The sequence below is a fragment of the Blautia sp. MSK.18.38 genome (genome assembly GCF_024460535.1).
GTDB classification, from domain to species: Bacteria; Bacillota; Clostridia; order Lachnospirales; family Lachnospiraceae; genus Blautia_A; species Blautia_A fusiformis.
This window is the reverse complement of sequence record NZ_JANFYP010000026.1, coordinates 1-46,160: the sequence shown is the minus strand read 5'-3', so window position 1 is coordinate 46,160 and position 46,160 is coordinate 1. Positions and strand designations below refer to the sequence as shown.

The window sequence follows — 46,160 nt, the reverse complement described above, 5'->3', positions numbered from 1 at the left end:
TTTATCATAGAAGAACCTTCTAAACATTATTTTACAGAAAAAGTTTCATACTCTCAAAAAAATAGGCTAAGAGAACCCATCATGATTCTCCTAGCCTTTATATTTTGTTATAATCTCTTTGCTTATGGGGGATACTGTTCTTATATCCTGTCTGTAAGCCACCATTGTCTCTGTCTGCCGCCTGTGTCTATTCTTATAAGCTATATAGGGCTGTCTGATTTCTCCATGTTGTCTAATATATATTTCAGAACATCACGGGCTTGTTATATTCTGGAACTCAACGGATCATAATATGGATTGTAGATTGTATACATGCTTATTTTCTAGTAGCGTCATGCTGTCCTAGTGTCTAGCTCTGATAGCATGGGATTTATGGGACAGTATGCCCCGGGTGGTTTACATTTTAAAGAAAAGGGCTTGTGTTCGTATGCGGTGGATGTGTTCCATTTTCATGATACGGGCAATTTTTAAATTTGGCGAACAGTCTTCTACATAATTAAAAAGCGCATACAAGCTGATCCCCCATATGTATTAAATATCATCAAACTACATGTATCAATTATATCTGTATTCAATGTATCCCAATAAAATTCACTCATATCAATACTTTTATCATCTTCCTCTTTATCGTATGTTCTTCCCATAAAATCAGAAACAACATCTATAGATGTATATGGACTATAATTCATAGCTACCATATCAAAATCAAAATTAATTCCATAACAATAACCATTTTCTTTTTTAAATAATATATTATACGTTACATTATATCCATTAAATTTTCCTTTTTTAGAATAAGAAATACAATAATCTGATGTATCCTTTTCCATAGAATCAAAGTCGAACTTACCATACTGTTTCATAAATTCTTCGTCTTCACCAACATACGAAAGAATTTTAGCAATGTATTTTGCTTCTTCTGATTTTTCATTTTTTTCTGAAAAAATTTTCAATGCTTTTTTATATTTTTCCCTTACTCCATCTAATTTTTTTTCTAAATGGGCTTTATCTATCTGCTCATTGGAATCCTTATAATCTGATATATCTTGCCATATTTCAATTGCTTCATCATATTTCTTATTCTCAAATAAATTCATTGCCTTTTCATATGTAGCTTCTTTTACTTGAGTTTCTGAATCTTCATATGAAAGTATTCTATTCCATTCCTCAATAGCTTTATCATAATTTCCAGATTTCAGAAGATCTTGTGCATTATGATAAATTTCATTGTTCACTTTTTTCTGATGATAAAATGATACTATCATTATAACGCAAATGGCAATTACCGTTATGATTCCAATATAAATCCACGTCCTTTTTTGTTTCTTCCTTCGTCTTTCTAACTCCTGTCTTTCCTTTTCTCTTTCTGCATCTAGTTTCGCCCATTCCTTTTGCTTACGTTCATATTCTCGTTGCTGTTCTTCTTTTTTTAGACGTTCTGCTTCTGCCTTTTGTCGTGCCTTCTCTTCATCTTCTGCCTGTTTTTCTTGTTCTTTTTTAGCTATTAATGGAATCAATTTATCCTGTACAAGATATTCTTTTTGAGATTGTCTGTCATTCTGGCAGAAAGAACACTTTTTATTTAACATACCGTTAATTTTGCCACAAGTACATTCCCAGAAATTCTGACCTTCTTCATAGAAATAATGAACGTATTCCATATGAGAAAAATGTGGTGATAGTTCTTCTTGCACTTTTTCAATTACATAGGCAGGTATATCAATTTCTTCCTGTGGAATATATTCACACTCCGTTCCCGTAGCAACATCCCATATTTCACCATTTTCAAAAACAACCTTTTCTAACTCCACAGTTAATAATCTGGTATCATCAGGGAGATGTAACGGAATCTTATTACCATATAATTCACCAGAGTCAATTTTCATGTCCTGATATATGTAACGTTCCTTTTCTACTGGAACATTTTCACCTGCTATGTTGAATGCACTCAGATGAACAAAAATTGCTATGATGGATTGTTGTGAACGATTGATGAATTTTATTCGTCCAAGAATGTCCTTATCAACAGAATTTTGTAATAAAGCAACTTCTTCTATACTTATCGGAGAATCAATAATAGCTTTCTTTGGTTTATAACATTGTAATTTCTTAAAGTATTCCATGCACATCACCATTTATAGCCACAATTGTTACATTTGTAGCTATTCCTTATATTACTGCTGAAAATTCCAAACATTGCGCCGCCTACTGCCTTAGCACCTAAGGATATTTTGGTAATATTAGCAGATCCACAAGTAGGACAATGCGGAACATTCTTTGTAGGAGCAGTATATGATGGTGCAGGAGCAGCATATACAACTGTTTTATTTTCTTCTGTTACTGGCACATCTGTAATAACGCCACTCATTTCACCGCAAAAACATTCAACTGGTTCTTGCAGTCTATATATTTTTTGAACTTTATCTAAATTTAGTTCATTCTTCCTGAACTTCATTATCATATTACATTCTGGACATTCAGCAAATATCCAGTTATCCTCTTCCTTAACGTAATTCATATAACCCCTTTTTTATATCATTATCATTTATTTTTTAACAGCATCTCAATTTATGATAATGCTACCAATACTTTTTTCAGTGCCTCTTCTTTCATATTACCATAAAGTCTTTCTGCTTTTACTACATCTTCCAGAATATTAATTACCTCTAAATATTCCACATCCTGTAATTGTATCAAATATCCCCTAATTTCACTTGCATTTTTACATTCTTGTAATCTACTCATTAATACAGTTACATCGGGATTTATTTCCCCGTTATTTTTCGCAAGTGCCTTTTGAACAGCATTCATTTTTCTCCCGCATCTACAACACTGTTCAGACTCTTCTTTATTCGTTGCTCCACAATAACAAACCCATTTATTTTCTATAATAGAAAACTTTGTGACTGCATCTTCTCCGTGCATTTCACGAATTTGTTCTATTTCATCTAAGTCAACATCTGGGACTTGAATTGAATTATTTGTATCAACTTCTGTCAGCTTTCCGTTAATAATCATTTTCTTGACAACAACATTAGCTTTACAAATTAAATCAACTCGATATTCCGCTAACGATATTTTCATGGTTTCTGATGTAATCCAATCTTCTTTTCCATGAAAACCAAAAATCGCATCATTTACAGATCTGATTTCTTTAAAAATATTCTCAAAATATATATCTGCCATAATTGCGGTTACATCACAATCTTCTCTATATTTTTTTATATTAATTGCACCTAAAGTAACCTCCTCGACTGGATTGTATTTTAAATTAATACTATAAACATTTAACGGTAGCATTTCATTTCTTACCATTGAGGGAATCACATATGATATATAATTTGTTTTTTCTTCACTTTCCTTTATTTTTACTGCTGTTCCATTTGCAATGACTCCTATAATATCTGAGCTAAATGTCGTATAATCAATATCAATTCCTATAATTGCATTACCGCCTCTTGAAGCAGTCTGTTTTTTCAATTCTTCTATAGCAGCATTTTTTGCATCCTGAAGCTTACGTTCATATGAATCACTTCTTGTCCCGAAAAAATCTGCAATAGATACATTAGCAGAACTAAACATTCCAGTACCAAGAACAACCGAAGCTGATAATACATCTAAATATTTAACAATATCATACCCTTCAAAATTGTATCCTGTAGTTAAAAGCATATAAATCCCCCTAATATAAAATATATAAAAAAGACACTGCTCCATCATAAAGCAATGCCTTAATCATCCAAATTGCAACTGGCTGTCATACATTTGCTTAGACCCTATAGTTTTGCGCCGCCAAATTTCTCTGGGTTTGCCGTATTCTATTTCACACTTTTTTCACAATTTCTTATATGCTCCATTATATTCGTCATTGCGAAGATATTCAAGAGTAAAAAGATATTTTATGGTTATTCTATCAAGAAAAAAGAAGGATAACTAATGATTGATTACTCTCCCTTCTGGGAAACGCTCAAAAATTCAAATGAAAATTGGTATACACTGACAAATAAACATCACCTGTCACATAGTACCATGCACCGGCTAAAACACAATAAAGACGTCTCTATGCGTACTGTTAATGATTTATGCCGTATCCTTAATTGTCAGATACAGGATATTTGTGTGTATGTCCCATCAGATGACGATCAGCCATTATAATCCTTATACTCTATACGACATAAACTCTCTTTTTTCGCTATGAAAACGTAAAAAAATAGGCATAACAAGGATTATACTCCCTGATATGCCTATAATTATCTCAATACGGCTCTACTCGCACCGTAAGCAGTTTTTCATATATGTATTCTGGTATCTTATCTCTGTATTTTGACACCGTGATCGCAATATCACATTCTTTAAACTTCTTATAATCTGCAAAAGCTTCATCTATTGTGTTCCGATATGGTAAATCAATTATATCTTCTGTGCCAAAATAAGTAATCTGTCCGTAATATTTATTGACTTTACCATTATATCTTACACCAAGAGGAAGTACATTATCTGCTGTTTCTCCATCCTTATAATGCTTTTTGCTGTTAGCAAGCAATGTATTTAATCCTTGTGGCAGAATACAAATTGTCTCTGGAGAATACACCTTACTGCCATTACCAAATAAATCCTTGTCTACAGCCATTGATTCTCCTGGTACTTCATAATATAACTCTAGATATTGCTTGATAAATAGTTGTGGATTATCTTGCCATTCCTGACACATTTCAGCATCATCATAACATTTGTGTGCACTGCTACTGTTATCTTCTCCTTTACATCGACTGAAAATAGCACCGTATGCAGCCATAGCTTGACTTTTAGCATTATTGATATACTCAATGTATTCCTGCTCATATCCTAATTCCTGCCATGTAATCTTACCTGCTTTCAGATTTCTAAAATCCTTATCAGAAACATAGATCAGATTCTTATACCAGTTATCCGCAAAGTCACCGTTCTTATGCCACACTTTGAATCTGCCTCTATATTGTTTCAGAAAGCATTTTGCTACTAACTCTTCTGGACTGGTTTCTCTCTTAGTGGTTTCAACTATGATTTTGCCTGTTAGGTTCCCTCTGATTTTTTCTGGTGTTCGCCACACTTCATAAACAGTATAATGGCATTTTCCTTGCTTATGCTCATAGAATTTGTTCTTATTTGGGTTTCTATGGTTATTTACACCTCTTCCGTAATTAGAAATCCAATAGTTTTCTGTCTGCGGTACTCTTACAAATACTTCAAATGCACTGATTAATTTACATTTAATCGGATGCTCTACAGGTAGCATATCTGTTGGTGGTATCTCTGCCAGATTTTTATTTTCATCAAGAATATACTGCATCTTCATTTCTGTATTTTTTAATTCCATTATTTCTCTAACCCTTTCCCATCTGTAATATTATTTTCAGCAGCAGTAGTTGTCCTGTCAGTCATTGGACACCAGTCAGGAGTTATATCTGGTAAAGTATCTTCACCCAGCTTCCCCATATCATCTGACCTATCCTCATGGTCACAATAATATATTCTCTTATTAACAGCGTAACATTTCATATATTTACATTCTTTACATATCATTCGTTTTCTTCTCCTTCTTCGTATCCATCATCTTGATTATTTGCTTCTTCCTTGAGGTAATCTTCATATGATTTACAAGCACGCTTTAACCTCGCACAAGGTTTAAATTTCGGTAAATATCTATCTGGAATCTCATACACATTTTTTCCTGTTCTTTCTATCCCAGAACGTACTATTCTTTCTTTATAAAGTTTAGGTGCTACAGTGAAAAATCCATTTAATGATAATTTATCCCCATTAGCCAAAATGTCCTCTATTGTACGAAGCATATAGCGGATTGTCCAATAGGTATTCCAGTAATTCCCGCCTAGCTTATCTTTTGATATTTTTTCATATTCGTGCAGTCTATTAGCTTCTCTCAATTTGTCATGTACCATTTTAGTGAACTCTGTTTCATATATTGTTTTGTTCATTGTCATTTCCTCCTTAATTTTTGTTTACGAATTTCTTATCTTGTGCTATTATAGATGCTATATTCTTGAAATGCTTTATTTTGCATTTAAACAAATTTTTATTTAGAATCTGGGAATTTCCAAATAAATTAATTTCTTCGATAAAGGCACTAAAATAAGCCCATGAATATAGATCGTCTACATTCATGAGCTTATGCTAATACTCATATCACAATATGCGGATTTCCTCCTGAATATTTATTCTGTTTTTGAATTTATTACCTTTTTTATTACCTTTTAAATTTACCCTTCGGAAAGCCTTTAAAATCAAGAGGTTTCAGTTCCATTGCGTCCCGTGAGGTCGCAGGTTCAAATCCTGTTGCCCCGATATTTCTAACAAATTCAAGGATTTCCGAGGTCTGATGACTTCGGATTTTTTTATTACCTTACTATTTTTCGAAAGGAAGGTTTTGCATGCAGGATAATCTGTCTCTTTATCATATTTTTTATACGGTAGCACGTACCGGCAGTATCTCCCACAGTTCCCGGGACCTTTATATCAGTCAGCCTGCTATCAGCAAGGCGATCCAGAAGCTGGAGCAGAATCTGGATACCGTTCTTTTTAAACGCAGTTCCCGGGGTGTCACTCTGACCCCGGACGGTGAGCTTCTTTTTGAAAAAGTAAAAGAAGCTCTTTCACTTCTGGATGAAGGAGAAAATTCCATTCGCCATAACCGTTCCCGGGACATTCCAAAGCTGCGTCTGGGTGCCAGTTCTACTCTTACCAGATATGTACTGCTCTCCCACCTGGAAAACTATATTGCACGTTTTCCTCATGTACGTATCACAATTTCCTGCCAGTCTACTTATCAGACGCTGCAGCTTCTGGATGAGGAAAAAATCGATCTGGGACTCATCGGACGGCCGCAGAAGCTTCGGGGATATTATTTTCAGCCTCTTTTGAAAATCCAGGATACCTTTGTCTGTACACAGCAGTATCTGGAAAATCAGAAAAAGCTCTATCCGGATGAACCTCTGATCCAGGCAGCAACTTTCATGATGCTGGATGAGGACAATATTACACGTCAGACCGTGAACACTCAGCTGAAAGAACATCATGTGGAATTAAGCCATATTCTGGAAGTAACAACTATGGATCTTCTGATCCAGTTTGCGGAAATTGGTCTTGGGATTGCATGTGTGATCCGTGATTTTGTAAAAAAAGAGCTGGAAGAAGGAACTCTGGTGGAAGTACCGGTAGGATTTTCTTTTCCGCTGCGTGAAATCGGGTTTGTATGCAGACAGAAAGATGCTGATTCGGCTTTGATCGCACCATTTTTTGATGATGAAACAGAGCATCCGGATAAATAAAGGAATGTAAAAAAATTCCCATCTGATCATTGCGACCAGATGGGAATTTTAAATTTCAAAAAAGTTTCCTGCCACTGTATTACGTGTGTGACTTTTTTGACTCAAACTTCGCTGCGCTTCGTTCGAGTAGCGCAAAATTTATTGCACCTGCAATAAATTTTGCTTAGTTATTAATAAGCTTATCCTCGCCGTTCCAGCTGTAGAGTTTACGGATCTCCTCGCCGACTTTCTCAGACTGATGCTCAGAAGCTAATTTTCTCATAGCCTTGAAGTGTACCTGTGCACCTGCATCGGACATGTCGAGTAAGAACTCTTTTGCGAATGTACCATCCTGGATATCGGAAAGAACTTTCTTCATTGCTTTCTTTGTATCCTCTGTGATGATCTTCGGTCCTGTGATGTAATCGCCATACTCAGCTGTATTGGAAATAGAATATCTCATTCCGGCGAATCCTGACTGATAGATCAGGTCAACGATCAGTTTCATCTCATGGATACACTCGAAGTATGCGTTTCTTGGGTCATAACCAGCTTCAACAAGTGTCTCAAAACCAGCCTGCATAAGTGCGCAAACACCACCGCAAAGTACAGCCTGCTCACCGAAGAGGTCTGTCTCTGTCTCTGTACGGAATGTTGTCTCAAGAACACCAGCTCTTGCTCCGCCGATTCCAAGTGCATATGCAAGTGCGATATCCTGAGCTTTACCTGTAGCATCCTGCTCTACAGCGATCAGACAAGGAACACCTTTACCAGCCTGATACTCGCTTCTTACTGTGTGTCCAGGTCCTTTCGGTGCGATCATTGTAACATCAACATATGCTGGTGGTTTGATGCATCCGAAATGAATGTTGAAGCCATGAGCGAACATAAGCATGTTGCCTTCCTCAAGGTTCGGCTCGATATCATTCTTGTAAAGTGCAGCCTGTTTCTCATCGTTGATCAGGATCATGATGATATCTGCTTTCTTAGCTGCTTCAGCAGATGTATATACCTCGAAGCCCTGCTCCTCAGCTTTTTTCCAAGATTTGCTTCCTTTGTAAAGACCGATGATTACATTACATCCGGACTCTTTAAGGTTCAGTGCATGTGCATGTCCCTGGCTTCCGTATCCAATAATCGCAATTGTCTTACCATCTAATAATCCAAGATTACAGTCTTCCTGGTAAAAAATCTTATTTGCCATTTTACTTTCCTCCTCTGATGTTTACAACATCTTCTTCATAAAAATTATTTATCGTTAAGAGAGTAGCTGCTCTCCTAGCAAACATATGTAAAAAATTTACAGGTAACGGACATCGTCACTGCCTCGTGACAGACCTGTGATTCCTGTTCTTGCAAGCTCAAGGATCTCATAGTCAGCCATCAGCTCCACAAACGCCTGCAGCTTGTTCTGGCTTCCGGTCATCTCCATAATAAGAGAATCCTTACTTACATCCACCACCTTGGCACGGAAGATATCTGCAACAGAAAGAGCTCCCTGTCTCTGTTCCGGCTTCACAGCAACCTTGACGAGCATCAGCTCACGGGCAACGCTGTCGTCCTGTTCAAGGACCTTAACATCCCGTACATCTTCCTGCTTCGCCAGCTGTTTGGTGATCTGCTGGAGCATCTGATCATCTCCCTCACATACCACTGTCATACGGGAATATCTCTGATCTGCAGTCACTCCTGCGGTAATGCTGTCAATATTATATCCACGGCGGCTGAAAAGACCAGCCACACGGCTAAGGACTCCGGAGGTATTATCCACAAGGATGGATAGTATTCTCTTTTCCATAATACACCTGCTTTCAATACTTTTATGTATAAAAAACCGACTTCGTCAGTTAACGCTTTAATCTAATAAACCCTTGCTTTCTTACCATTATAACAACTTCGAAAATTTTGTCAATCAAAATTTCCTGCAAAATTCCTTCAGGATGATAAGAAATGTTTTTATCCTCAGATCAGATATTTTTTCTTAAGCTCTTCGGATGCCTTTGGTGTCAGATAGAGTTTTTTCCGGAGGAATCTTTCAATTCCTCCGTTTTCTTTTTCGATGACATCAAAAACTGTATTGATATAAGACTCCTTCACCTGATAGAAGGCTTTCAGATCTGCAAGTTTCCGGCTGTTTTCCGGCCGGTCTGCCCGGTAAAGCCTGCGCATATATTTCAGTTCATCTTCCAGACATGGATTCGACCGCATATAATCCCTTCGTATCGTTTCCTTAGGTACACCCAAAGCAAAGAGCAAAAGTGCTGTTCCGACTCCTGTCCGGTCTTCTCCTGTGGCACTGTGAAAAACAACAGCTCCATTCTTTACATGAAGCAGGACATCCAGAAAACGTGCATACTGCTTCAGAGAATACTCATCCGTAACGAAATTCCGGTACCAGTCCTGCATATACCGGTCTACATCACCATAGCAGGACATCACATGTTCAAAAAAGCTGTTTCCACTGCTGTCCTCATCCCGGATTGGAATGTGATAATACTCCACTCCTGCCATGATATCATCCGGTTTTTTCTTTACTTCTGCAGCTGACCGGAAATCGATCACTGTTTTTACATTATATTCTTCTGAAAGGATCCGGTTGTCTGCAGCAGAAGCATGATAGATTTCTCCGCTGCGCAAAAGTTTTCTGGGAAGAATATGCGAACCGTCTACTGTCATCAATGCACCCAGATCTCTTGTATTCGGAAGATTCTGAAGCGGAAGCCTGCTTCCTTTTGGAAAACCAACCGCAAGATCCGGATTCAATACTTTAAGAAGCTGAAGGCAATCCTGTACCTCCTGCTCTGTCATATCAAATTTATAACGCTTCTGACGTCTGGTTATGATCACCAGATAATTGATGATCAGCTGCTTTTCACCGGTTTTATCGGTTCCCTCACGGCGCATGTACGCCCAGAGAATATCTTTACACGGAAGACTGTTGAGCATCATATGTCTGGTAAACACAAAAAAGCCATCTTCGATCCGTATTTTTCCGTATCTCATTTTCTTTCCTTTCTCCTTCTCAACCCCTGTGCTGCTTTCTTCGCAACACTTTTTATCATACCAGAAATCTCCAGTCCCGTATACCTCGTTTGACAATTTTCGTAGTTTGGATATAATAAACAGAGAAATTTTACCACAGGGAGGCTTTCTTTTATGGACAATCTTATTTTCTGTCTGAATGTTACCGTGCCCATCTTTCTTACACTGCTCCTGGGATATTTTTTCCGGAGGATCGGACTGTTTGATGAAACATTTGTCAATCGTATGAACAAATTTGTGTTTGTCATCCCCCTGCCTGTGCTTCTGTTTCAGGACATCGCTAAAATCGATATCTATGAGGCCTGGGATCCCAAGATGATTCTTTTCTGTTTTGCGATCACATCGCTCAGTATTATGATCTCCGTGCTCCTGTCCCGTTTTCTCCACCCTTCCGATATCCGGGGCGAGTTTATCCAAGCATCCTACCGCAGCAGCGCAGCGATCCTTGGTATCGCCATTATCCAGAACCTTTACGGAAATGCAGGTATGGCACCACTGATGATCATTGCCAGCGTCCCTCTTTACAATGTAATGGCTGTTGTAGTTCTCTCTGTCTTTAAACCAGGTCAGGGAAAAATAGATGGTACCGTTCTGAAGCGCACTTTAAAGGGAATTGTCACCAATCCCATCATTCTCGGCATTGCAGCCGGTACACTCTGGTCCTTTCTTCGTCTTCCATTTCCGAAGATCCTGGACTCTACGGCAGGCAATCTTGCAAAAACCGCCACTCCTCTTGGCCTCATGGCTATGGGCGGATCTCTGCACTTCGGAAAAGCCTTTTCCCGGCTGAAAGCATCTGTTGCCTGTACATTTATGAAACTTGTCGGTTATGAAGCACTTTTTCTTCCTCTTGCCATCCGTTGCGGTTTTACAAAGGACAAGCTGGTTTCCATCATTATCATGCTGGGGTCTGCCAGCACCGTTACCTGCTTTGTCATGGCAAAAAACATGGGACATGAGGGCTCTTTTTCTTCGGGAGTCGTGCTTCTTACCACATTATTCAGTGCCTTTACCCTGACACTCTGGCTATTTATCTGCAAAGGTCTGGGACTGATCTGATATTGCAGCTTCTGCATATTATCTACCCGGAAAAATCTGTAACATAAAATGCTGTAAGAACTATGATTTCTGGTTCTTACAGCATTTTTTATAAAAGCATATTCACATAAAGCTATCATTTCTGATGTGGATGTTTCTGTTCTTACAATCTCATAGCCAACAAAACAAACGAAGCATTCTCTCAGATCAGCTTCAGATATTTCAAGCCATCCCGAATGCCGTAGTGGAACATATCAGACGTAACATAATCTGCCAGTTCTTTGATCTTCGAAGAAGCATTTCCCATGGCAACCTTTGTTGCAGCGTATTCAAACATGGCAAGATCATTGTTGCTGTCTCCAAAAACAACGGTATTCTCCCACGGAATATCAAACAGGCGGATCACAGCTGCGATCCCAACAGCCTTGTTAAAGCCCTTTGGCACCAGTTCAATGGTATTTCCCACAAACGAACTGCTGCCTTCATGGCGGATGATATCATAGTATTCTGATAAAATGGATAACGCTGCCTCCGCATCACATCCCTCCGTCATTTTTGCACTGATCTTATTGATCCGCATACAATCCTCATTTCCACGGATAGGCCTCCATTTATCGCCCAGGGATTCTGTGATCAGACTGGCATACCAGTTCACTTCATCGGTATACTCCTCTTTGTCATAATACATAAAATCCGCGCCTTCCATTACCGGGATCAGTCCGTATTTTCTGAGAACCTCCACAGAAAGCTTTGCAACCTCCGGCGTCATCTCTTTATTAAAAAGTCTCTTCCCGTCCTTCTCAATGGTGGATCCGCAGGCACTGATCATTCCCGTAAAAGGGATCTGCTCCAGATACCAGGATACAAACGCACGACTTCTTCCTGTGCAGAGCCACGCTTCATGTCCGTTATCTACCAGCGCACGGATGGCTTCTATGGCACTGTCCGGCACTCCTTTTTTCATATCACAGACTGTTCCGTCCGCATCAAAAAATACTGCTTTTCTGCTCATTTTCCTGTCCTCCGATATCACCTGTAAAATACCTTTGCCGCACGGATCAGACTTTCCGTATCTTTCACTCCGGCTGTTTCATAAGCGGAATGCATCGCCAGCTGCGGCAAACCGATATCGACCGTATTTATGGCTGCCTGGGTATTGGAAATATTTCCCAGAGTGGAACCACCGGCAATATCAGAACGGTTCACAAATGTCTGATATGGCACATCTGCTTCTCTGCAGAGTTCCTTAAAGATTGCTGTGGAAATCCCATCGGTACAATATTTCTGATTGGCATTATATTTGATCACAATTCCACCATTCATCACCGGACGGTTTACAGGATCTGCCTTGTCTGTATAATTCGGATGTAATGCATGTGCATTGTCCGCAGAGATCATAAAGCTCTCTGCAAGGGCCATCAGATAACTTTCCTGATCTCCGCCAAGGGCCAGATTGATACGAAACAGTACATCTTTAAGAAATGTGGATGCAGCTCCCTGCCTGGTAGTGCTTCCCACTTCTTCATTATCCAGTACACAATGGACTGCAATGACCTTCTTCTTATCTGCCTGAAGAAAGCCTTCCATTGAAGCGAAAGCACACTGCAGATCATCTAATCTTGGACTGGAAACAAATTCATTCCTGGATCCCCAGATCGTTCCGGGCATCCGGTTATAGAGAAACAGATCATGGCCCAGGATATCCTCCGGACGGATCTCTGCCTCTTCTGCCAGCATCCGCATGAAGTTTCCTTTTTCGCCACTGCCACTGTACAATGGAAGCATATCCTTCTGGACATTATAATGATAGCCTCCGTTAATATCCCGGTTCATATGGATCGCAAGGCTCGGGATCATGACCAGATCTCTGTCAATATCTACAAGCTTTTCCAGAATTTTTCCGTTTTTGTGGACGATCATGCGGCCTGCCACAGAAAGGGGACGGTCAAACCAGGTAGAAAGGATCATTCCTCCGTACCGCTCCACATTCAGCTTCACATAAGCTCCGTTTACAGACATCTCCGGATTTTCTTTTATTTTAAAAGACGGGGAGTCACTGTGACTTGCAATGATATGATATCTCCTGCAGTCATTGACAGGAATGGAAAATCCGATGATCGCGGAATGATTTCTCATGACAAAATATTTTCCGCCCTTTTCCAGCTCCCAGCGCTCCTCTTCCTTCAATTCTGTAAAGCCTTCCTCCAAAAAACGTCTTCTTGTTTCCTCTGCCGCCTGAAAGGCTGTAGGACTTTTACTGATAAATTCCAGCAGTTTTTCTGTTGTTTCTTCGTACATAATCTTCTCCTCTGTCGGCCCGGTAATATCCAGGCTGTTATGCTATTACCCATTATACGGCAAAACTTTTTTCAGGGCAATATCTCAGATTTCTGCACTCTTTCGTACCCACATATGCTGCACAAGCTTATCCCCAAGCTTATTTGCGAGCATAGTATAAATTGAACTAAATACATTGGCTCCAATACGGAGCAGCACTGCTGCCGGCATTCCAAACAGTCCTGATGCAATGGACAGTGCTCCAAATGTATTAAATGCAGTCTGCCACGCATAACCTGCGGAATATCCCACACCGATTCCTCCGATCATTCCAATATAGGGATACATAGATTCCGGAAGTATCAGATAAAGCACTGCAAACAAAATACATCCAACGATATTGAACATCCCCCTTTTTCCGGCTCTTCCCTTGCAGTCCTCGGTAAACGGCAAGCACACGGACATACAAGCAATTCCGGCCCACATTGCTCTTGGAAGTCCCAAAAGAGACATGATCAGCATAGCGCTGGAAACGATCAGCGTCAGTCTTAAATACCACCTGCCTCTTGCAGAATGCAGGTCAAATTCCCGGAACAGGTCCAGAAACGTCCTGCGATACGGGCGGTTTTTCTGATTCTTATAAAAAACTACCATGCAGAGAACCATTCCGGCCAAAAGCCCCTCTACACGAAGCAGATACGCCTTTCCGGTTACGTCATATCCCATCAGAAGCAGATATCCGAGAACAAATGTGGAATGGTTATACATAATTACATTATGGCATCCCAGGATCATCAGTAACAGGATGCTTATCGCATTAACAAAAAATGCCGGTACCGGTGAAACCATATTGGATAATCTCGGTCCTGCGATCAGAATACAGAAAATCCCGGCAATAGACAACAATCCGTGGGACGTCCGGATTCCGAAATCCGCCTGTCTTAAAACCAGCACTGCCAGTAGTACGGTTACTCCTACAACACTGTTGTCATTGCCGGTTATCTTACTGTACAATGTCACAACCGCCACACAAAATGCCATGACAAGATACACTTTAAAATTATAGATCAGAATATGCCTTCTTTTCTCCTTTTTGTCTGTGGTATTTCTGATCAGCTGTTTTGATCCGGTTGAGCTTAACTGCAGTTCCTGATAAAATGTCATTTTCATCACTCCTTTTGTAAAACAGACATTCTCATTTCGCTTTTTTCACATGCTCATAAACGCAATCTCTTTACAATTTACGTTCAAAGATACAAACAGCCATTATACTTGGTTTATTCTGAAACGTCAAACACTTTTTCTGAAATCATGTTCACGCATTACACTCCCAGCCCCGATCAGATCACTCCGAAAATGGCCAGGAACATTTTTATTATTTTTATATTTACTGCAACTCCGCTATCCTGGTCACTGCTACATAAATGTCCTGTATCTTATACCAGGTTGGATAATCCACCACTCCGGATGCGGGAAGTCCGAATATATTCTGGAATTTTTTTACAGATGCAGCAGTAGCCGGACCATAAATACCATCCACGATCACTGACGGGATGGCAGGATAGGCTTTTGCTATGGCATTAAGCTGTTCCTGGATCTGCTGCACCTTTTCACCGGTAACACCGATAGTCAGGTCATATCCCGGCCAGGATGCGGGAATCCCGGAAACTGCTTCCGCCACATTGATATACATATCGTTTCCATAAAAGCTCCGCAGGATCTCAATTGCGGAATATCCCTGATCTCCCAGAGCTTTGCTTCCCCACTGGGTCATCCATCCCCGGTTCCTGCACTGCACCTGGTGTCCGTCACAGTACTGGGTCAGGATTGGCTGACGTACATCCGGTCTGGAAAGGTAGTTTTCAAAAAGTTCATCCACGATCCGGTCTATACTCTCAAAAATATTCCTGCCATGGATCCATTTGTGGTCGTATGCTGTGGAGGATGTAATGGTGAAATCATAACCCTTATTCCGGTACCACTCTGTATAAACTCTGTTCAGAGTAAACGACATGATTGCCAGAACATTGGCACGTATCGTGTCCTCCGGCCAAGTTGCGTAGATCTCACTGCTGGCCACGTTTTTGATATAATCCTTATATCTTACATAATAATCCTGTGCAGAGGTATCCCCTATTGGCCCGTCGTGGACTACGATATACTCCGGGATCACCACTTTGTTTAATACGATCTCTCCGGTTTCATTTATCGGCTTGATCTCTGCTTCCGGATTTTTGGGAGGATATTCCCCAAAAAGCGTATGGGGTCCGATGACGATCCGCTGATAGTCCTCTCCACTACCCTGCTGTCTGCTAAGGGATGCTCCCTGCCTGGCAATGGAATGGGGAAGAACTTCTGTCCCGGCAACTTCTTTTGGTGTAAAACCCTCTGCACTGATCCGAACTGTATATTCTGCATAAGGCTGCTGCTCCACCGGTTTCATGCTGTATTCCAGTGGAGGAGCTGCCAGCTCCAGCATGGGCGTTTTTCCGGAGGAATCCGTACGGACTTCTTCGATCACATTATCCGGGACTCCTGTGTACGAGATCCGCACTGTAGCATTTTCCACAGGACGGTTACTGGCACTGTCCAGCACCGTCACCTGCAGCTGTCCCTGATCCGGCATATCCTGCTGCATGGAAATATAAGAATGATTTTTCATAAACAGAGGCTCCTTTTTGTGCCTGAAAGCACACTGGTTCTCTGCTAGTATATGTACAAAATCTCAAAATGCCATATCTCCTACTGTGCTTCCTCCCAGTAATCTTCCGCATCCTGAATATCATCAAACTCATCTGCATGATCATAATAAAAATCTTCCGGATCATCATAATCCTGCACATCGTACATATCTTTTCTGTCATTATTCCTGCTGGTATTTCCACGGTAAGTTTTTTTCCCGGATGTTGTGGATGAAACAAATTCCACTACACTGCTGACCCGTCCGTTTCTGCAGACTGCCATGAATTTTTTTGCTCCATTGCTGTTATACCACATATATCTGTACTGAATGTCCTGTGTCCTTTTTCCCGGTGTGTCCCGCCAGTAATGTTCTGTTCTTTTCTCTTTTGCCCTTCCCAGAAGCGTAATGTTTATGTATTTTTCTTTCATTCCCTTATATGGCTCATCCTTCTTTCTCATTCTTTCTTCCTCTTCTTTTTCTTTCTGTGCCATATATTTTTTGTATTGTTCTTCTGTATCTTTCTGGGCCTTCCTCAATTCTTCTATATATTTGCTACTGTACTCATCTCCCTTTGGAACATACCATATAAGCTTATACAGTTCCTCAATTCCTTCTCCATTCTGAACAGCATCGCAAAACTTTGCATATTGGATAATATATTCTACATCCTCATAATATCCCGGAAGTTTTTCCAGCAGCTCTATCGCCTCATCATATTTGCCTGCATCCATGCATTCTTCCGCTTTTTCATAACATTCCCTGTTCTGTTTTTCCTTAAATTCCTCATTTTTGATCTGGATTACCTCTTCTGCCTTTGTAGCCAGAAAAGGAACTGCTATAACAACTGCTATCAATGCCGCCAGTATTAAAATATCCTTTTTCAAATTTACATATCCCCTTTACTCTGATGCCTTTATTATATAATAAATATCTGCACAAAAAAAGTGCTGTATCATCTCCTCACAGATCATACAGCACTTGATAGTTATTGTTCACTCCGTTCTCAGTAACACTTGATATTTACCTTCTTCCACCAGATATCAGAATATCTTCAGAATATCATTATACATAACGATAACCATCAACGCCATCAGAAGCATCAGCCCCGCAAAATGGATCATTCCTTCTACCTGACGGTTTACCGGTTTTCTCCGGATCGCTTCTGCCACCAGAAAAACCAGCCTTCCTCCATCCAGTGCAGGAAGAGGAAGAAGGTTCATCACTCCCAGGTTTGCAGAAAGAAGAACTGCCATATTCAACAAATTCATCCAGATCATCAGCGTTCCCTCACTCTTGGACTGTTCGTAAGTGTCGCCAATGGCATCCGCAATACCCACAGGACCACTTAAGTCTTTCATTCCAAGGTGACCGGTCACAAGCTCTTTCAGGCTTAAGATCGTAGTACGGATCATGTATTTCACTTCCACAGCACCATATTTCAGAACATTAAAGCCGGAAGTCTTTTCACTGTATGTGTTATATCCGAAACCGGAAACCGGTGTTCTGTATTCCCTTGGTGTTATCTCTGCCTCATATTCCAGTCCGTTACGCTCATAGGTGATCGTCACAGGTTTCTTGGATAACGGATGCTCCTCGATGTATTTTTCATATGCATTTCCATCCGGAACCTCCACACCGTTGATCTTCGTGATCACATCGCCGGCTTCCAGACCTGCCTCTTCCAGTGGCATTCCCTTGATCAGTGATTCCACTGTCATGGAATTTACATCGGAACGGTTAAAGCCAAGAAGATACCGCACATTTACATCTGGTTTATAGGAAATCTCCTGTTCCTTTCCATCACGTTTTACTTTCAGCCGGATGGTATCTCCCTCTTTCAGTTCGTTGAGATACGAATATACATAAAGATCTTTCCCCAGATCAATATGGTAGCCCTGATATTCCGTGATCACATCGCCCTTTTTCAATCCGGCCTTTTCCGCAGCAGAATTTGGGGTTACTTCTAATACGGTTGCCGGATCATAGCCCATACAGCCTACAATGATCACAGACAAAACAAATGCCAGCAGAAAATTAAATACCGGACCTGCAGCAACCACTGCGATCCTGCCCCACACAGGAGCCGAATTAAAGGTTCCCGGACTGTCATCTTCCGCATCCTCTCCGGCCATGGCGCAGGAACCTCCAAGAGGAAACAGTTTCACGGAATAACGTGTGCCGCCCTTTACCGTACTTATGATCCTGGGTCCCATACCAAGAGAAAATTCCAATACCTCGATATGGTTCTTTTTTGCCAGAAGAAAATGTCCCAGCTCATGGATCAGTATCACAACACTGAAAATAATTACAGCAATCACAAATTTCAATTTACCACCTGCTTTCGATCCACTGATAAGTATCCTGCTCTACAGAAAGGATCTCATCCAGATCCGGATGTGCGATTTTTTTATGTCTTTCCATAGACTGTGCAATAATCTCATAAATATCCAGAAAGCCGATCTTTTCCTCCAGGAATTTCTTTACTGCAAGCTCATTGGCTGCATTAAAGACAGTCGGCATACTTCCGCCCTCCCGGGATGCCTGGATCGCCATAGGAAGTCCCCGGAATGTCTCCATATCCGGAACCTCAAATGTGATCTCATGAAGCTTCGTGAAATCAAGGCGGTCTCCATCCAGATATCGTCTGTGCGGATAGTACAGAGCGTACTGGATCGGAAGTCTCATATCCGGAGTTCCAAGCTGTGCCATGATCGCACCATCCTTAAACTCCACCATGGAATGGATGATACTCTGCGGCTGCACCACCACCTGAATATGATCCAGATCCATGTCAAACAGCCATTTGGCTTCCATAACTTCCAGCCCTTTGTTTACCAGGGTTGCGGAATCTACGGTGATCTTTCGTCCCATTACCCAGTTTGGATGCTTCAGAGTATCTGCAACAGTGACCCTTCGCAGCTCTTCTGTGGTACGTCCGCGGAAGGGACCACCGGATGCCGTGATCAGAAGCTTGTGGATCTCTTTGTTTTCTTCTCCGTGGATAGCCTGGAAAATAGCGCTGTGTTCACTGTCTACCGGAAGGATAGATACGCCATATTTCTTTGCCATGGGCATGATCAGATGACCGGCTGTGACAAGGGTTTCCTTATTTGCCAGGGCAATGTCCTTTCCGGCACGGATTCCCTCCATGGTAGGACGGATCCCGATCATTCCCACGATCGCAGTGACAAGAATTTCTGATTCCGGCATGGATGCAAGCTCCAGAAGTCCTTCCATTCCGCTGACTACCTTTGTATCCGTGTCCGCAATACGCGTTTTCAGATCCCGGGCTGCTTCTTCATCCCAGACTGCTGCCAGAAGCGGATGAAACTCACGGATCTGCTCTTCCAGCTTCTCCACACTTTTGCCTGCACTGACTGCAACAACACGAAGGTCTTCGTTTTTTCTTGCCACATCCAGTGTCTGGGTCCCGATGGAACCGGTAGAACCTAAGATTGCAATATTCTTCATTTTAATGTCTCCTAAATTCCAAGAATCATTTTTGCAAGATAGTAAATAACAGGGGCTGTGATGATCACACTGTCAAAACGGTCCAGGATTCCTCCATGGCCCGGGATCAGCTTTCCATAGTCCTTGATGTTCTGGTTTCTTTTGATCGCAGATGCAGCCAGATCACCCACCATGGAGATCAGAGCTCCAACTGCGCAGATCAAGGCATACTCAGCCATTTTTCCCTGTGTTGCTGCTGCATAAATCACTCCAAGAAGCGCCGCTCCCGCAACGCCTCCTACAGCTCCCTCGATGGATTTCTTCGGGCTTAAAACCGGCGCCATTTTATGCTTTCCGATAAGCATTCCCACACAGTAAGCACAGGTGTCACATCCCCAGGAGCACAGGAATATCAGCCATACCAGGAATTTTCCGTCCGGAAGGCTTCTGGTAAGATAGATAAAGGAAAGCATCACAGCAACATATACAACTCCAAAAAATGCTGCCATCACCTGTTCTGCATGGTATTTCGGATAACCGAATACATAAACAAACAGGATCAGGATCATACTGATGATGATCGCCATTGTTCCGTAATTTCCAAAATCAGCTTTCATGGCAATATAATAAAGCACTGCTCCAAGATATCCTACAAGTTCCAGCACGGTAACATGCTCATCGCTTACCTTCATTACCTTGTAAAGCTCTCTCATTCCGATCAGTGAAACAGCCAGAAGTGTAAAAAATAAGATCCAGCTTCCGGAAATGATAGTTGCCAGGGCAATAATGACAAGGACGATACCACTTATCAGTCTTGTCTTAAACATGATCTACTCCTCCTTGACGCCACCGTAGCGTCTGTCTCTCTGATTGTATTTCTCGATGGCTTTGATCAGCTCTTCTTTATTGAAATCCGGCCATGCAACCGGTGTAAAATAAAACTCGGAATAGGCAAGCTGCCAAAGCAGGAAATTGGAAAGCCGCTGCTCACCGCTTGTGCGGATCAAAAGATCCGGATCCGGTACACCCGCAGTATCCAGATAGCTCTCAATCGTATCCTCTGTAATGCCATCTGGCTCAACCTTTCCGTCTTTTACATCCTGTGCCATCTTCTGCATTCCACGGCGGATCTCATCACGGCTTCCGTAATTTAATGCCAGCTGAAAATAAATACCGTCAAAATCTTTGGAATATTCCTCCAGTTCCCGGACACTCTGCTGGATATCCGGTGCAAAGGCAGTAACATCTCCGATGACTTTCATCTTCATATTATTTTTCTTGGAAATCTTGATACATTTCTTAAGATAACCGCGGAACAGTTTCATCAGTGCTTCCACTTCTTCTCTGGATCGTTTCCAGTTTTCTGTGGAAAAAGCGTAAACCGTAAGATATTTCACCCCAAGGTCTTTGATATCATAACAAATGTTTTCAAGATTGGCGCATCCCTTTACATGTCCATAGGTTCTCGGCATTCCTCGTTCCTTTGCCCAACGTCCGTTTCCGTCCAGAATGATCGCGATATGATTTGGTACGTTCATAAATCTCCTCCATACAGAAAGAGAGCTTCTTCAAAGAAGCCCTCTCTATCCTCGTATTTCTTACAATTATACAGTCAGAATCTCTTTAGACTTGTTCTCGATCGCCTTGTCAACTTCCTTGATGTACTTATCTGTAAGTTTCTGGATCTGATCCTCAAGCTCTTTGATCTCATCCTCAGAAACATCCTGTTTTGCAAGTTTCTTAAATGCATCGTTGGCATCACGACGGATATTTCTTACTGCAACCTTGGCACCCTCGCCTTTTTTCTTAACGTCCTTCACCAGCTCTTTACGACGCTCCTCGGTAAGCTCCGGGAAAACAAGACGGATCATTTTTCCATCGTTGCTCGGGTTTAATCCCAGATCAGAGCAAAGGATCGCTTTCTCGATCGCTTTGATCATGCTGGATTCCCACGGCTGGATCTGGATCATACGTGCCTCCGGTACAGAAATGTTTGCAACCTGCTGGAGCGGAGTCGGTGCTCCATAATAATCTACGGTAAGTTTGTCAAGAATATGCGGGTTTGCACGGCCGGCTCTGATGGTTGTCAGCTCACTCTCCAAAGCATTCAGTGTTTTTCCCATTTTTGTTTCGTATACCTGAATTCTCTCATCCATTTCACATATCTCCCTGTATGGTTTTTTTATTATTCCCTTTTGATCACACGGTTACCTTTGTTCCGGAGAACTTGCCATGTACGGTATTGACGATGCTGTCCTTTTCATCAAGACCGAATACCAGCATCGGCATCTTCTGCTCCATACACATGATGGAAGCGGTAAGATCCATAGCTGCCAGCTTCTTTGCAACTACTTCATCGATGGAAATCTCATCATACTTCTTGGCATCCGGATTTACCTTCGGATCACTGTCATAGATTCCGTCAACAGCCTTGGCAAGAAGAATGGCATCTGCGCCGATCTCAACAGCACGAAGTACAGTAGCTGTATCTGTAGAGAAATACGGATGGCCGGTACCACCTGCAAAGAATACAACCTTTCCTTCTGCGAAGCTCTCTTCTACAGCATCCTTGGAATAAAGTGTGGTAAATGCACCACATACAAACGGGGTAAACACCTCTGTCTTAAGTCCCACATATCTGCAGATGTCAGACACATAGATACAGTTCATGATAGTAGCAAGCATGCCGATCTGATCCGCCTTGCTTCTGTCCATGGCTCCGCTGGTACGTCCTCTCCAGAAATTTCCACCTCCGATCACGATACCAACCTGAAGTCCTTCATCCACGATCGTCTTGATCTGTCTGGCAACCTCTGTAACAGTTGCTTCATCAAAGCCTCTCTTCTGCTCTCCTGCAAGAGCCTCTCCGCTTAATTTCAGTAACACTCTTTTCATATGTTTATTCTCCTTTACCATACGCCGGATACAACTTCATTGCCGTCATTGTCAAAAGTTGTGGATACCGTAAACGTATCATAATAATAATAACCTGTCTTACCGGACTCCGGCTCGTCCTCATAATCACTGCCATTTGGGCTGCCGCATGCATTCTCAAGCTCAGACATGGACTGACCGATATATCTTGCTGCTACAGATGCCGGATCATCCTCGCCGGATGGTGCTTCCGTAGGATCCGCATCGGAAGAATCAGAGGAAGCTGGTGCAGATGTTGGATCCGGTGTGGATGTGGAGTCCGAACTGCCGGACGAACTGCTGTCTGTACTGTCTCCATTATCATCAGAACTCTCCGGAGTCGGAGTCACAGCCGTACTGTCTGAAGAATCTGTACTGTCACTGTCACTTTCACTGTCATCCTCAATGCCAAGTCTTGCCTTTACATCCTTCAGGGTAGACACCTCCTTGGTGCTTCCGCTCGCCAGATATGTAGCATATGGGATTCCGTCTTCACCCTCACCATCCATGCAAAGACTCAGCTGTGAGATCGTCAGAAGCGGCAGCTGGCGGAAGAAACATTCATTCTGCTCTTCGTCAGTAAATGTGATCCTTACATCAAAGCTTGTTGCTGTATCTCCGTTATCGTCCTTCTGGCTCTTCTCCATATAATAAACAGCCTTGTCGTTGGAAGCCAGTGTGAATTTACCATTTACAAGATCGCTTCCCCAGGTCTCATCACTGTCATCGCCATCATCCCTGGTAGGACGGACATAAATTGCAGAAATCGTGGAGTTCATCTTATTGGTAAATACAATACTGGTAGTGGTCTCACTCTTGGTTCCCATTACGTTCTTGATATTTGCTGTTTCATCCGTAGAGGTCTGCATCTCCACCACATCCGTTTTCGCAGCTTCCGTTACCGTCGGGGTTGCCGTTGCCTCCACCTTCTGCTCCGGTGCCACAGAGTTCTTCTTTCCGCAACCGGCTGCAAGCATGCTCGCTGCAAGAATTCCGGCAAGAATCAAATAACGTTTTTTCATTATATCTCCTCCATATAAAATGGTCCTATTCGCTGTCAGGTTTTCCTTTTCTATTATTACAGAGTATCACTTTCTTGTCAACCTGACCGTTCTGAATTTCACAGAATCTTTAGATATTTTAAACTATGTCAAAAATTGGAACAGCTGAGGTCAGAACCCGTTTTCCCTTCGCTGTCTGCGCATATCACGGCGCATTTTCGCAGCTTCATTCCGGGCTTTTTCCGCTTCTGTGGTAATGATCAGTTCCGGCACCTGGATCGGTTTCTGGTCTTCATCTACAGCCACCATCACAAAAAATGCCCGGTTTACAGTATGACGCATGCCATCCGGCTGTTCCACATACGTATCGATCTCGACCTCCATGGAAGTTCTTCCCACATAAGTCACATATCCCTTAAGTACTACGATCTCTCCCTCATAGATCGCATGCTTGAACTGAAGATTGTCCACTGCCGCAGTTACCACCCGATATGTCTCCGCATGACGCATAGCTACCACTCCGGCAACCTCATCCAGCCACTGCATCAGTGCTCCGCCAAAAAGTCTTCCGCCTCCGTTCAGATGCTGCTGCATGATCAGATGAACCTGCTCCGTCATCGATGCTTCTACCGTTTTTTTACGTCTTTCCTGTACCTCTGTCATTTCTCATTCCCCGCATTTTATCATACTTTTACTTTTTCAGTTGAAACCAGTCGATCAATAAAGATTTTTTACTTTAAAGTCTCGCTCCGCTTCTCTTCTCTGATCCTTCTTTGCAATATCCTGGCGCTTGTCATAAAGTTTTTTACCACGTGCCATGCCAATCTCTATTTTTACCAGGCTGTCCTTGAAATAAACCTTCAGTGGTACCAAAGTCAATCCTTTTTCCTTTAATTTAGCTTCGATCTTATTGATCTCGTAGCGATGCAGCAAAAGCTTACGCACACGAAGAGGATCTTTGTTAAAAATGTTTCCTTTCTCATAAGGAGTGATATGCATTCCATATACATAAACTTCTCCGTTTTCCACACGGACAAAGGCCTCCTTGATGCTGCATTTACCAGAACGTAAGGATTTCACCTCGGTTCCTGCAAGTGCGATCCCGGCCTCATAAGTATCCTCGATAAAATAATCATGAAAAGCCTTTTTATTATTTGCGATCAGTTTCATTCCTGTTTTTTTTGCCATTTCGCGCTCCCTCAGTCTTCCTCAGCCAGGACAAAATCCACGGTTTTCAGCATTTTATCCGCATCTGCCACACGGACACGGACCTTCTGCCCAAGACGGAAGATCTTTCCTGTCATGTCTCCCCGCAGTTCATATGCATCCTGGTCAAATACATAATAGTCATCTCGTAATGTATTGATATGGATCAGTCCTTCCACGGTATTCGGAAGCTCCACATAAAGTCCCCATCCTGTAACGCCGGAGATGATCCCCTCATACTCCTCTCCGAGATGATAGGACATATACTCTGCTTTCTTCAGCTTATCGTATTCTCTTTCCGCTTCGTCTGCACGCCGTTCGCACACACTGGACTGGCGTGCTACTTCATCCAGGATCTCCTTGTAATGCTCGGTACGTCCTTCCCTTACCAGTCTGCCTCTCAGACGGTCATGGATGATCCTGTGGATCTGAAGATCCGGATATCTTCGTATCGGAGAAGTAAAGTGGCAGTAATACTTCGCTGCAAGTCCGAAATGTCCGCTGCATTCCGTAGTATATTTTGCCTGTTTCATGGTACGCAAGGTCAGGCGGCTGATCTGTGCCTCATTGGGCATTCCCTCAATACTTTCCAGGATCTCCTGGATCTCACCAGGCGTGATCTCCTGTCCGGATTTCTGTATGTTGACTCCTTCATTATGAAGAAGCATCAGAAGACTTTCAATCTTTTCCGGATCCGGATTTTCATGCGTTCTGTATACAAAGGGATAATCTCCGGTGCAGTATTCCTGTGCCACGGTTTCATTGGCAAGAAGCATAAAATCTTCAATGATCCTGGTTGCCACATTGGCTTCATAAGGCTGCACATCAATAGCTCTTCCTGCCGCATTCAGGATGATCTTACTTTCCGGAAAATCAAAATCAATGGAACCTCTTGTATGCCGACGGCTGCGCAGGATCCCGGAAAGCTCTTTCATCAGGAAAAACATGGGGATCAGAGCTTCATAGCGTTTCTTCGCCACCTCATCAGTATCTTCCAGAATATTTTTCACATCTGTGTAACACATACGTTCATCTACACGGATCACGGTTTCTGCGATCTTATGGGAAATCACCTTTCCTTTTTCATTAACATCCATCAGACAGCTTAAGGTCAGACGGTCCTGTCCCTGGTTCAGAGAACAGATACCGTTGGAAAGCCGCTCCGGGAGCATGGGAATGACACGGTCTGCAAGATAGACGGAGGTTCCGCGCTTCAGTGCCTCTCTGTCAAGGGCACTGCCGCCCTGAACATAGTTGCTCACGTCTGCGATGTGCACACCCAGATGGTAGATTCCATCCTCCTTTGTCAGGGAAATGGCATCATCCAGGTCCTTTGCATCCTCACCGTCAATGGTAACTGTAACAAGATTTCTGAGATCCAGTCTTCCATCTAGATCCGCTTCCTGTACATGATCCGGCACACGGTCAGCCTGACGAAGTACTTTGTCAGGAAATACACTTGGTATGTTAAAGCTCTTCACAATAGCAAGGATATCTGTTCCAGGTGAACGTAAGTTTCCCAACACCTCCGTAATCTTTCCTTCCGGCTTCCGGTTTCTGGAGCCGTAATCTGTGATTTCTGCAACTACCTTGTCTCCGTCCTTTGCTCCCATGGAGTTTTTTCTGGAAATAAAGATATCTTTGGAAAATTTGGGGTTATCACTGATCACAAAGCCATAATCACGGCTGCTCTGGTATGTTCCCACGATCGAAGGCATTCCCCTTTCCAGAACCTTCAGCACAACGCCTTCCTGACGTTTTCCCTCTTTATGTCCGTTCCGTACAAGAATCTGCACCTTATCCTGATGCATGGCGCTTCCCGTGTCATTTTCCGGAATAAAAATATCCTGTTCCTGATCCTCCACTTCCACAAAGCCAAAGCCCTTGTAATGGCCAATAAAAGTTCCCTCCATGAGGGTTCCGTCCTTCTCGGAGAAACGATATTCCTCATGATTCTTCTCTCTGCGTTCTCTTCCCTTACGGCCACGCTCCGGCTTTTCTGCCTTCAGAGCTTCTTTATTCTTTCGTCTGTCTCTGCGCTTGCCGGAAACCTTGCTGTATCTTCCTTTATTATCTACTTCAGCCTTGCCCTGGGCGCAAAGCTCGTCCAGCACGTCAAAAAGCTCTTTTTTCTCACTCTTATCCAGCTGAAGAAGAGATGCGATCTCACGCAGGCGCATGGGCTTATACAGCGGATCTCCCAGAAGCTCCATTATAAACTTTTTTCTTTTTTCAAAATTTTTCGATCTTTTCACATTTTCTCCTGTTTCATATTTATATTTCATTTTTACCCTGTTATCATTCCGGAGGAAGGCTCACCCGTGCCCCTATATCAACGCAAAAACACTCCTGCTGATTAACAAAAGAAGTCCCCATCCGAGTTTCTTCTGCATGCTAACGCAGCAAGAGTGTTACCAACTTCTGTTCTGCCCCTGGCAGATCAGATAATGTTCAGTACGATTGACAGTACAAAGAAAATAACTCCCATGATAATGGTACCTCTTACAAGACCACCTTCCATGGAACGGCCCTTATTCTTACCCCAGTAAGTATCAGCTACTCCGGCGATAGAGCCAAGACCCTGCTGCTTGCCCTCCTGCATCAGTACGACAACAGTCAGAGCGATACAATCTATTGCATAAATTACAGTCAGAATAATCTTCAAAATGTTCACGCGGTTACACCTCCTAATCAACTAGAGGTTATTTTACCATAGCTAAACCGGGATTTCAACCATTTTCCGTTTATTTTATGCAAGGCTTTTTCTGAGATTTTTTTGCAAAAGGATCTTTATATCTTCCAAGAGCTCCGAGCTGTTCGTGGATCCGCAGAAGCTGGTTATACTTGGCGTTCCGGTCCGAACGGCAGGGTGCGCCTGTTTTGATCTGTCCTGCCCCACAGGCAACTGCAAGATCTGCGATAAAGGAATCCTCTGTTTCCCCGGACCTGTGAGAGATCACTGCACGATACCCGGCATGCTGAGCCATCTCCACCGCATCCAGAGTTTCCGTGAGAGTTCCGATCTGGTTTACTTTAATAAGGATAGCATTGGCAACATCAAGTCCGATGCCACAGTGCAGCCGTTTGATATTGGTGACAAACAGATCGTCGCCTACCAGCTGGATCTTTTTTCCCAGGTGTTCCGTCAGATATTTCCAGCCTTCCCAGTCATCCTCCCAGAGACCGTCTTCAATGGAAACAATGGGAAATTTTTCCACCAGTTTTTCATAATACTCTGTCATCTCACCGGCATCCCGGTAGATCTTTTCTCCTTTCATGCGGCTCTCCCCAGGGAAAAAGTACACGCCCTTTTCCTCATCATAAAGCTCGCTGGAGGCTGCATCAATGGCAATGGTGATTTCTTCTCCTGGTTTATATCCTGCTTTTTCTATGGCATGAACGATCAGGGTAAGCACTTCCTCCGAATCTGAAAGATCCGGAGCAAAACCGCCTTCATCTCCAACCGCTGTGGAGAGTCCTTTTTCCCGGAGAAGAAGCTTTAAGTGCTGGTAGACTTCCACACACATGCGGATACCCTTTTCCAGACAGCAAGCTCCTGTTGGCATGATCATAAACTCCTGAAGATCTACCGTATTGTCCGCATGCTTTCCCCCGTTTAAAATATTCATCATCGGCACCGGGAGCTGCAGGGTATGGCAGCCGCCCAGATACTGATAAAGAGGAAGCCGAAGGGCCCCGGCTGCTGCGCGAGCTACTGCCAGAGATACTGCCAGCGTGGCATTGGCTCCTGCGCTGCTTTTATTCTCCGTTCCGTCGGTTTCGATCAGAAGATGATCGATCCATGCCTGGTTCAGGGCATTCTCTCCGATAATGGCATCTGCCAGACGTGTATTGATATTTTCCACTGCTTTTTTCACACTCTGTCCCAGATATTCCTCCCGGTTTCCGTCCCGCAGCTCCACAGCCTCAAATTTACCTGTGGATGCTCCGGACGGCACCATGGCTCTTCCTGTGTATCCATTAATCCCCACAATTCCTTCACCTACCGTCACTTCCGCTTCCACTGTAGGATTCCCCCTGGAATCAAGGACCTGTCTTGCATGAACTTTTCGAACAGGCAGATAACGTAGCATAAGTTTTTCCCTCCTTGAAAATAATAATATTGTTTATGATCTCCTGCACTTTGTGATTCTCTTCTTATGTTCATAAAGGTATCTTGTCCGAAAAGGTTTTGGTCTATACCTTTTATCTGGTTTCGATATTATCTGATTTTTTTGCTGTTTTATTTTTATTATTTTTCTTTTTAAATATATTTTTATTATTTTTAAATTTTAGTGTTGACATTTTCCATTTTATCTGTTATAGTTTAATCATCAAATAAAACAAACGGAAAACAAAAAACTAAATCAAAAAGGAGCGTGAACCCACCGAAAACATAACTTACTTCCCATAATCTAAGAAAGAGAGGTACAGTCCACCAGAAGATTTAACGATTTTACATTATAATTAAAACAAGGAGGTACGGACCACCGAGAACGTAAATTTTAATTCCGTATAAGTTTTAAATCTAAGAAATGAGAGGTATATTCCATTGGATAATGAAAATTAAAAGAGTCATCGGCAGAAGAAATCAATCGCTGATGGCTCTTATTTTTATCCCTTTCTTACAAACATAGCCTCATGATCTTCTGCTTTCATATCTTCTTCTCTGTGTTCATAAACATATTAATAACTCCATTTTCTCTGAGGTTCCCATGAAACAAAAACACATCTACCGTCTTATTTTTTTCTTTGTCATGGCTTTTGCTCTTGGCAGTCTTGTAGGAAAGATCTATTCTCATTTTACTTCCGACCCACGATCCGATCAGGATTCTACCAAAAACAGCCAGACCTCTTCTGCTTCTATGACATTCCAAAATGAAAACTGGGGGCTCGGTTTTCAGGAAGAAGGCAAACGGCCCACAGGAAATGCTTCTATGGAAGAATTAAAAAATTACAATGCCTGGTATGCAGCCGATACCGATGAAAAACAAATCTATCTTACCTTTGACGCAGGCTATGACAATGGAAATATGCCTGCCATTCTGAATGCCTTACATAAGCATCAGGTACATGCCACATTTTTTGTTGTGGGGACTCTGATCCGTGAAAAACCGGAACTGATCCGTGAGATCGTAGATGCAGGCCATACCATAGGCAACCACACCATGACACACCCGGATATGTCCGGCATCTCCACAAAGGAAGCCTTTCAGAAGCAGCTTGAAGATGTGGAGGTTCTTTATAAGGAAGCCACCGGAAAAGAAATGACAAAATTTTATCGCCCGCCCCAGGGCATTTACAGCGTGGAAAATTTAGAGATGGCAAAAGAGATGGGATACCACACCTTTTTCTGGAGTCTGGCTTATGTGGACTGGTATCAGGATAAGCAGCCTTCGAAAGAAGAAGCTTTTGAAAAGCTTCTGGGACGGATCCATCCGGGTGCCATCGTGCTGCTGCACAGCACCTCTTCCACCAATGCTTCTATTCTGGATGAGCTGCTGACAAAATGGGAAGAGATGGGATATACCTTCGGAACATTAGAAGAACTCGTAGCATCAGGATCCGCCTGAAAAAAATCGCACATGATCCATGCATCCTCAGTGCCATCGACACGGATCTTCCCACTTTTGGATTCTCCAGATAAGCACACAAAAAATCTGCCCCGGGACTATGTTCTCATATGTTCCGGAGCAGATTTTTCTGTGCTATTGATTTTAGAAGGTGTTCTTCTTATTTAATTGTCTTATTTACTGGACAGCCTTGAATGCCTCATCAAGATCCTGGATGATATCATCGATATTCTCAGTTCCGATGGAAAGACGGATCGTGTTTGGCTTGATTCCCTGATCAAGAAGCTCTTCCTCTGTGCACTGGCTGTGTGTTGTAGTAGCCGGATGAATAACAAGGGATTTTACATCTGCAACGTTTGCAAGAAGTGAGAACAGCTCAAGGTTATCAATGAAATCCTTTGCCTTCTGTGCATCTCCCTTGATCTCGAATGTAAAGATGGAACCGCCGCCGTTAGGGAAATATTTCTTATAAAGCTCCTGCTGGCTTGGATCTGTGGATACAGACGGATGATGAACCTTCTCTACCTGCGGATGATCATTCAGATACTGTACAACCTTCAGTGCGTTCTCAACATGACGCTCTACACGGAGAGACAGTGTCTCAAGTCCCTGAAGGAAGATAAAGGAGCTCACCGGAGAAATTGTTGCTCCTGTGTCACGAAGAAGGATCGCACGGATCTTTGTAACAAATGCAGCCGGTCCACATGCTTTTGTGAAGCTTACGCCATGATAGCTTGGGTTTGGCTCTGTAAGAGATGCAAATTTGCCGGATGCCTCCCAGTCGAACTTACCACTCTCTACGATCACACCACCAATAGTAGTTCCGTGGCCACCGATGAATTTTGTTGCGGAATGAACAACGATATCTGCGCCGTACTCAATTGGTCTTACGAGGTATGGTGTTGCAAATGTATTATCTACAACAAGCGGAATTTTATGTTTGTGAGCGATTTTTGCAAGAGCCTCAATATCTACAACATCAGAATTTGGGTTTCCAAGAGTCTCAATATAAACAGCTTTTGTGTTCTCCTGGATCGCATTCTCCACTTCCTCGAGATTGAATACATCAACAAATGTTGTTGTGATTCCGTATGCCGGAAGCGTATGCTCCAGAAGGTTTGTTGTACCGCCGTAAATATTTTTGGCTGCTACAATGTGATCTCCCTGCTGTGCAAGGTTCTCGATCGTGTATGTGATAGCTGCTGCACCGGATGCTACTGCAAGTGCTGCGGAGCCACCCTCAAGTGCTGCGATCCTCTTCTCGAATACGTCCTCTGTCGGGTTTGTAAGACGTCCGTAAATGTTACCGGCATCTGCAAGTCCGAAACGTGCTGCTGCATGATCGCAGTTGCGGAATACATAGGAAGATGTCTGGTAGATTGGTACTGCTCTTGCATCTGTAACCGGATCCGGCTGTTCCTGTCCTACGTGAAGCTGTAATGTCTCAAATTTGAATTTTCTCTGATCTCTTGTAATTTTGCTCATGTGTTTGTCCTCTTTTCTTTTATTCTTATATTCGGTAAAATAGTAATTTCTTATCTTATGATCATCTGCTTATCAGCGACAACAACACATTCGCTTTTCTTCGATAAACACCCTTGTTGACTTCTGTAAAACCTTCATGATTTCCTCCTGATCATCACGTTGCTCACCTTGTTTTGTGTGCTCCGTTTTTTGATGATGCAATCATATCACCCTTTTCCTAGTATGTCAATGGGGTTTATCTATTTAGGTTCTCACCTTTATTTATGACTGGCTATAGATTTTATTTATAACGCCCCCACCTACAACCTCATCTCCGTCATACATCACTACAGCCTGGCCTTTTGTGATGGCTCTCTGCGGTTCATCAAATTTCACATGAAGGATGCCATCCGGTGTCTGCCATGCAGTGGCAGGCTGCTCTTTGTGACGGTAACGGATCTTGGCAGTCACTCTTTTCGGCTCAGCTAAGCTGTCCACAGAGATCAGATTTACACTGTCTGCCTCCAGTTCACTACTGAAAAGATCTGCGTTGTCCCCGAGAACTACCGTATTGGTCTTCGGAGAGATCTCACAGACATAAAGACGGCTGGCCGCCGGAATGCCAAGGCCGCGGCGCTGTCCGATCGTGTAATGGATGATCCCCTTATGGCGTCCGATATAGTTTCCCTCTTTATCTACAAAATCACCCTCCGGTGTTTTTTTGCCTGTGTACTTCTCAATAAATTTCGCATAGTCGCCGTCCGGTACAAAGCAGATATCCTGACTATCATGCTTTCTGGCATTGATAAAGCCATGTTTTTCGGCAATGACACGAACCTGGTCCTTCCGGAGACCTCCAAGCGGAAGCTTTACATGTGCCAGCTGTTCCTGGGTCAGCATATAGAGAACGTATGACTGATCCTTTGTATCGTCCACTGCTTTTTTCAGAAGGTAGCGGTCCCGTTTCTCATCGTACTCCACTCTTGCATAATGTCCGGTTACAATATAATCGTAGCCGATCTCCTGCATGCGGTGAAACATTTTATCAAATTTCAGATATCGGTTACAGTCGATACATGGATTAGGGGTGCAGCCGTTTTCGTAGGCATCTACAAACCTGTCCATAACCTCTGTATGGAAATCTGCGGTAAAATTAAACACATAGTAAGGCATATCCATCTGATAGGCTACGCTTCTGGCATCCTCAACATCGTCCAGGGAACAGCAGGTCTTTTCCCTGTGGACACCGATATCTTCGTTGTTGTAAAGTTTCATGGTAGCGCCGATGCACTCGTCACCGGATTCCTTTGTCAAAAGAGCTGCCACGGAGCTGTCTACACCGCCGCTCATTGCTATGATCGCTTTTTTCATTTATATCTTAACCTTTCCTGATGATTGATGATTTCTCAGCTTTGCAGTATGTATTCTCTTACGGTTACTGCAATTTCGCATTTATTATAATATGGCAGTTATTCTTTGTCCACGATTTTTCACCCGGAACCTTTGCTTTGCTTCTTTCCTGCAGGCTCTCTTTGGTATATAATAGAAAATATTTTTCAGAAAAGGATGTGACTATATGAAGCTTTCCCTGTTTTCCACGCTGCGAGGATATCGGAAGGAATACCTTCCCAAAGATATTTTCTCCGGCATCATCATAGCAGCTGTTTCCATCCCTATCTCCATGGGATATGCCCAGATTTCCGGGATCCCGGCGGTATACGGACTGTACGGTTCTGTTCTGCCGATCCTTTTGTTTGCTCTATTTTCCACTTCAAGACAGTTTATCTTCGGAGTTGATGCGGCACCTGCTGCCATTGTAGGTGGTGCACTGTCTACTCTTGGCATTGCTGCAGAGTCAGAAGCTGCCATGGATTATATTCCTGCCATCGCACTTTTTGCAGGTCTGTGGCTGTTTATCTTCTTTTTGCTTCACGCAGATAAGATCGTGGACTTTATCTCCACACCTGTTATGGGCGGTTTTATCAGCGGTATCGCAGTTACCATCATCCTGATGCAGATCCCGAAACTTATGGGAAGTCCTGCAGGATCCGGAGAGCTCCTGGAACTGGCAGAGCATATCTTCGCTGCTGCCAAAAATATCAGCTGGCTTTCCCTCTTCATGGGGCTTGGTGCTCTGGTGCTGATCCGCACATTTAAAAAGCTGGCGCCGAAATTCCCCATGGCTATCGTTATTATGGCTCTGGGTGTTCTTTCCACCGTTGTTTTTCATGTAGACGAAAAAGGCGTAATCCTCCTGCAGTCTGTAGAACGTGGGCTTCCCTCCCTGGTGATCCCGGATTTCGGAAATGTTGATCTGACCCAGGCGGCAGGCCGCGGTCTTATGGTTGCTGTTGTCATTATGGCAGAAACTCTTCTTGCAGAGAATACCTTTGCGTTCCGCAATGATTATAAGCTGAACGACCGTCAGGAAATCCTGGCCTGTGCCGCCGGAAATATTGCTGCCGCCGCAGTAGGCTGCTGCCCGGTAAACGGCAGTATCTCCCGCACCTCCCTCAATGAACAGTACGGTGGAAAATCTCAGGCGGTTTCCATCACTGCCGGGATCACCATGGCCCTGATCCTTCTTTTCGGCACCGGTTTTATCGGATATCTTCCGGTTCCTGTACTGACAGCCATTGTGATCTCTGCTCTGATGGATGTGGTGGAAACCCATCTGGCTGTACGTCTTTTCAAAGTAAGCCGTACAGAATTCTACATCTTCATGGCTGCCGGTTTCAGTGTGCTCTGTCTTGGAACCATTTATGGGGTTATCATTGGTATCCTGCTCTCTTTCGTAGCTGTGATCCTGAAGGCCACCAACCCGCCGCGCTCCTTCCGTGGTATGATCCCTGGAAGAGATGCTTATTTTGATCTGTCCAAAAACCGTTTCGCCTACCCTATTAAGGGCGTTGTGATCTACCGTTTCAGTGAAAACCTGTTTTTTGCAAATATAAAGATTTTTCAGGAAGATATTGAGAACAGCATCCAAAAAGACACCAGGGTAGTGATCGTAGATGCCAGTGCTATCAACAGCATTGATGTCACAGCAGCAGACCGTCTGGATGCCATCTCCGCAAGCCTGAAAAAACGTGGGATCCGTTTTTACCTCACAGAACATTCCACCCAGATCAATGACCAGCTGCGTCAGTTCGGCATCGGTCATATGATCAAGGACGGTATGGTCCGCCGTACCATTCTTGCTGCTCTCCATGACGCAGGGATCGAAGCCCCTTACGAACTGGATGTTCCAAAGGAAGACGAGACAAAGCTTCTGCGCCGCAGTATCGCTTTTCTTCCGGCAGAGGAAGAAAATACCCTGGAAGAGTTCGCCTGGGCTTTTGGTGATGATGCAGTAAAAGAGATCGAAGAATCTGTCCATCACATTATTGAACAGCTGCACCAGATTCCGGATATCCAACGTCTCTCCGAAGAAGGTCTGGAAGAGCTTCTGGATAACTGGCATGGGCTGGGTGTTCTGGATGAGGATGAACTGCTTCGAAGAATTGAATTACATATGGATGAGCTGCCTGAGGAATTAACTTCCGACCGGAAACTGATCCTTCATCTTCTAGAAAAGCGCCGTGGCAAGCTGAAAGAAAAAATCCTTGCCGAGCATCCGGAAGTCCTGGAGCGACTGGAACAGCGCCGGAAAAAGCTGGAGGAACGGCTGGAAAAGCAGAATCCGGAAGCTGTTCAGAAATGGAAGCACTGGAAGGAAGAGCATCTCAAAGACTGATTTCTGCATACCTTCCTTTTTCAGACTCATGATCAGATTGCAGGATTTCCTGCATATTTCTCACAGATATTGATAAAATCCTGCATCACGGCAGAAGGCCTGCGATCCTTTTTCCAGGCAAGAAGGATCCTGGTCTTCAGCTTCTCTTCTTCAATGATCCGGATCGGAAGATCTGTACAGAGATCTTCCATGGATCTTGGAAAAACGGCGGTTGCAAGACCTTCCTGCACCCAGAGCATGGCGTCTCTGGGATCATCGCAGACACAGAAAATATCCGGCTGGAGATTTTTTTCTCCAAAGGCTTTCATCAGAAATTCTTCGTACCGCCGGTAAATAATGAGAGGGCATCCGGTCAGCTCTTTAAGGCTGATGCCCTCTTTTTTTGTCTCATTTTCCGGGATCTCCGGAGGAAGGACCGCGATCATGGGTTCCTCATCCAGTTCCAGATAATTTAAACCTTCCAGCTTGATAGGTGTACGCACTACCGAAACATCAATGATCCCATCCATCAGATAATTCAGAAGTGTAAAGGTGATCGCATCCCTTACCTCAAAGTTTACATCACAATTTTCCCTGGAAAATCTGGAAATATAAGGCATAATGGTGGTCACTGTGGTTGGCGTGATCCCGATACGTAAAACCTGTTTTTTCCCTGCTTTGGATACTTCCAGTTCTGTGGAACGAACGTAGCCCAAAATATTCTCTGTCCTGTCATAAAGAAGCTTTCCGGCTTCTGTCAGTGTCACGCCTGCCCTGGTCCGCTCAAAAAGCTTCACCTTCAGCTCTGCTTCCAGCTGCTTGATCTGATAGCTCAGCGGCGGCTGGGACATGTTCAGTCTCCTTGCGGCTTCATTGATGCTTCCTGTTGCTGCGATCTCATGAAAATATTCCAGCTGTCTGATTTCCATATATAAATCCTTCTTTCTTTATCTGATATATAACACAGGCAAAACCCATCTACTGCTTATTGCTTTTCGCTGTCCCACAGAGTACTTTCTTAATTCGGTTAAAAAATACTATATCTGCAATGCTTTGTAAATACTATGAATATCTTTCCCATGCAATTATCCGAAAAACCATACTTCTATCATCCCACAGATTTCCGTCCCAGGCAATAGCAAAATTATATTATCATACATTAAAAACAATATTATACGTATTATCTCCATAGGAGTATAATAACAGAGGTTTATTATAGAAAAATAAGGAAACGGAGGAAGAAAAAGAAATGCGAACACTTGCAAAATATCTTCAAAACTACAAAAAAGAAAGCGTTCTGGCTCCTTTTTTCAAGTTTCTGGAAGTTGTATTTGATCTGCTGGTGCCTGTCGTCATCGCCCAGATCATCGATGTGGGAATTGCAAATAATGACCACGGCTATATCGTTCAGAAGTTTTTTATCCTGATACTGATGGCTGCTGCAGGACTTGCAGTCAGCATTACTGCACAGTTTTTTGCTGCAAAAGCCAGCGTAGGCTTTGCCACAGAAGTGCGTCAGGCTGTATTTGACCATATCCAGAAGCTTTCCTATACGGAGCTGGACACCCTTGGCACTGACACGCTGATCACCCGTCTTACAGACGATGTCAATCAGGTACAGAACGGAGTAAACATGGGACTCCGTCTTCTTCTTCGAAGCCCGTTTATTGTTCTAGGCTCTATGGTAATGGCTTTTACCATCAATGTACGCTGTGCACTGATCTTCGCAGTTGCCATTCCGGTACTGTTCCTGGTTGTCTTTGTGATCATGTTTTTAAGTATCCCGCTTTTCAAAAAAGTACAGGGACGTCTGGATTCCGTCACCCGTCTTACCAGAGAAAACCTGACCGGTGTCCGTGTGATCCGTGCATTTTGCCGTGAAGCTGATGCCGTTGCGGAGTTTGACGAAAGCAATCTTGCACTTACCAAACTGAACGAATTTGTCGGAAAAATCTCTGCACTTTTAAATCCTGCAACTTATGTACTGATCAATATCGCAACAGTAATCCTGATCCAGACTGCAGGTGTACAGGTAAACCTCGGAAACATGCAGCAGGGTGAAATAGTTGCTCTTTACAACTATATGGCACAGATGATCGTAGAACTGATCAAGCTTGCGTCCCTGATCATCACCCTGAACAAATCCATGGCCTGTGCGGATCGCGTTGCCGGAATCCTGAAAGTCGATTCCACCATGACTTACCCGGACAAAGCTTCCTTACCGACTGTGGAAAGCAGTGACTATGCAGTCGCTTTTGACCATGTGAGTTTCTCCTATGCAGGAACCGGCGCACCTAGCCTTTCTGATATCACTTTTTCCGCAAAAAAAGGCTCTACGATCGGAATCATCGGCGGTACCGGAAGCGGTAAATCCACTCTTGTGGATCTGATCGCCCGTTTCTACGACGCAACCTCCGGAGTCATTACCCTCGACGGTCAGAATGTACAGACCTATTCCAGGCAGGAACTCAGGGAAAAAATCGGCGTAGTTCCTCAAAAAGCAGCACTTTTCCAGGGAACCATCCGCGATAACTTAAGCTGGGGACGGGAAGATGCCACGGACGAAGAAATGTGGGAAGCACTTACCACCGCTCAGGCTCGTGAAATCGTAGAGAAAAAGGACGGTCAGCTGGATTTCCGTCTGGAACAGAACGGCCGGAATCTTTCCGGTGGCCAGCGTCAGAGACTTACCATTGCCCGCGCCCTTGTGAAAAAACCAGAGATCCTGATCCTGGATGACAGTGCCAGTGCTCTTGACTTTGCCACAGATGCGGCACTTCGGAAATCCCTTCACCAGCTTGGTGGAAACACCACCACCTTCCTGGTATCCCAGAGAGCAGCCAGCATCCGCCAGGCCGATCTGATCCTGGTACTGGACGATGGTCAGCTTGCCGGAAAAGGAACCCATCAGGAACTGATCTCTACCTGCGAAACCTACCGTGAGATCTTTTTCTCACAGTTCCCGGAAGAGCGTACCAAATATGAAAAAGCGACTGGAAAGGAGGTCCTGGCATGAGTAAAACAGATACAACCGCCAAAAGCAAAAACAGCATGGCAACCTTTTTCAAGGTACTACGTTTCATTGGAAAATACCGTTTTCTTCTCGTATTAAGTGTGATCCTAGCAGCAGTCACTGTAATTTTGCAGCTGTATGTTCCCGTACTTTTTGGTTATGCCATTGATGAGGTCGTTGCTGCCCACGAAGTTGATTTTACAAGAATGGGATTCTATCTTTCCCGTATTCTTGTCATGATCGTATTTTCCGGCATTGCCACCTGGATCATGAGTGTCATCAACAACCGTATGACCTACCGCACAGTACAGGATATCCGTGCAAGATCCATCCGCCATATCCAGAAGCTTCCTCTGTCCTACCTGGACGGACACAGCACCGGTGATATCATCAGCCGTGTCATCGCAGATACGGATATTCTTTCCGATGGTATGCTCCTTGGATTTACACAGCTGTTTTCCGGTGTCATCACCATCATCGGAACCCTGCTCTTCATGTTCTCCAAAAATGTGTGGATCACTCTGATGATCATTGTCCTGACACCTGTAAGCTTTTTTGTGGCGAAATTCATCTCCTCCCATTCCTTCCAGATGTTCCGTGCGCAGAGTGATGCCCGTGGACGTCAGACTGCACTGATCGAGGAAATGATCGGAAATCAAAAAGTGGTTCAGGCCTTTGGTTACGAAAATCGTTCTTCCGAACGTTTTGCTGCGATCAATGAAGAACTCCGTGATGCCAGCCAGAAGGCTGTTTTTTACAGCAGCCTCACCAACCCGTCCACACGATGTGTCAACAACATCATTTACGCAGGTGTAGCTCTTGCAGGTGCCTTTCTGATCCCGGGCGGTCATCTGACTGTTGGTGGACTTTCCGTACTGCTGGCTTATGCAAACCAGTATATGAAGCCCTTCAACGATATCAGCTCCGTGATCACAGAGCTTCAGAACGCTCTGGCATGCGCTACCAGGATCTTTGATCTTCTGGAGGAAGAGCCAGAAAGCCCGGATCCGTCCGGAACTCTTGTCGATGTAAAAGGTGCAGTGGATATCCAGAATGTTTCCTTCCGCTACGAAGCGGACAAACCTCTCATTAAAAACTTTAATCTTCATACAGAACCAGGCAGACGTATTGCCATCGTAGGCCCTACCGGTTGTGGCAAGACAACTTTTATCAACTTGCTGATGCGGTTCTATGACGTCACCGGTGGAAGTATTTCCGTGGACGGAACCCCCATCACCGATGTTTCCAGACATGCCCTCCGCGGAAGCTATGGCATGGTTCTCCAGGATACCTGGATCAAGCATGGAACTGTCCGTGACAACATCTGTATCGGAAAGCCGGATTCTTCTGATGAGGACGTGATCCAGGCAGCTAAAATGTCCCACAGCTGGGAATTTATCCGCCGTCTTCCAAATGGCCTGGATACCATTCTTTATGAAGACAGCTTAAGTCAAGGACAAAAGCAGCTTCTCTGCATCACCCGTGTCATGCTGTGTCTGCCGCCGATGCTGATCCTTGACGAGGCAACCTCCAGTATTGATACCCGAACAGAAATGCTGATCCAGGAGGCATTTGACCGGATGATGCAGGGGCGAACAAGCTTTATCGTTGCACACCGTCTTTCTACCATCCGCAATGCAGATGAGATTCTTGTCATGAAAGACGGAAGCATCATCGAGCAGGGAAACCATGAAGAGCTTATGGCAAAAGGCGGATTCTATCAGAAGCTTTATAACAGCCAGTTTGTGCAGGTTTCTGAGTAATATAAGCTGATTTTAACCGAATCAGGCAACTGGCTAAATGCGGATCGCAAATATCCGCCTGACTTAAAATTCTCCGGAACACAGATTTTCTGTACCGGAGAATTTTTTTATACTGTATCAATGATATAAAAAAAATAAACATCTCCATATGATATCTATTTTGATATCCAGGATGATGTCTATTTTTATAAAACTATATTCAGCTCTTTTTATATTTTGTCCGAAGAAGCCATTTCTGATCGATCACTTTCAGTTCTTCTCCAAAACGGATGTGAAGCCTTACAGAACCCGGAAGCTGCTCTACATGCTCAATATTTCCGGTTCCGAATTTCGGATGACTGACATCCTCTCCGATCTCATAGCGTACAATACTGTTCTGAGTATTCCTGTGCTGCTGCTCTCTTCTGTAAGTATCCCGCACCGTTACAGTACGGTCATGGATCGGGCTTCGGAGTTTTTTCTCATAGTTGTGTTTCATCAGAGCTTCCCCTGCCTTATAATATGGCGTTGGTGCCGCACCAGTCAGGGAACAGCAGTATTTCCAGGCGCTTCCGTGGGTTCCGTGCTGCCACTGATACTCTGAGGGAATGTGAAAATTATACTGCATATAGTGAGCATATTCATGTTTGTAAAGATCCAGTCGGTCTTCTTTTTTCAGAGGATTTTTTACCGCATAGCCAATAAACAGCAGAGAAAAATGGAAATGCTCTTTTTCGTGGCAGCTGCCTCTTGTATAAGATCCCAGCAGATCCGGCTCCATGCCAAAAGTTATAGGGATCTTTGCTCCGTTAAGATGAAATTTTTTATCGAATTCTGCATAGAGACTTCGGATCTGAGCTGTAAGTATTGGAATTTCTTTCTGCAGGGCCTGTGAAAGTGTCTGATCGATCATTGTATCTGCAACTCCTTATCGTCACCTTTTGCAAATTTATAAAATGAACAATCGCTACTATATCATTTTTCGGAAAAAATGTAAACACCTGAAAAAAATTACTGTTCCAGTTCTTTCCTCACATCCGGGAACATTTCCACACAACGTTTCAGGATTCCCTGCATGTAGGCAATGGCAATTCCGTAATTGGTGATAGGAATCTCCTGATCCAATGCACATTTCTGACGGTAACGCATTTCTCTCTCATTAAGCATACATCCGCCACAATGCACGATCAGACTGTACTTCGTCACATCCTCCGGGAAATCTCTTCCGGAGGAATACTCAAATTCCAGCTCTTTCCCCGTATAATTACGGATCCAGCGTGGAAGCTTGACTGTTCCGATATCATCACACTGCCTGTGGTGGGTACATCCCTCTGAGATCAGGATCTTGTCACCGTCTTTCAGCCGGTCCAGTGCTGCTGCCCCAGCTGCCGCTGTCTTTAGATTTCCTTTAAATCTGGCAAACAGAATAGAGAATGAAGTAAGCCAGATATCTTCTGGAGTTTCTTCACTGACTCTGGCAAAGACCTGGCTGTCTGTGATCACAAGCTTTGGTTTTTTCCCCAGGGTTTCCAGTGTATTGGAAAGCTCATCCTCTTTGATCACGATGGCTGCTGCTCCGGCTTCCAGCACATCACGGATCGTCTGCTGCTGCGGAAGGATCAGACGCCCTTTTGGTGCAGCTTTATCTATGGGAACTACAAGAATCGCAAAATCTGATGGTTCAAGGAGATCCCCTACCAGACGCAATTTCAGTTCATCCGTTACTGCCAGCGAAGCGATCTTTTCTTTCAATTCGTAGATATTCTGACCGGTGGCGGCGCTGGCATAAATAGATTGCTCTGTGCTCTGGTTTTCATGATCCTGTTTCTGGCTGACACTCCTCTCTTTGACCGCACCCGCATGGGTATTCCGGTTTAAGTTATTATCTGAAGAAAGCCGGTTCCCATCTTTTGTTTTCAGCAGATCTGCCTTGTTATAAACAACCAGATATGGAATCTCCTTCTCTTTAAAAATATGGATCAATTCTTCATCCACACTGGTTTTTCCCACAGTGGCATCTACTACAAGAACTGCTACATCCACTCTGTTCAACACCTGTCTCGCCTTGCGGACGCGAAGTTCTCCAAGATGTCCTTCATCATCAATACCTGGTGTATCTATGATCACCACCGGGCCCATAGGAAGTAGTTCCATGGCCTTACTTACCGGATCTGTAGTAGTTCCCTTTACATCGGATACCACAGCCAGCTCCTGTCCTGTCACCTTATTTACGATACTGGATTTTCCTGCATTTCTTCTGCCAAAAAAACCGATATGTACACGGTCTGCTGACGGTGTTTCATTCATTCCCATAATTTATCCTCTTTTCTTTCAGCATCAGACAGGTCCTCATCCATTCCTGTTCCTATCAACCTGCTTCTTTTTGATTTTTCAAAAGCCGGACATTCCTTCCACTCTTATATCATAGTGTAGTATCTCTTTCAGCATTTCTTTTATCCAACTGTGTGGGACGTGTCATATTGAAATCATAAAGTCGATCCAGCTTTTTGATCTGATCCTGGATGATCTCATCATCATTAGGAAGATATAGCTCTCCTGTATGCATTTTTTCTCATTGAGCGCATGTCAGCACCTCCTTTTTTGCGTTTTTACAAAAATGATATTTTTTATGTTATCATATCCTATATTCACCTACAAGCATGAATTTTCTGAATAATCCGAGGCTTTTTCGTGAATCTGTTATATTTATATATAATCTACAGATTTATCTTCTGTCAACAGATTTCTGTATTTTTGCTATTCACAAAATCTTCCACCCTGTCGGATCACTTTATTTTTCTGCTCCGTTTCCAATTCTTCATCGGTAAAGATCAACTGGTACTCACTGACACCATTATATTTTATGAGATTTTTTTGCCAAACTTGGTATGGTCCGCCAGAAGATAGCTTTCCTCTGCATTGGCATACACGCAGCGTTTCACAGCTGCTTCGATCTCTCTAGTGGCCGATGCTCCAAAAGAGGCATCTACTGCACTGGCTCCAAAAAAAGCTTTGTCATAATAAAATCTGGATATATTTTTATTTTGTTATTTATGTGCTATTTTATATACAGAAACACCTATACTCATCTTTTACAGAAAGGATCTCGAATATGAAACCATTATCTTCATTTAAGCCACAGGCTGTTTTCAGCGATATTGACGGCACTTTACTAACCTCAGAACATGTGGTATCTCCGCTGACCAGTTCCGCCATTCATACTTTGACAGATCAGGGCGTTCTGTTTACTATTTCTTCAGCACGAAGCCCTTCCGGCATCCGTCCTATTATTAAAAAAAATGATTTCCATTGTTGTACCATTGCATTCAGTGGTGCACTAATCCTGGATGAAGATCAAAATATCCTTTACGAAAAAGGAATAAGCATTTCCGACGCTTCCAAAATCATTGATGTGATCGAAAAAAAATGTCCTCACGTGACCTGGAATGTTTTTACCTCAGAAGACTGGATCGTAAAAGACCGGACAGACCCTCATGTGATCCATGAAGAAACGGTTGTGGAAACTACCTCTATAGAGGGATCCCTTCAGTCTCTCTCAGATACGCTTATGGTAGATAAAATCCTGTGTATGTGCGATTCTGAATATATGTCACCGTCAGAAACACTTCTTCGCAAATATTTTCCGGAATTATCTATTGCAAGATCTTCCGATTCTCTTCTGGAGATCATGGCTGGCGGCATAAACAAAGCGGAAGCTGTAAAATATCTTTGTGATCTTCGAAAAATCCCTCTTACCAGTACTATTGCATTCGGAGATAATTATAATGATCTGGAAATGCTGGAGGCAGTAGGATGTGGAGTTTTGATGGGAAATGCACCTTCTGAGCTGCAAAAACATTTCTCTTTTGTAACAAAGAGTAATGATCAGGACGGGATTTTTCAGGCCTTTAAAGAATTGGGAGTTCTGAATTAAAGAATATTTATAACAAATAGAAAGTCTCTTCCAGAAGATAATTTTTTATCTGTACCTGTGAAAGAGACTTTCTGTATTTCAGTAGATATTATTTATTTCAGTGCCGTTCCGGCTTTAAAAGCATCGCCGACTTTTTCGCCAAGACGGATATATGCATTGTTGAACGGATCAAAAGTGATCGGTGCTACTTTTGCAACATCTACGTTTCCATTTTCATCCAGAACGCTCTCATCCACGCTGACATTTACGATCTCACCGATCAGCCGGCAGGTGTCTTTGTCATAGCTTTTCAGCTTACATTCTATACAGATTGGAAGCTCTTTGATAATAGGTGCATCTACTTTTTCAGATTTTTCTGCTGTAAATCCGGCTTTTACAAATTTATCCGGCTCTTTGTTTCCGGAAACAATTCCTACATAGTCGCAGGCTGTCATATGCTCCACATCTGCCATACTTACTGTAAAAGCGCCTTTTTTCAGGATGTTTTCAGTTGTTTTATGATTTTCACTGACACAGATGGAAATTTCCTTATCATCGCTGATTCCTCCCCAGGCTGCATTCATAACATCCGGTTTTCCATCTTCACCATATGTAGCGATCATTAATACCGGCTGTGGATAAGTGTAAGGCTTTGCTCCGAAATCTTTTCTCATGATCTTTCACTCCTTTATTGTATTGCCGTTACTTTTTATAAATTGACGTACAAGCTGCAGACCTCCCAGCGGAACACAGAATTTATCTCTGTGCTGACTGCATTGCTGATACGTTTCTTCCAGATCAAACCACTGTACCTCTTCTACTTCTTCCTTTTGAAGTGTAAGATGATCGATCTCTACCGGGTGATCGTAGATATAAACAAAAGCGATTTCTTCATCCCGGAATATTTTTCCATGAAATTCTCTGGCAAAAGATATGGGGAATTTTCCTGCAAACTGCAGATCAGCTGATTCCGCATGGATTCCCAGTTCTTCTTTCAGTTCCCGTAATGCCGATTCCATTGGTTCATCTCCCGCCTGTATGTGACCTGCAGATGAAGTATCAAATTTTCCAGGAAAGGAGTCCTTGTTTCTGGATCTTTTCTGAAGAAGGATCTCTGTTTTTTCATTCCTCCGACGGATGATCCAGATATGAGCAGTACGATGAGGGATTCCTTCTGCGTGAGCAATACTCCGTTCTACGATCTTTCCAGTGGGATTTCCGTTTTCATCTATGATATCAAATAATTCCATTTTTCTGCTTCTTTCTCATAAATTATTCTTTCTTAACCAAACCAATTTCATTCTAGCATGATTTCGAAATAGTTTCCAGTCTGTTATCAGAAAACATTCTATAGGGGATTACTTGATTCGGTCAAATATTACGATATATATAACGGATATTTATACAAACATATAAAAAGTGCCTGTAAACAATTCCTTGTTTACAGGCATAAAAAAACTCCCCCTGTTGGACTCGAACCAACGACACTGCGGTTAACAGCCGCATGCTCTACCGACTGAGCTAAGGAGGATTACTTAAATATTTAATTAAGGTTTGTACCTTAAAAACTACATACATGCCTGTTGATCGTTAATCAAACTCTTTGAATCAATTCTAACCTGCGTACCGATACTCCAGCGGTGGTCATCTCACGACTCCGTCGTTCGATGTCATTTGCTTCGCAAATGTTCAGTCTGTACCATAAATGGTTCTCCACAAGCAAGCTTGTTCCGCCCCATTTCTGTTACATCCTGTCCGCTTCCTCGGCTTGTTGGTCAAGCCCTCACCCGATTAGTAACAGTCAGCTCCATGTGTTACCACACTTC

43 protein-coding genes, 1 tRNA gene and 1 riboswitch are annotated in these 46,160 nt (G+C 43.1%); of the genes, 8 read left to right on the top strand and 36 right to left on the bottom strand.

The window, feature by feature from the left end; genetic code table 11:
• Window positions 1–488: 488 nt before the first annotated feature.
• The 3 genes from NE638_RS14580 to NE638_RS14570 are packed head-to-tail and all read right to left on the bottom strand — an operon-like array spanning window position 489 to window position 3,672.
• Window positions 489–2,123, bottom strand: coding sequence for a hypothetical protein (locus tag NE638_RS14580; protein WP_173746502.1), 1,635 nt, complete (start codon window positions 2,121–2,123; stop codon window positions 489–491).
• A gap of 5 nt (window positions 2,124–2,128) precedes the next feature.
• Window positions 2,129–2,518, bottom strand: coding sequence for a hypothetical protein (locus tag NE638_RS14575; protein ID WP_173746500.1), 390 nt, complete (start codon window positions 2,516–2,518; stop codon window positions 2,129–2,131).
• 50 nt (window positions 2,519–2,568) lie between these two features.
• Window positions 2,569–3,672 carry a YbjQ family protein gene (locus NE638_RS14570; RefSeq protein WP_173746498.1) on the bottom strand — a complete coding sequence of 368 codons (1,104 nt, stop codon included), beginning with the start codon at window positions 3,670–3,672 and terminating at the stop codon, window positions 2,569–2,571.
• A gap of 70 nt (window positions 3,673–3,742) precedes the next feature.
• A riboswitch (cyclic di-GMP riboswitch) is annotated at window positions 3,743–3,823 on the bottom strand.
• Between the two features lie 113 nt (window positions 3,824–3,936).
• Between NE638_RS14570 and NE638_RS18300 the strand changes: the two genes are divergently transcribed.
• Window positions 3,937–4,155: a helix-turn-helix domain-containing protein gene (locus NE638_RS18300; protein ID WP_173746496.1), complete on the top strand. Its 219-nt coding sequence runs from the start codon at window positions 3,937–3,939 to the stop codon at window positions 4,153–4,155.
• Window positions 4,156–4,255: 100 nt separating this feature from the next.
• Here the strand turns inward: NE638_RS18300 and NE638_RS14560 are convergent, their stop codons facing one another.
• Genes NE638_RS14560 through NE638_RS14550 form a run of 3 tightly spaced genes read right to left on the bottom strand, consistent with a single transcriptional unit; the run spans window position 4,256 to window position 5,975 of the window.
• A complete protein-coding gene (locus NE638_RS14560; protein ID WP_173746494.1) occupies window positions 4,256–5,356 on the bottom strand; it encodes a hypothetical protein in 1,101 nt (366 codons plus the stop codon).
• Window positions 5,356–5,562, bottom strand: coding sequence for a hypothetical protein (locus NE638_RS14555; RefSeq protein WP_173746492.1), 207 nt, complete (start codon window positions 5,560–5,562; stop codon window positions 5,356–5,358). The genes NE638_RS14560 and NE638_RS14555 overlap by 1 nt, the downstream gene beginning before the upstream one ends.
• Window positions 5,559–5,975 (bottom strand): HU family DNA-binding protein, encoded by a 417-nt coding sequence (locus NE638_RS14550; protein WP_173746490.1) that lies wholly within the window; start codon window positions 5,973–5,975, stop codon window positions 5,559–5,561. Before NE638_RS14550 ends, NE638_RS14555 begins: the two co-directional genes overlap by 4 nt.
• Before the next feature lie 453 nt (window positions 5,976–6,428).
• Here NE638_RS14550 and NE638_RS14545 point away from each other — a divergent pair, with 453 nt between their 5' ends.
• On the top strand, window positions 6,429–7,325 hold the full coding sequence (locus NE638_RS14545; RefSeq protein ID WP_021652931.1) for a LysR family transcriptional regulator: 897 nt from the start codon (window positions 6,429–6,431) through the stop codon (window positions 7,323–7,325).
• 163 nt (window positions 7,326–7,488) lie between these two features.
• On the opposite strand, the gene ilvC is transcribed toward NE638_RS14545, so the two are convergent.
• The 3 genes from ilvC to NE638_RS14530 all read right to left on the bottom strand — a co-directional run bounded on the left by ilvC (window position 7,489) and on the right by NE638_RS14530 (window position 10,307).
• A complete protein-coding gene (ilvC, locus tag NE638_RS14540) occupies window positions 7,489–8,508 on the bottom strand; it encodes a ketol-acid reductoisomerase (RefSeq protein ID WP_015526773.1) in 1,020 nt (339 codons plus the stop codon).
• A gap of 96 nt (window positions 8,509–8,604) precedes the next feature.
• On the bottom strand, window positions 8,605–9,102 hold the full coding sequence (gene ilvN, locus NE638_RS14535; protein ID WP_021652933.1) for an acetolactate synthase small subunit: 498 nt from the start codon (window positions 9,100–9,102) through the stop codon (window positions 8,605–8,607).
• 164 nt (window positions 9,103–9,266) lie between these two features.
• Window positions 9,267–10,307, bottom strand: a complete 1,041-nt coding sequence (locus NE638_RS14530; protein WP_021652934.1) for a tyrosine-protein phosphatase — start codon at window positions 10,305–10,307, stop codon at window positions 9,267–9,269.
• A 153-nt stretch (window positions 10,308–10,460) separates the two neighbouring features.
• Here NE638_RS14530 and NE638_RS14525 point away from each other — a divergent pair, with 153 nt between their 5' ends.
• Window positions 10,461–11,405, top strand: a complete 945-nt coding sequence (locus NE638_RS14525) for an AEC family transporter (protein WP_118609079.1) — start codon at window positions 10,461–10,463, stop codon at window positions 11,403–11,405.
• Window positions 11,406–11,586: 181 nt separating this feature from the next.
• On the opposite strand, the gene NE638_RS14520 is transcribed toward NE638_RS14525, so the two are convergent.
• The 17 genes from NE638_RS14520 to eno all read right to left on the bottom strand — a co-directional run bounded on the left by NE638_RS14520 (window position 11,587) and on the right by eno (window position 29,008).
• A complete protein-coding gene (locus NE638_RS14520; RefSeq protein WP_173746488.1) occupies window positions 11,587–12,396 on the bottom strand; it encodes a Cof-type HAD-IIB family hydrolase in 810 nt (269 codons plus the stop codon).
• A 17-nt stretch (window positions 12,397–12,413) separates the two neighbouring features.
• Window positions 12,414–13,682 carry a M18 family aminopeptidase gene (locus NE638_RS14515; RefSeq protein WP_022426517.1) on the bottom strand — a complete coding sequence of 423 codons (1,269 nt, stop codon included), beginning with the start codon at window positions 13,680–13,682 and terminating at the stop codon, window positions 12,414–12,416.
• A gap of 84 nt (window positions 13,683–13,766) precedes the next feature.
• On the bottom strand, window positions 13,767–14,825 hold the full coding sequence (locus NE638_RS14510; protein WP_022426516.1) for an FUSC family protein: 1,059 nt from the start codon (window positions 14,823–14,825) through the stop codon (window positions 13,767–13,769).
• A gap of 223 nt (window positions 14,826–15,048) precedes the next feature.
• The gene (locus NE638_RS14505) at window positions 15,049–16,323 is read right to left on the bottom strand and encodes a peptidoglycan-binding protein (protein ID WP_279606839.1); all 1,275 of its coding nucleotides are present in this window, start codon (window positions 16,321–16,323) and stop codon (window positions 15,049–15,051) included.
• A gap of 80 nt (window positions 16,324–16,403) precedes the next feature.
• Window positions 16,404–17,228, bottom strand: a complete 825-nt coding sequence (locus NE638_RS14500) for a hypothetical protein (protein WP_173746486.1) — start codon at window positions 17,226–17,228, stop codon at window positions 16,404–16,406.
• Window positions 17,229–17,384: 156 nt separating this feature from the next.
• Window positions 17,385–18,662, bottom strand: coding sequence for an RIP metalloprotease RseP (gene rseP / locus NE638_RS14495; RefSeq protein WP_302416035.1), 1,278 nt, complete (start codon window positions 18,660–18,662; stop codon window positions 17,385–17,387).
• 10 nt (window positions 18,663–18,672) lie between these two features.
• Complete coding sequence (gene dxr / locus NE638_RS14490; RefSeq protein ID WP_015526782.1) at window positions 18,673–19,815, bottom strand: 1-deoxy-D-xylulose-5-phosphate reductoisomerase; 1,143 nt, start codon at window positions 19,813–19,815, stop codon at window positions 18,673–18,675.
• Window positions 19,816–19,826: 11 nt separating this feature from the next.
• Window positions 19,827–20,621: a phosphatidate cytidylyltransferase gene (locus NE638_RS14485; RefSeq protein ID WP_015526783.1), complete on the bottom strand. Its 795-nt coding sequence runs from the start codon at window positions 20,619–20,621 to the stop codon at window positions 19,827–19,829.
• 3 nt (window positions 20,622–20,624) lie between these two features.
• Window positions 20,625–21,332 carry an isoprenyl transferase gene (locus NE638_RS14480; protein ID WP_015526784.1) on the bottom strand — a complete coding sequence of 236 codons (708 nt, stop codon included), beginning with the start codon at window positions 21,330–21,332 and terminating at the stop codon, window positions 20,625–20,627.
• 66 nt (window positions 21,333–21,398) lie between these two features.
• Window positions 21,399–21,950 carry a ribosome recycling factor gene (gene frr / locus NE638_RS14475; protein ID WP_015526785.1) on the bottom strand — a complete coding sequence of 184 codons (552 nt, stop codon included), beginning with the start codon at window positions 21,948–21,950 and terminating at the stop codon, window positions 21,399–21,401.
• A 43-nt stretch (window positions 21,951–21,993) separates the two neighbouring features.
• Window positions 21,994–22,689: a UMP kinase gene (gene pyrH / locus NE638_RS14470; protein ID WP_173722714.1), complete on the bottom strand. Its 696-nt coding sequence runs from the start codon at window positions 22,687–22,689 to the stop codon at window positions 21,994–21,996.
• Window positions 22,690–22,703: 14 nt separating this feature from the next.
• A complete protein-coding gene (locus NE638_RS14465) occupies window positions 22,704–23,729 on the bottom strand; it encodes a hypothetical protein (RefSeq protein WP_173746482.1) in 1,026 nt (341 codons plus the stop codon).
• A gap of 150 nt (window positions 23,730–23,879) precedes the next feature.
• Window positions 23,880–24,371, bottom strand: coding sequence for an acyl-CoA thioesterase (locus tag NE638_RS14460; protein ID WP_021652953.1), 492 nt, complete (start codon window positions 24,369–24,371; stop codon window positions 23,880–23,882).
• A 54-nt stretch (window positions 24,372–24,425) separates the two neighbouring features.
• Window positions 24,426–24,896 carry an SsrA-binding protein SmpB gene (smpB, locus tag NE638_RS14455; protein WP_021652954.1) on the bottom strand — a complete coding sequence of 157 codons (471 nt, stop codon included), beginning with the start codon at window positions 24,894–24,896 and terminating at the stop codon, window positions 24,426–24,428.
• 11 nt (window positions 24,897–24,907) lie between these two features.
• Window positions 24,908–27,199, bottom strand: a complete 2,292-nt coding sequence (gene rnr, locus NE638_RS14450) for a ribonuclease R (RefSeq protein ID WP_173746480.1) — start codon at window positions 27,197–27,199, stop codon at window positions 24,908–24,910.
• A 155-nt stretch (window positions 27,200–27,354) separates the two neighbouring features.
• Entirely contained in the window at window positions 27,355–27,588 is a 234-nt protein-coding gene (secG, locus tag NE638_RS14445; protein WP_021652956.1) for a preprotein translocase subunit SecG, read from the bottom strand.
• Window positions 27,589–27,658: 70 nt separating this feature from the next.
• Complete coding sequence (gene eno / locus NE638_RS14440) at window positions 27,659–29,008, bottom strand: phosphopyruvate hydratase (RefSeq protein WP_173746478.1); 1,350 nt, start codon at window positions 29,006–29,008, stop codon at window positions 27,659–27,661.
• Between the two features lie 621 nt (window positions 29,009–29,629).
• Between eno and NE638_RS14435 the strand changes: the two genes are divergently transcribed.
• The gene (locus tag NE638_RS14435) at window positions 29,630–30,487 is read left to right on the top strand and encodes a polysaccharide deacetylase family protein (RefSeq protein ID WP_173746476.1); all 858 of its coding nucleotides are present in this window, start codon (window positions 29,630–29,632) and stop codon (window positions 30,485–30,487) included.
• Between the two features lie 177 nt (window positions 30,488–30,664).
• Here the strand turns inward: NE638_RS14435 and NE638_RS14430 are convergent, their stop codons facing one another.
• On the bottom strand, window positions 30,665–31,972 hold the full coding sequence (locus NE638_RS14430; protein WP_015526804.1) for an O-acetylhomoserine aminocarboxypropyltransferase/cysteine synthase family protein: 1,308 nt from the start codon (window positions 31,970–31,972) through the stop codon (window positions 30,665–30,667).
• Window positions 31,973–32,233: 261 nt separating this feature from the next.
• Window positions 32,234–33,322, bottom strand: a complete 1,089-nt coding sequence (mnmA, locus tag NE638_RS14425; protein WP_059086386.1) for a tRNA 2-thiouridine(34) synthase MnmA — start codon at window positions 33,320–33,322, stop codon at window positions 32,234–32,236.
• A 205-nt stretch (window positions 33,323–33,527) separates the two neighbouring features.
• Between mnmA and NE638_RS14420 the strand changes: the two genes are divergently transcribed.
• On the top strand, window positions 33,528–35,687 hold the full coding sequence (locus tag NE638_RS14420) for a SulP family inorganic anion transporter (protein WP_173746474.1): 2,160 nt from the start codon (window positions 33,528–33,530) through the stop codon (window positions 35,685–35,687).
• Between the two features lie 32 nt (window positions 35,688–35,719).
• On the opposite strand, the gene NE638_RS14415 is transcribed toward NE638_RS14420, so the two are convergent.
• Window positions 35,720–36,595: a LysR family transcriptional regulator gene (locus tag NE638_RS14415; RefSeq protein ID WP_173746472.1), complete on the bottom strand. Its 876-nt coding sequence runs from the start codon at window positions 36,593–36,595 to the stop codon at window positions 35,720–35,722.
• A gap of 320 nt (window positions 36,596–36,915) precedes the next feature.
• Here NE638_RS14415 and NE638_RS14410 point away from each other — a divergent pair, with 320 nt between their 5' ends.
• Window positions 36,916–38,682, top strand: coding sequence for an ABC transporter ATP-binding protein (locus NE638_RS14410; RefSeq protein ID WP_015526810.1), 1,767 nt, complete (start codon window positions 36,916–36,918; stop codon window positions 38,680–38,682).
• On the top strand, window positions 38,679–40,442 hold the full coding sequence (locus NE638_RS14405; protein WP_173722679.1) for an ABC transporter ATP-binding protein: 1,764 nt from the start codon (window positions 38,679–38,681) through the stop codon (window positions 40,440–40,442). The genes NE638_RS14410 and NE638_RS14405 overlap by 4 nt, the downstream gene beginning before the upstream one ends.
• Before the next feature lie 199 nt (window positions 40,443–40,641).
• On the opposite strand, the gene NE638_RS14400 is transcribed toward NE638_RS14405, so the two are convergent.
• From NE638_RS14400 to NE638_RS18460, 4 genes are all read right to left on the bottom strand, one after another.
• A complete protein-coding gene (locus NE638_RS14400) occupies window positions 40,642–41,334 on the bottom strand; it encodes a hypothetical protein (protein WP_021652967.1) in 693 nt (230 codons plus the stop codon).
• Window positions 41,335–41,432: 98 nt separating this feature from the next.
• A complete protein-coding gene (gene hydF, locus NE638_RS14395; RefSeq protein ID WP_173746470.1) occupies window positions 41,433–42,734 on the bottom strand; it encodes a [FeFe] hydrogenase H-cluster maturation GTPase HydF in 1,302 nt (433 codons plus the stop codon).
• 109 nt (window positions 42,735–42,843) lie between these two features.
• On the bottom strand, window positions 42,844–42,987 hold the full coding sequence (locus tag NE638_RS14390; protein WP_015526815.1) for a maltose acetyltransferase domain-containing protein: 144 nt from the start codon (window positions 42,985–42,987) through the stop codon (window positions 42,844–42,846).
• A 295-nt stretch (window positions 42,988–43,282) separates the two neighbouring features.
• Complete coding sequence (locus tag NE638_RS18460) at window positions 43,283–43,456, bottom strand: hypothetical protein (RefSeq protein ID WP_173746504.1); 174 nt, start codon at window positions 43,454–43,456, stop codon at window positions 43,283–43,285.
• Between the two features lie 77 nt (window positions 43,457–43,533).
• Here NE638_RS18460 and NE638_RS14385 point away from each other — a divergent pair, with 77 nt between their 5' ends.
• On the top strand, window positions 43,534–44,355 hold the full coding sequence (locus tag NE638_RS14385) for a Cof-type HAD-IIB family hydrolase (RefSeq protein ID WP_015526816.1): 822 nt from the start codon (window positions 43,534–43,536) through the stop codon (window positions 44,353–44,355).
• Between the two features lie 92 nt (window positions 44,356–44,447).
• On the opposite strand, the gene NE638_RS14380 is transcribed toward NE638_RS14385, so the two are convergent.
• The 3 genes from NE638_RS14380 to NE638_RS14370 all read right to left on the bottom strand — a co-directional run bounded on the left by NE638_RS14380 (window position 44,448) and on the right by NE638_RS14370 (window position 45,865).
• Window positions 44,448–45,008, bottom strand: coding sequence for a flavin reductase family protein (locus tag NE638_RS14380; protein WP_173722674.1), 561 nt, complete (start codon window positions 45,006–45,008; stop codon window positions 44,448–44,450).
• A 6-nt stretch (window positions 45,009–45,014) separates the two neighbouring features.
• Entirely contained in the window at window positions 45,015–45,584 is a 570-nt protein-coding gene (locus tag NE638_RS14375; RefSeq protein WP_015526818.1) for an NUDIX hydrolase, read from the bottom strand.
• Window positions 45,585–45,792: 208 nt separating this feature from the next.
• Window positions 45,793–45,865, bottom strand: a tRNA-Asn gene (locus NE638_RS14370).
• Window positions 45,866–46,160 lie beyond the last annotated feature (295 nt).

What these genes read in the sequence shown, in the direction of transcription:
- NE638_RS14580 (WP_173746502.1), bottom strand. Translation starts at nt 2,123, where the DNA reads ATGGAATACTTTAAGAAATTACAATGTTATAAACCAAAGAAAGCTATT.
- NE638_RS14575 (WP_173746500.1), bottom strand. Translation starts at nt 2,518, where the DNA reads ATGAATTACGTTAAGGAAGAGGATAACTGGATATTTGCTGAATGTCCA.
- NE638_RS14570 (WP_173746498.1), bottom strand. Translation starts at nt 3,672, where the DNA reads ATGCTTTTAACTACAGGATACAATTTTGAAGGGTATGATATTGTTAAA.
- NE638_RS18300 (WP_173746496.1), top strand. Translation starts at nt 3,937, where the DNA reads ATGATTGATTACTCTCCCTTCTGGGAAACGCTCAAAAATTCAAATGAA.
- NE638_RS14560 (WP_173746494.1), bottom strand. Translation starts at nt 5,356, where the DNA reads ATGGAATTAAAAAATACAGAAATGAAGATGCAGTATATTCTTGATGAA.
- NE638_RS14555 (WP_173746492.1), bottom strand. Translation starts at nt 5,562, where the DNA reads ATGATATGTAAAGAATGTAAATATATGAAATGTTACGCTGTTAATAAG.
- NE638_RS14550 (WP_173746490.1), bottom strand. Translation starts at nt 5,975, where the DNA reads ATGAACAAAACAATATATGAAACAGAGTTCACTAAAATGGTACATGAC.
- NE638_RS14545 (WP_021652931.1), top strand. Translation starts at nt 6,429, where the DNA reads ATGCAGGATAATCTGTCTCTTTATCATATTTTTTATACGGTAGCACGT.
- ilvC (WP_015526773.1), bottom strand. Translation starts at nt 8,508, where the DNA reads ATGGCAAATAAGATTTTTTACCAGGAAGACTGTAATCTTGGATTATTA.
- ilvN (WP_021652933.1), bottom strand. Translation starts at nt 9,102, where the DNA reads ATGGAAAAGAGAATACTATCCATCCTTGTGGATAATACCTCCGGAGTC.
- NE638_RS14530 (WP_021652934.1), bottom strand. Translation starts at nt 10,307, where the DNA reads ATGAGATACGGAAAAATACGGATCGAAGATGGCTTTTTTGTGTTTACC.
- NE638_RS14525 (WP_118609079.1), top strand. Translation starts at nt 10,461, where the DNA reads ATGGACAATCTTATTTTCTGTCTGAATGTTACCGTGCCCATCTTTCTT.
- NE638_RS14520 (WP_173746488.1), bottom strand. Translation starts at nt 12,396, where the DNA reads ATGAGCAGAAAAGCAGTATTTTTTGATGCGGACGGAACAGTCTGTGAT.
- NE638_RS14515 (WP_022426517.1), bottom strand. Translation starts at nt 13,682, where the DNA reads ATGTACGAAGAAACAACAGAAAAACTGCTGGAATTTATCAGTAAAAGT.
- NE638_RS14510 (WP_022426516.1), bottom strand. Translation starts at nt 14,825, where the DNA reads ATGACATTTTATCAGGAACTGCAGTTAAGCTCAACCGGATCAAAACAG.
- NE638_RS14505 (WP_279606839.1), bottom strand. Translation starts at nt 16,323, where the DNA reads ATGAAAAATCATTCTTATATTTCCATGCAGCAGGATATGCCGGATCAG.
- dxr (WP_015526782.1), bottom strand. Translation starts at nt 19,815, where the DNA reads ATGAAGAATATTGCAATCTTAGGTTCTACCGGTTCCATCGGGACCCAG.
- NE638_RS14485 (WP_015526783.1), bottom strand. Translation starts at nt 20,621, where the DNA reads ATGTTTAAGACAAGACTGATAAGTGGTATCGTCCTTGTCATTATTGCC.
- NE638_RS14480 (WP_015526784.1), bottom strand. Translation starts at nt 21,332, where the DNA reads ATGAACGTACCAAATCATATCGCGATCATTCTGGACGGAAACGGACGT.
- frr (WP_015526785.1), bottom strand. Translation starts at nt 21,950, where the DNA reads ATGGATGAGAGAATTCAGGTATACGAAACAAAAATGGGAAAAACACTG.
- pyrH (WP_173722714.1), bottom strand. Translation starts at nt 22,689, where the DNA reads ATGAAAAGAGTGTTACTGAAATTAAGCGGAGAGGCTCTTGCAGGAGAG.
- NE638_RS14465 (WP_173746482.1), bottom strand. Translation starts at nt 23,729, where the DNA reads ATGAAAAAACGTTATTTGATTCTTGCCGGAATTCTTGCAGCGAGCATG.
- NE638_RS14460 (WP_021652953.1), bottom strand. Translation starts at nt 24,371, where the DNA reads ATGACAGAGGTACAGGAAAGACGTAAAAAAACGGTAGAAGCATCGATG.
- smpB (WP_021652954.1), bottom strand. Translation starts at nt 24,896, where the DNA reads ATGGCAAAAAAAACAGGAATGAAACTGATCGCAAATAATAAAAAGGCT.
- rnr (WP_173746480.1), bottom strand. Translation starts at nt 27,199, where the DNA reads ATGAAATATAAATATGAAACAGGAGAAAATGTGAAAAGATCGAAAAAT.
- eno (WP_173746478.1), bottom strand. Translation starts at nt 29,008, where the DNA reads ATGCTACGTTATCTGCCTGTTCGAAAAGTTCATGCAAGACAGGTCCTT.
- NE638_RS14435 (WP_173746476.1), top strand. Translation starts at nt 29,630, where the DNA reads ATGAAACAAAAACACATCTACCGTCTTATTTTTTTCTTTGTCATGGCT.
- NE638_RS14430 (WP_015526804.1), bottom strand. Translation starts at nt 31,972, where the DNA reads ATGAGCAAAATTACAAGAGATCAGAGAAAATTCAAATTTGAGACATTA.
- mnmA (WP_059086386.1), bottom strand. Translation starts at nt 33,322, where the DNA reads ATGAAAAAAGCGATCATAGCAATGAGCGGCGGTGTAGACAGCTCCGTG.
- NE638_RS14420 (WP_173746474.1), top strand. Translation starts at nt 33,528, where the DNA reads ATGAAGCTTTCCCTGTTTTCCACGCTGCGAGGATATCGGAAGGAATAC.
- NE638_RS14415 (WP_173746472.1), bottom strand. Translation starts at nt 36,595, where the DNA reads ATGGAAATCAGACAGCTGGAATATTTTCATGAGATCGCAGCAACAGGA.
- NE638_RS14410 (WP_015526810.1), top strand. Translation starts at nt 36,916, where the DNA reads ATGCGAACACTTGCAAAATATCTTCAAAACTACAAAAAAGAAAGCGTT.
- NE638_RS14405 (WP_173722679.1), top strand. Translation starts at nt 38,679, where the DNA reads ATGAGTAAAACAGATACAACCGCCAAAAGCAAAAACAGCATGGCAACC.
- NE638_RS14400 (WP_021652967.1), bottom strand. Translation starts at nt 41,334, where the DNA reads ATGATCGATCAGACACTTTCACAGGCCCTGCAGAAAGAAATTCCAATA.
- hydF (WP_173746470.1), bottom strand. Translation starts at nt 42,734, where the DNA reads ATGGGAATGAATGAAACACCGTCAGCAGACCGTGTACATATCGGTTTT.
- NE638_RS14390 (WP_015526815.1), bottom strand. Translation starts at nt 42,987, where the DNA reads ATGCATACAGGAGAGCTATATCTTCCTAATGATGATGAGATCATCCAG.
- NE638_RS14385 (WP_015526816.1), top strand. Translation starts at nt 43,534, where the DNA reads ATGAAACCATTATCTTCATTTAAGCCACAGGCTGTTTTCAGCGATATT.
- NE638_RS14380 (WP_173722674.1), bottom strand. Translation starts at nt 45,008, where the DNA reads ATGAGAAAAGATTTCGGAGCAAAGCCTTACACTTATCCACAGCCGGTA.
- NE638_RS14375 (WP_015526818.1), bottom strand. Translation starts at nt 45,584, where the DNA reads ATGGAATTATTTGATATCATAGATGAAAACGGAAATCCCACTGGAAAG.